Origin of the sequence: Psychrobacter pasteurii, from assembly GCF_900162815.1 — a bacterium.
Lineage (GTDB): Bacteria > Pseudomonadota > Gammaproteobacteria > Pseudomonadales > Moraxellaceae > Psychrobacter > Psychrobacter pasteurii.
In genome coordinates, this window is sequence record NZ_FUGD01000037.1 from 1 (window position 1) to 40,791 (window position 40,791).

The 40,791-nt window shown below is 43.1% G+C and carries 33 protein-coding genes and 1 tRNA gene; 11 read left to right on the forward strand and 23 right to left on the reverse strand.

The genetic code is table 11. From position 1 onward, the window contains the following. Positions 1–123 precede the first annotated feature (123 nt). The 3 genes from A1232T_RS01105 to mnmG all read right to left on the reverse strand — a co-directional run bounded on the left by A1232T_RS01105 (position 124) and on the right by mnmG (position 3,527). Complete coding sequence (locus A1232T_RS01105) at positions 124–471, reverse strand: hypothetical protein (RefSeq protein WP_077447641.1); 348 nt, start codon at positions 469–471, stop codon at positions 124–126. 83 nt (positions 472–554) lie between these two features. Continuing rightward, positions 555–1,544, reverse strand: coding sequence for an AEC family transporter (locus tag A1232T_RS01110; RefSeq protein ID WP_077447642.1), 990 nt, complete (start codon positions 1,542–1,544; stop codon positions 555–557). Positions 1,545–1,631: 87 nt separating this feature from the next. Further along, entirely contained in the window at positions 1,632–3,527 is a 1,896-nt protein-coding gene (gene mnmG, locus A1232T_RS01115) for a tRNA uridine-5-carboxymethylaminomethyl(34) synthesis enzyme MnmG (RefSeq protein WP_077447671.1), read from the reverse strand. Between the two features lie 504 nt (positions 3,528–4,031). Here mnmG and A1232T_RS01120 point away from each other — a divergent pair. After that, complete coding sequence (locus tag A1232T_RS01120) at positions 4,032–5,537, forward strand: M16 family metallopeptidase (protein WP_077447643.1); 1,506 nt, start codon at positions 4,032–4,034, stop codon at positions 5,535–5,537. Between the two features lie 123 nt (positions 5,538–5,660). Continuing rightward, entirely contained in the window at positions 5,661–7,175 is a 1,515-nt protein-coding gene (locus tag A1232T_RS01125) for a M16 family metallopeptidase (RefSeq protein ID WP_077447644.1), read from the forward strand. A 126-nt stretch (positions 7,176–7,301) separates the two neighbouring features. Here A1232T_RS01125 and A1232T_RS01130 read toward each other — a convergent pair whose 3' ends face one another. Further along, entirely contained in the window at positions 7,302–7,898 is a 597-nt protein-coding gene (locus tag A1232T_RS01130; RefSeq protein WP_143513928.1) for a hypothetical protein, read from the reverse strand. Between the two features lie 233 nt (positions 7,899–8,131). Further along, positions 8,132–8,980 carry a D-Ala-D-Ala carboxypeptidase family metallohydrolase gene (locus A1232T_RS01135; protein ID WP_244152328.1) on the reverse strand — a complete coding sequence of 283 codons (849 nt, stop codon included), beginning with the start codon at positions 8,978–8,980 and terminating at the stop codon, positions 8,132–8,134. 304 nt (positions 8,981–9,284) lie between these two features. On the opposite strand from A1232T_RS01135, the gene rodA reads away from it, so the two are divergent. The 4 genes from rodA to A1232T_RS01155 all read left to right on the forward strand — a co-directional run bounded on the left by rodA (position 9,285) and on the right by A1232T_RS01155 (position 14,164). Next, positions 9,285–10,427: a rod shape-determining protein RodA gene (gene rodA / locus A1232T_RS01140; protein WP_077447647.1), complete on the forward strand. Its 1,143-nt coding sequence runs from the start codon at positions 9,285–9,287 to the stop codon at positions 10,425–10,427. Between the two features lie 249 nt (positions 10,428–10,676). After that, positions 10,677–11,945, forward strand: a complete 1,269-nt coding sequence (locus A1232T_RS01145) for a putative DNA modification/repair radical SAM protein (RefSeq protein WP_077447648.1) — start codon at positions 10,677–10,679, stop codon at positions 11,943–11,945. A gap of 55 nt (positions 11,946–12,000) precedes the next feature. Then, complete coding sequence (locus tag A1232T_RS01150) at positions 12,001–12,858, forward strand: TIGR03915 family putative DNA repair protein (protein WP_077447649.1); 858 nt, start codon at positions 12,001–12,003, stop codon at positions 12,856–12,858. A 112-nt stretch (positions 12,859–12,970) separates the two neighbouring features. Further along, entirely contained in the window at positions 12,971–14,164 is a 1,194-nt protein-coding gene (locus A1232T_RS01155; RefSeq protein ID WP_077447650.1) for a glycosyltransferase family 4 protein, read from the forward strand. 326 nt (positions 14,165–14,490) lie between these two features. Here the strand turns inward: A1232T_RS01155 and A1232T_RS01160 are convergent, their stop codons facing one another. Further along, the gene (locus A1232T_RS01160) at positions 14,491–15,660 is read right to left on the reverse strand and encodes an endonuclease/exonuclease/phosphatase family protein (protein ID WP_077447651.1); all 1,170 of its coding nucleotides are present in this window, start codon (positions 15,658–15,660) and stop codon (positions 14,491–14,493) included. Positions 15,661–16,080: 420 nt separating this feature from the next. Between A1232T_RS01160 and asd the strand changes: the two genes are divergently transcribed. Further along, a complete protein-coding gene (gene asd, locus A1232T_RS01165; protein ID WP_077447652.1) occupies positions 16,081–17,226 on the forward strand; it encodes an aspartate-semialdehyde dehydrogenase in 1,146 nt (381 codons plus the stop codon). A gap of 125 nt (positions 17,227–17,351) precedes the next feature. On the opposite strand, the gene A1232T_RS01170 is transcribed toward asd, so the two are convergent. From A1232T_RS01170 to rimO, 12 genes are all read right to left on the reverse strand, one after another. Beyond that, positions 17,352–18,713: a sodium-dependent transporter gene (locus tag A1232T_RS01170; RefSeq protein WP_077447653.1), complete on the reverse strand. Its 1,362-nt coding sequence runs from the start codon at positions 18,711–18,713 to the stop codon at positions 17,352–17,354. Between the two features lie 241 nt (positions 18,714–18,954). Further along, complete coding sequence (gene lpxA / locus A1232T_RS01175; RefSeq protein WP_077447654.1) at positions 18,955–19,734, reverse strand: acyl-ACP--UDP-N-acetylglucosamine O-acyltransferase; 780 nt, start codon at positions 19,732–19,734, stop codon at positions 18,955–18,957. 55 nt (positions 19,735–19,789) lie between these two features. Next, positions 19,790–20,287 carry a 3-hydroxyacyl-ACP dehydratase FabZ gene (fabZ, locus tag A1232T_RS01180; protein WP_244152331.1) on the reverse strand — a complete coding sequence of 166 codons (498 nt, stop codon included), beginning with the start codon at positions 20,285–20,287 and terminating at the stop codon, positions 19,790–19,792. Between the two features lie 221 nt (positions 20,288–20,508). Next, positions 20,509–21,567: a UDP-3-O-(3-hydroxymyristoyl)glucosamine N-acyltransferase gene (gene lpxD, locus A1232T_RS01185; RefSeq protein ID WP_077447656.1), complete on the reverse strand. Its 1,059-nt coding sequence runs from the start codon at positions 21,565–21,567 to the stop codon at positions 20,509–20,511. A 175-nt stretch (positions 21,568–21,742) separates the two neighbouring features. Then, complete coding sequence (gene bamA / locus A1232T_RS01190) at positions 21,743–24,166, reverse strand: outer membrane protein assembly factor BamA (protein WP_077447657.1); 2,424 nt, start codon at positions 24,164–24,166, stop codon at positions 21,743–21,745. A 287-nt stretch (positions 24,167–24,453) separates the two neighbouring features. Further along, the gene (gene rseP / locus A1232T_RS01195; protein ID WP_077447672.1) at positions 24,454–25,902 is read right to left on the reverse strand and encodes an RIP metalloprotease RseP; all 1,449 of its coding nucleotides are present in this window, start codon (positions 25,900–25,902) and stop codon (positions 24,454–24,456) included. Further along, positions 25,902–27,146: a 1-deoxy-D-xylulose-5-phosphate reductoisomerase gene (gene ispC, locus A1232T_RS01200; RefSeq protein WP_077447658.1), complete on the reverse strand. Its 1,245-nt coding sequence runs from the start codon at positions 27,144–27,146 to the stop codon at positions 25,902–25,904. Before ispC ends, rseP begins: the two co-directional genes overlap by 1 nt. A 138-nt stretch (positions 27,147–27,284) precedes the next feature. Then, positions 27,285–28,091 (reverse strand): phosphatidate cytidylyltransferase, encoded by an 807-nt coding sequence (locus A1232T_RS01205; protein WP_077447659.1) that lies wholly within the window; start codon positions 28,089–28,091, stop codon positions 27,285–27,287. A gap of 63 nt (positions 28,092–28,154) precedes the next feature. Continuing rightward, positions 28,155–28,925, reverse strand: coding sequence for a polyprenyl diphosphate synthase (gene uppS / locus A1232T_RS01210; RefSeq protein WP_077447660.1), 771 nt, complete (start codon positions 28,923–28,925; stop codon positions 28,155–28,157). A 221-nt stretch (positions 28,926–29,146) separates the two neighbouring features. After that, entirely contained in the window at positions 29,147–29,701 is a 555-nt protein-coding gene (gene frr, locus A1232T_RS01215) for a ribosome recycling factor (RefSeq protein ID WP_077447661.1), read from the reverse strand. Between the two features lie 75 nt (positions 29,702–29,776). Beyond that, entirely contained in the window at positions 29,777–30,502 is a 726-nt protein-coding gene (gene pyrH, locus A1232T_RS01220) for a UMP kinase (protein ID WP_077447662.1), read from the reverse strand. Between the two features lie 296 nt (positions 30,503–30,798). Next, positions 30,799–32,331, reverse strand: a complete 1,533-nt coding sequence (gene rimO, locus A1232T_RS01225; RefSeq protein WP_077447663.1) for a 30S ribosomal protein S12 methylthiotransferase RimO — start codon at positions 32,329–32,331, stop codon at positions 30,799–30,801. 498 nt (positions 32,332–32,829) lie between these two features. Here rimO and A1232T_RS01230 point away from each other — a divergent pair, with 498 nt between their 5' ends. The 3 genes from A1232T_RS01230 (at position 32,830) to A1232T_RS01240 (ending at position 36,245) form a co-directional block, all read left to right on the forward strand. Next, the gene (locus A1232T_RS01230; protein ID WP_077447664.1) at positions 32,830–34,080 is read left to right on the forward strand and encodes a two-component system sensor histidine kinase NtrB; all 1,251 of its coding nucleotides are present in this window, start codon (positions 32,830–32,832) and stop codon (positions 34,078–34,080) included. Positions 34,081–34,158: 78 nt separating this feature from the next. After that, on the forward strand, positions 34,159–35,937 hold the full coding sequence (locus A1232T_RS01235) for a sigma 54-interacting transcriptional regulator (RefSeq protein ID WP_077447665.1): 1,779 nt from the start codon (positions 34,159–34,161) through the stop codon (positions 35,935–35,937). Between the two features lie 223 nt (positions 35,938–36,160). Next, positions 36,161–36,245 (forward strand) — tRNA-Leu (locus A1232T_RS01240). A 167-nt stretch (positions 36,246–36,412) separates the two neighbouring features. Here the strand turns inward: A1232T_RS01240 and A1232T_RS01245 are convergent. Together A1232T_RS01245 and A1232T_RS01250 are read right to left on the reverse strand one after the other, a co-directional pair. After that, positions 36,413–36,607, reverse strand: a complete 195-nt coding sequence (locus A1232T_RS01245; protein WP_077447666.1) for a hypothetical protein — start codon at positions 36,605–36,607, stop codon at positions 36,413–36,415. Positions 36,608–36,676: 69 nt separating this feature from the next. Then, a complete protein-coding gene (locus A1232T_RS01250) occupies positions 36,677–37,741 on the reverse strand; it encodes a serine/threonine protein kinase (protein ID WP_167367017.1) in 1,065 nt (354 codons plus the stop codon). A gap of 98 nt (positions 37,742–37,839) precedes the next feature. Between A1232T_RS01250 and A1232T_RS01255 the strand changes: the two genes are divergently transcribed. After that, positions 37,840–38,721, forward strand: coding sequence for an ATP-binding protein (locus A1232T_RS01255; RefSeq protein WP_077447668.1), 882 nt, complete (start codon positions 37,840–37,842; stop codon positions 38,719–38,721). Positions 38,722–38,725: 4 nt separating this feature from the next. Here A1232T_RS01255 and A1232T_RS01260 read toward each other — a convergent pair whose 3' ends face one another. The 3 genes from A1232T_RS01260 to A1232T_RS01270 all read right to left on the reverse strand — a co-directional run. Beyond that, entirely contained in the window at positions 38,726–39,823 is a 1,098-nt protein-coding gene (locus A1232T_RS01260; RefSeq protein ID WP_077447669.1) for a ribonuclease Z, read from the reverse strand. Between the two features lie 2 nt (positions 39,824–39,825). Continuing rightward, positions 39,826–40,362 (reverse strand): MaoC family dehydratase, encoded by a 537-nt coding sequence (locus A1232T_RS01265; protein WP_244152330.1) that lies wholly within the window; start codon positions 40,360–40,362, stop codon positions 39,826–39,828. A 28-nt stretch (positions 40,363–40,390) separates the two neighbouring features. Further along, a partial coding sequence (locus A1232T_RS01270) for an RNA-guided endonuclease InsQ/TnpB family protein (protein WP_143513929.1) occupies positions 40,391–40,791 on the reverse strand: 401 nt, incomplete at its 5' end.

The window sequence follows — 40,791 nt, forward strand, 5'->3', positions numbered from 1 at the left end:
CTAAACTGTCAGTGAAACGACGCCGTATTAGGGCTTCTCAAAATCTTGATTATCGTGAGCAGGTTCTATTCGGGAGAGTTTTATAGTGCGATTGCCCTGCAATTGCTGAGTTATTGCTTGCGATTACGAGACACAAAAATCAGCCGTGCTTTCGGCGCGACCCACCATCTTAATGCTATGCGTGCCTGGATACTCAGATAGGTAACGATAATTAGCGCCGCCCTTATCTTCTAACACTTGCCCCTTACTGTCAGTAACCGTTTGCACATGACCGTCTGTGCTAATTACCAATTGCTGCGCTGCCGCCATCTCTACTAAAAACAATTCACCTGAGGTTAAGTCGCCCTGATAATGACCACAGTTACTGCCCTTTTCAAATATTACCTCACTGGTTGGCATCGCCTGAGCTGTTAAGCACACTAATGAGGCAACACTGGCCCAACACAGCTGAGTGCTGCTTTTTTTCATCATAATTTAGATATCACCATTTTAGATTTTAAGAGTGCGTCATTTTGCCCTAAACGCACGTTTTGAATTAAGCTTTTTGATTGAGTCTACATCCAGCCTAGCGCTCTTAGAGCCGCTGCCCCTATCGCCATACCAAATAAAGACACCACCGTTGTAAATGCTAAGATATTGGCCGCTAAAACTTCATTACCACCCATTGCCTTGGCCATAACATAACTGGCTGCAGCTGTCGGCGATGCCACCATTAAAAACAGCACGCCCATATGCACTCCAGTTAAGCCAAAAGCCAGTCCAACTACCACGGCAACGATAGGGGCAATCACAATACGCCCCACACTGGCCTGCATGGATAAGCCTGATAACGTCAGCATAGAACGGACATCGATTGTGGCACCCGCACAAATTAACGCCAAGGGTAGAGACAGCGCAGACAATAAAGCCCCAGTTTGGGTAATGACGTTGGGCAGCGCTGGCAAGTCCAACGTTGAAGACAGTAGTTTAAAGCCAAATGCTGCAATTAAGGAGAGGATCAAAGGGTTGGTAAATAACTTCTTAGTTAACATCATAGCGTAACTTTCACGCCGTGCAATCTGTTTTTCATCCGCTTCTGGATTTATGGCAGTACGACTTAACGTAATCACCGCTAAAATGTTAAATACCAAAGTAATCACGCCCATATAGACCGCGCCGATACTTAGCCCCTCTGGCCCATAAGCATTGGCAACAGTCGCTAGGCCAATAATAGCCATGTTACTGCGAAATACGCCTTGTACAAACACCCCTTTATCTTCAGGCCTTGTAATAAAAAACTTGGCGTAGAGCTCGGCCCCAAAGTAAAGCAGCATAGTCACTGCAAATCCAGCGCCTAGCAGGTTCAACTGCTCACTAAAGTTGACCTGACTTTCAATGACACTAAAAAACAGCAAACAGGGCAAAGCATAGTTAAATACAAGCTTAGAAGCTTGGTCAATAAATGCCTTACTAATCTGTCCTTTTTTGCGCATAAAAAAACCCAACCCCATGAGTACGAGGTTGGGCAGTACAATATTTAGAGCAAAAAGAATGGCATCAAGCATTGCTATCTCATCTGGATTTGGGGCGGTGCTATCGCCTTATGCTGTCAGGTTAGCAATCATTACTAAATCAGCTCAGTTTAGAGCGATTTAGCTGTCTAAAGTTGCCTTCGCTTTTTTCTGTTTTTTTAAGGTCATACCAAGAAGCTGGATGGCTGCTGGCGTGACACCACTGATGCGACTGGCCTGAGCTAAAGTTGCTGGGCGAATCTCTTGCAGCTTTTGTACAATTTCATTAGATAAACCTGAAACCACACTATAGTCAAAGTCCATTGGCAGCTGCGTATTTTCTAAACGCTTCATCTGATCAATGTCTTCTTGTTGACGACTGATATAGCCGGCATATTTCACTGAAATTTCGATTTGCTCGCCCACATCAGCTGCCACATCGGCTCCAGTTATCGCTGCAATGTCATCAAAGCCTACATTAGGGCGCTTTAATAAGTCATAAGCGGTAGACTCTTTTGATAAGTTTTCACCAGTGCGCTCAGAGAACTTCTTACCCAATTCATTATTTGGGGTTGCCCACAGCTCTTTTAGACGGCCGGATTCAGCAGCAACTGACTCCATTTTATTTTGATAAGCTTCCCAGCGAGTATCATCAACTAAGCCTAAAGTACGACCAATTTCAGTCAAACGCTGATCGGCATTATCTTCACGCAGCAATAAGCGGTATTCTGCACGGCTGGTGAACATACGGTACGGCTCTTTGGTGCCATGAGTAATTAAGTCATCAACCAATACGCCCAGATAAGCTTGGTCACGGCGCGGTGTCCAGCTGTCCATTACCGGATTATCTTGGGTAGATAAAGCGGCATTTACACCCGCTAGTAGCCCTTGCACCCCTGCTTCTTCATAACCTGTAGTACCATTAATTTGACCGGCAAAATACAGGCTATCAATAGACTTGGTTTCAAGCGTTGGCTTGAGGCTTTGTGGGTTAAAGTAATCATATTCAATGGCATAGCCTGGACGAGTAATATGTGCGTTCTCTAAGCCTGCCATAGTACGAATGAACTCTAGCTGCACATCAAATGGCAAACTGGTAGAGATACCATTAGGGTACAACTCATGGGTGGTTAGCCCTTCTGGCTCAATAAAAATCTGATGGCTGTCTTTATCGGCGAAGCGATGGATTTTATCCTCAATAGAAGGACAATAACGAGGACCCACCCCTTCAATATCACCTGAGAATAAAGGTGAGCGGTCTAAATGTCTGCGGATAATGTCGTGAGTTTTCTCATTGGTATAGGTAATGAAGCAATTGACCTGCTCTGGGTGCATGGTCACATCACCCATAAAGCTCATTACTGGCAGTGGCGTATCGCCTGGCTGCTCTTTCATTACACTAAAATCTACCGTTCTGGCATCAATACGAGCCGGCGTGCCTGTTTTTAGACGACCCACAGGTAGTTTTAATTCACGCAAACGCTCAGCCAGCTTAATAGAAGGCTGGTCACCGGCGCGGCCACCTTTTGAGTTATCCAAACCAATGTGAATCACACCCCCTAAGAAGGTGCCTGAGGTCAGTACCACAGTTTTGGTACGGAAGATAATTCCCGTCGAGGTAACTACCCCACAAGCTTTACCATTTTCGACCAAGATATCATCAGCGCCTTGTTGGAATAAATCCAAGTTGGGCTGATTTTCTAAGGTATGGCGAATGGCAGCTTTGTATAAGATACGGTCGGCCTGAGCACGAGTAGCACGTACTGCGGCCCCTTTACGACTGTTCAACACGCGAAATTGAATGCCTGCTTTATCGGTAGCCAAGGCCATAGCGCCGCCTAAAGCATCAATCTCACGCACCAAATGTGACTTACCAATTCCCCCAATAGCAGGGTTACAGCTCATCTGGCCTAAGGTTTCAATACTGTGTGTCAACAATAACGTCTGAGCGCCCATACGCGCTGCTGCTAGTGCTGCTTCGGTACCGGCATGCCCGCCACCGATGACGACAACATCATACGATTTAGGATAAGTAATACCAGAGGTATTTGATGGAGTAGTTGATGACATAAAGACGCCTCGCCTGCTGTTTTCAGCAATTACTGAATGGGAAGTTCACTCAAAAATAGAGTAACAGATAATTATAACAAAATTAGGCCATCATCTGTAGACAAAATTCGACCAACAAACCCATAAATTTATTAAGGTTATCAGCGGTTATTTATTAGTAATTGGTTAGTAGCTGATTAATAACTGGTCAGTAAAATCACGCACTCTTAAGCGGCTAAGGTTATCTATTTGTAGTTTAAATGGGTGTGGGTTGTACAACTTAGCTAGACCTTGAAATAATGGGTAATAAAATTTCACATTCTGGGTCTACAACCTAGCGTGTAATAGCGGTACGCTTAGCGCCTTATCCGTATTGTTATCTGCAACTTACTGCTATTTAACTATTTGATTATTAGCCATAAATTACTATCTGCTCTGTAATATATTATTTTTTATTCTTATTACTTTTGTCATTAACACCTTGAGGACTGCATGAAAACCCTTATAAAAACAAACTCTAACCTCCCCTCTGGCACCGCAATTAAGACCTTATTGGTCGCTAGTATTACAGCAACGGCCTTAACGGCTTGCAACAGCTTACCTCATGCTTCTGACGCATCCTCAACTCAATCTTCTGTGAGTAAGACAACTTCGAAAAACGCTTCTAAAGATAAAGAGACGCAATTTCCGGCCGATGCCAGTCGTCACCAATACCAATTAGATAATGGCTTAAAAGTTATTATTAAAGAGGACCATAGAGCTCCTGTGGCAATGACTCAGCTTTGGTATGGCGTAGGTTCTACTGATGAACCAGAAGACAAAGGGGGTATTTCCCATTTGTTAGAACACATGATGTTCAAGGGCACAGAAAAAGTTTCTGGCGCTGACTTTGATAGATTGATAGCCAAGTTTGGTGGCGATCACAATGCCTTTACCAGCTACGACTACACTGGGTATTACGAAATGTTCCCAGTCAACCGTCTAGAATTGGCTTTGGAGCTAGAGGCCGATCGTATGACCAACTTACGCTTTGATAGTGATGAATTCGTACAAGAGTTTGAACAAGAGCGCAACGTGGTTATGGAAGAGCGTCGCCAACGTACTGACGACAATCCGCTGGCTAGAGCCTTTGAAAAATTCCGTAAACTGGCCCTGCCAAATAGCCCAAAGGGTGAATCTGTTATCGGGCCTATGCAGGAAATTGCCAATACCGATATCAAAGATTTAGAAAAATGGTACAAAACTTGGTATGCCCCAAACAACGCAACCTTAGTTATCGTTGGTGATGTTGATCCTCAGCAAACCTTAAAAAAGGTTGAGAAGTACTTTGGCGCTTTACCTAGTAAGCAAATCCCTGAGCGTCCTTCGGTACTACAAAAAGGCTGGCGTGGTTACCAACAACAAACCCTGCAAGAAACTGTCAATGTGCCTACGTTAATCATGGCGTTTAATGTGCCGACTTTGCACAGCGCCCTGACTACTGACCTGCCCGCTAAGGAAGTATACGACCTATTAATGATGCAATTTATCATGGACGGAGGCTATGCTGCTCGTCTAGAGAAGCATTTGATCCGCGAGCAGGGGTTATTGGCTTCCGTAGTTTCTTACTATGATTTGTATGAACGTGGCGATGGCTTATTCATGATTCAGGCCACACCACGCGAAGGAGTAACTTTGGCTCAGGCCCAGCAAGCCATTTTAGAGCAAGTAGATAGATTTAAAACGGAAGCTATTAGTGACAAAGAGTTAGAACGTGCACGTAACAATGCGGTTAAAGGCTTCGTCTTTGCACAAGACAGCATGGCCGGCCAAGCCTATATGATTGGTAACCTACAGTCTCGAGGCTTAGATGATCGCCTAATTCATACCTTGCCGAAGGAGTTGGCAGGTATCAGCAGTAAAGACATTAATGAGGCAGCCAATAAATACTTGGTAAAAGACAATCTAACTGTAATGCATATTGAACCAGTCACTGACCCAAGCACTGCCGATAAATAGTTTTTGCCAATAAATAAAGTGGCTACCTGCCCTGTATTTATACAGAATCTTTATTTATACAGAACATATTCCTGAAAACTAATATAAAAATTGAAAGCTATAACACCCAAACACGGATTTGATATGAAATCATACTTACGCCCTTCTTATTGTTTTAAGCCAATTATCGTGGCCAGCTCACTAATAATTTCAGCTGGACTGCCTTCATTTAGTGCCAATGCTGCACCAGAGTTACCCAGTGGCGAACATGCTAAAAGCGATGTTGATATCACCCAGCCCATCAAAGCACTGGATAATCTATCTAGCTTAAAAAATGAGAAGAAATTAGACTTCTCTATTCCTAAATTTCAGCATTTCACTACAAACAACGGGGTGCCCGTTATTTTCTTTCAGACCAATCAATTGCCTATTGTCGATGTCGATCTAAGGTTTAACGCGGGTAGTGCTCGCGATGAAAGTATCCGTAAAGATAGCTTTGGCCTTGCCAGCATGGTGGCAGACTTACTCACCAAAGGTACCAAGAATTTGGATGAAACTCAGTTTGCTGAAGCCACAGAGCAATTAGGTATTGAGCTTGGTAGTGCGGCTTATAAAGACCAGTTTGTGATTAATCTACGTAGTTTATCTGAGAGCGATAAATTAGACCCCGCTTTAAAGCTATTAAGCGAAGTGCTAAGTGAGCCGAGATTTGATGCCAAGGTTTTAGAGCGTAGTAAAGCTCAGCAAGTCTTGGGGCTAAGGCAGATGATGCAAAACCCTTCTTATCTGGCCAGTCTTACCTTTAATAAAACGCTGTATGGCCCTCACCCCTATGCCCACCCTTCTTATGGCACCATAGACAGCATTCCTAGCATTGAGACAAAGGACCTACAACGCTTCCATGACACTTATTTAGTGGCTCAAAATGCCAGTTTAAGTATCACTGGGGACTTAAGCTTACAGCAAGCCAAGCAAGCCGCTGAGACCATTACTAAGCAATTGGCTCAGGGTAAACCAGCGCCAAAGCTGCCCAACCCTACCCCTATCAAAAGTAGTAAATGGGTGCATGTAGATTATGACAGCGACCAAACTTCAGTAATTATCGGTCAGCAAGGTTATAACGTCAGCAAAGACCCGACGCAGCTGCAGCGCAGTACTGACTTTAGTATTGGTAATGAAATTCTAGCCGGTAGCGGATTTAACTCACGCCTAATGGGTAAGATACGTAAAGAGCTGGGTTATACCTACGGCATTTATGGCAATATGACCGCCATGCAAGCTCCTGGTCCTTACGCCATCAAGTTCTCTACCCGTAACGAAAAAGCAGATGAGGCCATCAAGGCCACACTGCAGACGGTAAAAGACACCTTGAAGCAAGGGGTTACTGACGAAGAGTTCAAACTAACTCAAGAAAGCCTCATCAATAGATATCCTATGGGCTTCTCAAGCAATGCTGGTATCAATGGCATGCTAGGTGTACTTAACTTCCACAAGCTACCCGATACCTACATCACCAACTATATCGATCGTGTAGAGAGCAGTAATGTAAATCAGGCGAACAAAGCGCTTCAAGAGACGTTAACGCCAGACAAATTCATTATTGTTACCGTTGGCAAGCCTGATATTGCTAAGAATTCTGAACTAAACAAGCTTAAATAATACGTCTAAATCGTAGGCTTAAAGGTCAGTGAGTATAGTTAATATCTCATAATTTCAAACCATAAAAAAAGACACCTTTAAAGGTGTCTTTTTTTGTCAATCAGTAGACAACGAATCAATGACGGCTTACTGCACGTTTATGGTCACATCATAATCTATCGGGCTACTCATATACTCAACCCCCTCATAGCTTAGGCGTATTACATATTTGTCTGCCTGATTGACCAAGTAACTGCCATTGGCAAAATCATAATAAACCGGACTAATCAAATTAGCCGCAATCTGCCTTGGATGGCTTTCTATAGATATTCTCTGCCCTTTTTTTGGGTAAATATAGTAGTCACAATAGGTGTCTCGCATCACCTCATTTTTACGAACTATTTGTGTCGAATCTATTGGAGAATTAACCAGCTTCGGGCACTTATCTTGCTTAGCTGCAGCCAACTTAGCTTTATCAATCGCAACAGAGCCACTAATGCTTTTCATAGTGAACTCACTATCAGTCTCTTCCGCGGCTTCCACAGGACCCAATCGCCCTGCTTGACTTAAGGAAGACAGATTGGCTGCCTCAATTCTTGGTAATCCTGAATCTGTTATATCTCGCCACTCTTCGTTGGCCTGGTTTTTATGGAGTAAAGTATCAGCGGGTTTACAGGCCATGACGGTAGTAACTGCAATAAAACAACTAAGTACGGCCAGATACGATGATGATCTTATATTCAAATCTTATGCCTCAAATAATATATGCCTTCTTACGTCTTACAATGACTTAAAAACGAATGATTTTACATAAGGAGTTTTAAGGTAATGAATTAAAGACAATTTACGGAAGGGAGTGTTAAGCCAAAAGTAACAACACTTCAGCTTAATGAAGCTGATATACATAAAATGGCTTAACACACATTATACACGATTTTTACATAAGTATTAAGAATATTATCACAACACAGGTTGACTTAATTTAAATAGCGACAATAAGAGCCAGCGTCAGAGTTGGTAGCGCCCCAATAACGATAACCTTGGGTGTCTAAATGAATCGCTCCCGTGGCATATAGCCCCAAACCAAAGTTATATTTTTCACCTTGGCTTGACCAAAACTGACACAGTCTTTCTTGCATGGCACTTTTATACCAAGGCTGTCCTTCATACTCAGGCACCCAAATATCGATAGCACCATTACTCATATGTTTACTGGCTGCAGCTCCTCCTGCACAAGCGTTCAAAGACGGAGAGCGATAGGTTGATCTAATCTCAGCTGTCGGCGGCAGGACGCCCTGCTTTTTTAGATCATCATATAATCTTAAAGTCGCAATCATATTTGACCACAACTCATAAGGCGGTAATTGATACTGCTCATAGCCACAACGCTCCCAACTACGGGCTGTGGTTAACAGCTGATCAAAAGGAGGAACGGCCTGCTCACCCAGATAATTTGCCAAATAGCGTTTGTATTGCTCAACCTCATTGGCTCGATAAGAGCTGATATTTAACCACTGCACATAGTTGTAGTTGGTTTCGCCAAAAGAATGTGACTGCCCATAAGTTGAAGAAGAGCCGCCAAAGGGTCTAATTCTGGTGTTTTGCTCAATGGTTAATCTATCAGACTCTCGAATTAAGTTACCCAAGCTATCGGTTTTAGCAGCTTGGTGGTTGCCCCCTTTAGGGGTGCGATTATTGACGTTATTATTACTAACCACCCTTATCTTTCTTTGCTCGTTGACATTCGCTCCTGACGTATCTGAGGTCGTAGTACAGCTGGTGCTTAACAGAGCAAGTGATGCAATGATGCCTAAAGAGTATTTCATCGTGCTTTTCATAGCTTCGTAGTTTCCAGTCATATTATTATTGTCAAAGGGGTCAACAGGCAATCGTGAGGGTTAGCCAGTAGTTTGAAAATGTGGGATAAAGATAGAACATTGATACTATCAAATTTGCTACAGTCACGCTAAACTATAGCGTCTCACTTCTTACCAAACTATTGCTGTTATTTAGATAATTTGCTATCTAGATGTCTACAACAATACTGCCCTTAGTAAAATGAGTAAATCTGGTAATGATATCCCGTGATTAGAACCCCTTCCCTTTGCTAACTCAATAATAAACTGCCTTATGTCAAAGCAACAACAGTATCGATTTTCTCGACAAACCCATCATTTTGGCCGAGACGATAGCATTAGTATCTGGGAACGCATTCACATTGACCCCTGGCTAATGCTACTTCTGCTCACCTTGAGTTTTATTGGTCTGGCTATTTTATACAGTGCCTCAACTCAAGATGTGTCCATGGTTATTCGCCAGTCTGTCAGCTACTTGCTAGGCTTCACCATCATGATTGGCATGGCTCAGATTCCCCCTGGTGTCTATCGAAACTTCACCCCGTTTTTTTATATTATCGGTCTATTTTCATTGGTATTGGTAGAGCTGATTGGTGAAGTGCGTATGGGGGCACAGCGTTGGATTGATATTCCAGGATTTGGTAGTGTTCAGCCCTCTGAATTCTTAAAGCTTGGGCTGCCCATGATGTGTGCTTGGTATCTGTCTAGACGAGACTTGCCGCCCAACCTTATCACGGTAATCTCAACTCTGGCCATCATTATTTTGCCGGTATTACTCATTGCCAAACAGCCTGACTTGGGCACCTCGCTATTGGTGGCTGCCAGCGGAATATTCGTGTTGTTTTTGGCAGGATTGCCTTGGTGGATGATTGGCTCAGCTGTGGCTATGATGATTCCCACAGTATGGGTTGGCTGGACCTTTTTGATGCGTGACTATCAAAAACAGCGGGTATTAACCTTATTTAATCCAGAAGCTGACTTGTTAGGTGCCGGCTGGAACATCACTCAGTCAAAGACAGCCATTGGCTCTGGTGGACTCACTGGTAAAGGCTACTTAGAAGGCACACAGTCACACCTACACTTCCTTCCTGAAGGCCATACCGACTTTATTATCGCGGCTTTCTCTGAAGAGTTTGGCTTATTAGGCGTGAGCGTCCTGATGTTTATTTACTCTTGTATTTTGATACGCTGCTTATATATCGCAGCCATTCACGTTGACACCTTTGGTAGATTATTGGCCGGTGCTATTGCCATGTCTTTCTTTGTCTACATCTTTGTCAATATTGGTATGGTAGGCGGTATTCTACCTGTGGTTGGGGTTCCGCTACCTCTGGTGAGCTATGGGGGAACGGCAATTATCACTTTAATGGCAGGCTTCGGGCTACTTATGTCTATATACACTCATAACACTCGATAAGTCATTAAGATTCAGTAACTTAACCTCCAATCATTCAGCCACTCAGTCACACTGACAGTCCCCATAACTTTGTCTATTCAACTCCTATCCCAAATCTTTTGGATAGGAGTTTTTTTATATAGTCTTTGTAAGTTTTACATCCATTATTAGCGACACTCTTTGTCGTATAGAATCTGACTGACCCCTTAATCCATAGGTCTGACCCTTATATTTGTTATCATAACTTTCTATAGTTAATAGGATAAAAATATGGGTTCAATTAATTATGAAAGGTTACAAGGCAAATTAAATATTTTGGCAGATGCTGCTAAATATGATGTGTCTTGCTCCTCTTCTGGCAGTACTCGAAAGAACCAAGGAGGCAGTCTAGGCGATGCTTCTAAATCAGGGATTTGTCACAGCTACACCGAAGATGGTCGCTGTGTCAGCTTACTGAAAATACTTCTAACCAATCACTGCATCTACGACTGTGCCTACTGCACCTCAAGACGCAGTAATGATACGCCTCGAGCTGCCTTTAGTGTCGAAGAGGTGGTTGAATTAACCATGCAATTTTATCGCCGCAACTATATTGAAGGGCTGTTTTTAAGCTCAGGTATTTTTAAAGATGGTGACCATACCATGGAGCGTCTGGTCGAAGTGGCTAAGCTGCTGCGTACTCGAGAAGGCTTTAATGGTTACATTCATCTAAAGACCATTCCAGGGGCAAGCAAAGAGCTGCTGCATCAAGCCGGCTTATACGCAGACCGTCTAAGCGCCAATATCGAGATACCCACTAAGTCTGGGCTTGCCTTATTGGCCCCAGAAAAAAGCCATGAACAGCTCCAAGCTCCGCTGCAAACCGTAAAAGAAGAAATCATTACTATCAAAGACAGCCGTAAGAAGCACAAGTCAGCACCAAAATTCACCCCTGCGGGTCAGACCAGTCAAATGATTGTTGGTGCCAGTAACGAAACTGACTTGCAGGTAATACAGCTTTCTAATCACTTTTACAAAAAATACGATCTTAAACGTGTCTATTATTCTGGCTATGTCCCCATGTTAGAGGACAGCCGCTTGCCAGCTATTGGTACGCCTGTGCCTATGGTTCGTGAAAATCGTCTGTATCAGGCTGACTGGTTAATGCGCTTTTATGGCTTTGGGGCTCATGAAATCTTAGATCCAGACGATCCCTTCTTAGATTTGGAGTGTGACCCTAAGCTGGCTTGGGCGATTCGGCATCGTGAGCATTTCCCCGTTAATATTCAAACCGCGCCGTACGAAGTTATTGTCCGAGTTCCCGGTATTGGCGTCAAAACCGCTAAAAAGATTGTCAAAGCCAGACGCTTTAATCAAATAACTCTTGAGCATCTAAAAAAGATGGGCGCAGCAGGCAATCGTGCTAAGTACTTTATTGCTACCACTGGCAAAAACGAACACCTAGCTCATTTAACTCGAGACAACTTTAGGCAGTATGTCTTAGCCCAAACTCAAACCAAGTTCAAAGACCAACGCAGTGGTCAGCTTGCTCTGTTTTAACGGCAATTCCTATTAAACGAGCAGCCAAACTTGAATGATAAAGTTGAACAAACCAATGTCACAATCCAGCGCGCCCGCAGTAACTCCACCGACCCTCATTGTCTATGAATCTAGCTTTGAGGGTTGGCTGAGTGCTGTATTTTACGTTTACGAGCAGAAGCTGCAAAATCAGCCGTACTTAAAGCTGGTAGACAGTAGTGATTATCAGCCCTCTTTGATTGATACCGCTACTTATGTCGCTACCGATGATGATAAAGCTCAAAGAGTGCTCACCAAATTAAATACTTTATTGGGCCGGTCAGGGATGCGACAACTACTTTGGGGCTTTTTGTCTGAAAAGCCTGAAATTGGGAGCACCTTATTTCAGGTCGTCAAATACGCCCTAGACTACCCCAATCGCCAGGTGTTACAAGATTTAGGTAACCTAGCGGTTCTAGAATTGGCACAAACCGTTAAGTCCGTAGGGCGCGAAAAGCATCGCATGGAAGCTTTTGTACGTTTTGAGCATACTACCGAAGACATTTATTTTGCCCGAGTAGAGCCTGACTTTAATGTCTTGCCCTTAATTGGCGAGCATTTTCGCCAACGTTATCAGGATCAGCAATGGGCTATCTATGATATCAAGCGTGGCTATGGTATTTTTTATGATCAATCCAAAGCAATAAATAACAAGCCAGCAGAACTACAAACCATAGTCGATGTGGCAGATGAAGTGTTATTAAATCCCAGTAGCTTACATAGCGAGCGGGAAAAACAATATCAAAAGTTCTGGCAAGGCTATTTTGCCAATGTTAATATCAAAGAGCGTAAGAACCCTCGCTTACACAGACAGTATCTGCCCCAGCGTTATTGGAAATACTTAACTGAAAAACAAGTCCTGCCCAATGCTGAGCATCTTAATCAATCACGCTAATTGTAAAGCCTACGTAAATTTAACAGGCACCTTGTTTTTTAGTTCATTTTCACTGACAATGTGCTCAATTCATTGATTGCCTTGTCACCCATTAATCTGCCCAGTTGCTATTATGAAAGTCATGCGCCTGCTCTCCTCTTTAAAGCACGACGAATCCGAGCGCGGAATTTTTCATCTTGGGCGGGCTTTGGTCAAACGTGGTCACACCTCAATTATTGTCTCATCAGCCGACACCGATCATGAGCTGGTCAAACGTCTGGAGCGGGATGGCAATATCTATCATCAGTTATCTCTTGAGAAGAAATCTTGGCTGTCTCTACGCCAGATTTGGCCATTACGCCACCTTATCGAAAAGCATCAGCCAGATATTATTCATATCCACTCTCGTACGCCTGCTTGGATTCTGCACTGGGCACTTAGACGTGCCAAAGTAGCCCGCAAACCCAAACTGGTTGCTACCATGTATGGCTTTTATCCTCTAAACAGTTATGCGCGAGCCCTACTTAACGTCGACTGTCTGATTACCGTCTCTGATAGCGTGAGTGATTATTTATCAAAAGGCTTAAAGGAAGTTAAAAATCCGCCTCGCTCCATCATTCGTATTTATCGCGGCGTAGATACCCGTAACTTTCCTTATCGCTATAATCCTTCCGTATATTGGATTCATAGAACTTTTGCTGAATACCCGGAGCTTGAGCACAAAAAATGGTTGCTGTTCCCCACAGTAATAGGTCAAGAGTATGGGCAAGAGTGGCTAATCGACATCTTGGGCAACTTAAGTGAAGACTTCCCTAACTTACATATCATTATTATGGATGATGACTCACGCCGCGATGTGGTGCATGAAGAATTCATGCAACGAATCAATGCCTTAGAGTTAAGAGATAAGTTTACTTTTATTGGTACCAAGCACAATGATATGCGTGAATGGTTGGCGGCTTCAAACTTGGTACTAGGCTTAGCCAATCAGCCTGAATCTATTGGTATTAATGTCCTCCAGGCCATTCATTTGGGTACGCCTGTGGTAGGCTGGAATAAAGCAGCTTTTAATGAGATTTTAAAACCGCTTTATCCGCAAGGTTTGGTAAAAGAAGATACCGCCTACGCTTTATGCAAAATTATCCGTATTCAATTAGAAAACGCCATGCGCCCCCAAATTACTGATAAATTCACCATGCAGCAAATGATTGATGAGACCTTAGAGGTTTATAAATCTTTATCTGAAAGTGACGCATCAAAGCCTTTAGAGCCTGCTGTAAAAAGCAGGTCGACGCAAAAAGAAGAGTCTTTGAAAATCAAAAGGTGAAAAACAAAAAAGAAAAAACCCAAGTCTAGGGCAGAGACTTGGGTTTTGGGGCGCTATTTAACTCTTATTATTATTATTTTCCTTCCGGCTAATCCTTAGCCAAACTTCTACGTAAACTTGATACGATTTAATCTACAGGGCAATAGATCAACTCATCTCTGCTGCAAATCCTAACAGCTCGTCTACGTAAATCAACCAACACCGCTATCCATGCCATCCTTGTGTTGATGAGCCCATTGTATGCTGTTGTCGGGGTGCTGCCTAGCAGGCAAAAGCCCATTTTCACGTAAGCAAATGCTTACATCGATAAAAGGGCTGATGGCCCCTTATCTGACAACTGTGTGTTTGCCACCAGCTACTTCGTTCAGCTCCTCTTGTTGCTGTTCAGCGGCAGCTTCGGCATGCTCTTGAGACAAGCGCTCGCCTTCTTCTTTACCCTCTTCTATTTTGGCTTCCGTGTCTATTTTATCCTTCACGCTGGCTTCAGTGGCGTTCTCTTCTTGTTCTGCAGTAGCACAGGCCTCATATTGCAAAGTCGTCATAACTGGGAAGTGGTCTGAGCCTATAGAAGGTAAGCGCTCAATATTTACTAAAGTAAAACAAGGGCTATGGAAGATATGATCTAACGCCCAGCGTAAAAAAGGAAAGTTAACATGGAAGGTGTTGATAAAAAACCGGCCAATGCGGGGGTCTAATAATCCTGAAATCCGCTGGAACATAAGCGTTGTTTTTGACCAAGCCACATCGTTTAAGTCACCGGCTAAAATAGCGGTTTGATTATTTTCATTAATATGTCTACCTACCATTAATAGCTCAGCATCACGGGTGGTCGATTTATCCGCCTCTGTTGGGCTTGGTGGCATAGGATGTAGGCAATAAAGCCAAATAACCTCATCGTTGGGCAGTCGTAGCTGAGTATGTATCGAGGGAATATCGTCAATCAATAAGTATTTGACCTCAGGATCAATCAGCTCAAGCTTCGAATATAGATGCATGCCGTATAAGTTATCTAAAGGCACTTTGACATTATAAGGATAGTCCGGCTCGATAACGCTTAGTGCATCTTGCCATTTTTGATCCGACTCTAGGGTGATTAGAATATCCGGATTTTTTTGCTGCACTAAATCTACTAAGGCCTGAGTATTGTCATTGGGCGTCAATACGTTCGATACCATTAATTTTATCTGCACCGCATCAGGTATCGGTAAAGCTTGGCGCACCTCTTTTTTCCACAGTCGGGTATAAGGCAAGACCATACGTAATTGCAGCCCTACCGCCCCTATCAAGGCAAGCAGCAGTACCACATCCCAACTTTCCCACTGTGGCGCCAATACCAATAAGCCGACAAGACTGACCAATCCAATGACTAAGATTTGTATCCTTGGAAAGTCAACACCCCTTATCCACCAATGATCTAAAGGCAATAACCCCCATACACTGACGAAGACCACCAAGCCTGCCAGTATTTGGAAGATAAAATAGAGTGTATCGAACATAAACCACCAATTTTAAAAAATAAATTTTTAGTAAAAAAGAAGAATCCCTTATAAGGAGAATTAAACTGATATAGTCACAAAGTACAGCCACAAAGCGATAAAAATAATTATCGCTTTAAGTCAGCACAATAATACAGAAATTCTAACCAATATATAAACAAATTGGTAAATATAGTTCTATCATATAATTTATAACAAAAAAATTGTTAAAAATTAAAGGCCAACTCTTGCAATTTAACTCATATCAAGGCAATGTAAACGGTTGCGTATTAGAAGTTTGTTGCCCCCAATAAGCAGCAAAGGATAAAAATACGGCAAATTCAGATACAGCGTCGGTTGTTTATTTAGGGCTAGGCTTATCTGGGCTTAACGTTATTAATCTAACAAATAATTTTAGCTAGATACACAAAGGATATATTCATGAGTCAATTAAAAGTGGGTCTTGTTGGATGGCGTGGCATGGTAGGTTCTGTGCTAATGCAGCGTATGGTAGAAGAGAATGATTTCGCTAATATCACACCTATTTTCTTTTCAACCAGTAATGCTGGTGGCGATGCCCCTACCTTTGAGGGCATTAAACACACTGAAGCCAGTGCCAAGTTAAAAGATGCTCATGATATTGAAGCACTAAGCAACTGTGATGTGATTATCACCTGTCAAGGCGGCGACTATACCACAGCCGTCCATGGCCCATTACGTGACTCTGGATGGACAGGGTATTGGGTAGATGCAGCCAGTAGCTTACGCATGGAAGACAATAGTGTCATCGTTTTAGACCCAGTAAACCGCTCCGTTATCGACAGTGCTCTACAAAACGGCACCAAAGACTTTATCGGTGGCAACTGTACCGTCTCGTTAATGCTTATGGCCATCGGTGAGCTATTTAACCGCGGCTGGGTTGAGTGGGTATCGGCCATGACTTATCAGGCGGCCAGTGGCTCAGGTGCCAACAATATGCGTGAATTAATCAGCGGCATGGGCATGTTACGTGATGCGGTAGCTGATGAATTAGCTGACCCAGCGAGTGCTATTTTGGCCATCGATAAAAAAATTGCTGAAACTCAGCGCAGTGGCGATTTCCCAACCCAATACTTCGGTGTGCCTTTAGCAGGAAGCTTAATTCCTTATATCGATAGCCAGCTTGAAAACAAACAATCTCGTGAAGAGTGGAAAGGCGGCGTTGAAACCAACAAAATCTTGAACAATGAGGGCGATAGCATCATTCCTATTGATGGCTTATGCGTACGCGTGGGCTCTATGCGCTGTCATGCTCAAGGCTTAACCATTAAGCTTAAAAAAGACATTCCTTTAGAGGAAATCGAAGCGGCCCTAAAAAATAGCGGAAATCAGTGGTTAGATCTAGTAGAAGACGATAAAGAAGCCACCATGCAGCGTCTAACTCCTGTGGCAGTAACAGGAACGCTAACTGTTGCCCTAGGACGCTTACGTAAGCTAAATATGGGCCCTGAGTACCTAGGTGCCTTTACTGTTGGTGACCAGCTATTATGGGGCGCAGCAGAGCCATTACGCCGCATGCTAAACATCATCCAGCAGTCTAATGCGTAATTGTCTGTCCTAGTCAGTCTATCCGTTAATATCTAACTTGTTAATTAATTGATTGATAGATAGATAAAAAAACCCCCAACTAATAAGTTGGGGGTTTTTATTTTAGCTTAAGATTGGTTTACAGCTTAACCTAGAAGAGTGGTAATAAAGACGATAACTACGCCGATAGGTGCCACAAACTTAGCAATTAACTGCCACAGTGACCAACCGCCACCTGACAAGCCAAGCTCTTGACGCACGCTTTCTTGATTCATTACCCAGCCTGCAAACACAATGGCTGCTAAACCTGCGATAGGCAACATGAACTTACTGGTTAACTTATCTAAGAAATCAAAGATATTGTTACCGAAAATCATAACCTCTGACCACATATTGAATGACAATAGCGCCGCCACACCCAATAACCAAATAGCAATACTGGCCACCACAACGGCAGTCGTACGGCTCATTGACGTACGCTCTTCTAAGAACTCAATAGAAGGCTCAATTAATGAGATTGATGAGGTTAAGGCAGCAAAGGTGATTAATAAGAAGAACAAAGCTCCTAATATCGCACCTGCCGTCATACTACCAAAAGCAATCGGTAAGCTGACAAAGATTAGGCCAGGTCCCGCAGCAGGGTCCATACCATGACTAAAGATAATTGGGAAAATAGCCAAACCAGCAGCAAGAGCAATGACGGTATCAAGAATAACCACAGTACGTGCCATGCTTAATAGACTGATGTCCTTACCTAAGTAGGAACCATAAGTTACCATGATGCCCATACCCAATGATAAGGTAAAGAAGGCGTGTCCTAGTGCAGACAGATAAATATCTGAAGCGCCTTCACCAAATAGCTTGGTCACATCTGGGGCGAATAAGTAACTCAATGCTTCACCAAAGCCACCGTTGAATAAGTTATAACCAACGATTACTAATAAAATAATGGCCAATAATGGGATCATTACTTTAGCGGCTCTTTCAATACCCCCAGTTACCCCAAGGGCCACAATGCCCGCTGTGATAATCATGAATAATGTGTGCCAAATGGTTAACGTAGTTGGAGAAGCCAACATGGTGTTGAACACCCCTTCTACCGCTGCCCCATCTAAACCATTAAACTGACCAGAAGCCAGCTTGGTCATATAATTTAAAGCCCAGCCCCCAATAACACTATAGAAAGATAGAATTAGGAATGCGCCTAAAATTCCGACCACACCCACAATCGCCCAATTGCGACTCTTTCCCTCTGAAGCAGCTACAGTAGCATATGAGTCCATCGGGTTACGTTGACCACGACGACCAATCATCCACTCTGCTATCAAGATTGGGAAGCCAATTAAAGCAATACACACCAGATAGGCCAGTACGAAAGCGGATCCTCCACTTTCACCAACCATATATGGGAACTTCCAAATATTACCTAAACCCACAGCAGAACCAACGGCGGCCATAATAAAGCCGACACGAGATCCCCATTGAGCGTGATGCTGTTTGTTTGACATTTTAATCCTCCAGCCATCCAAGGCTTACACTTTATCTGTCTTATTTCCTTTTTAGACAGTAATTGAAGTCACTGACTACAGCCAATTACTTGGCTTTATAGCAATATGTATTTACATCCTTTTACAAAGTTAGTCTGTTTCATAAGCGATTAAATGTCAAGCGACTAAAAACTAAAAAAGCCATAACTAAAAGTTATGGCTTTGGTTTAACTTAACTAATAATAGTTTTCAATTAACTAAATTATCGAGTAATACCTCGGTTACTTTTAACTAAAGAATCTATTAACAATTGAACTTTTGGTTCCTGTGGTAAGTAGTCCACATTCAATTCTTGAATCACCTGCTCTGTGGTTTTACCAGATTTAAAAATCAGTTTATAAGCAGCTCTTAGGGTATTAATCGTCTCTTTTGACCACTGTTTGCGGCGCATACCCTCAATATTGAGGCCATGTGCTGCCGCTGGATTACCAGAAACAAGAGTCATTGCCGCCACATCTTTGAGAATAACACTGCCACCGCCGACAAGACTGTAGTCCCCTATCTGACAAAATTGATGTACCCCAGCATTACCACCAACAATAACATTATTACCAACATGCACGTGACCGGCAATGCCAACGTTGTTGGCCAACACATTACCATCACCGATAACACAGTCATGGGCTATATGGGTATTCACCATAAATAGGTTGTTGCTGCCAATTTTGGTCAGACTATTGTCCTGAATCGTTCCTCTATGGAAGCTACAAGCCTCTCGAATGGAGTTATTATCACCAATCTCAAGCCAAGTCTCCTCCCCAGCATACTTCAAGTCCTGACAGTCTTCACCGATACTCGCAAACTGGAAAATTTCATTATTTTTCCCAATACGCGTATTTTTGGTAACCACCACATGGCGTAGCAGCTTAGTTCCTGCATCGATAGTGACATTGTCGCCAACAATACAATAAGGCCCAATCACGACGCTGTCATGAATTTCAGCCTTGCTGGAGACGATAGCAGTGTGGTGTATCTGTGTCATTAAAAACAACCTGTTATTTTGCGAAAATTTAAAATTATATTATTGTATGAGGCGGCTAAGCCTTACCGGTTCTATCTTGGCGCATAATCATTAATTGGGCACTGGCCGCTAATTTATCGTCTACGTAGGCTTTACAATCAAACTTGTAAAGCTCTCGCTTTTGCAGTAAAAGTTTAGACTTTAGTACCAGCTGATCGCCAGGAACCACAGGGGCTCTAAACCTAGCTTTATCCACACCTGCGAATAAAAATAGATAACCCTCTTCGGCGGTAACCCCTTCATTAATAAAGGCCAGTATACCTGATAACTGAGCCATAGCTTCAACAATCAACACGCCAGGCATAATAGGCTCTTGCGGGAAGTGACCTTGAAAAAAGGGCTCATTGATAGTGACATTTTTATAGCCCGTAATCCAAGAGTTTGAGCCACAGGCCGTCACTCGGTCCACAAGCATAAAAGGATAACGGTGGGGCAAATAGCGTTTTAGCTGCTCATAACCCATGGGCAAGCTGACGGACTTATCTAACAATAGCTGTTCGTCTTCAGCGGTCATTTGCCATTCTTGTTGTTCAGCAGCTGTGTTAGCTACTGCATCTAAACCCTTGCTCTGCTGTGTCATGAGCTGTCCTTATCAAAAAATTAAGCACACAAATCATAGTGTGGTTCTGTCACTTTAATTTAATCTACTAAAGCTAAGCTTAGCAAACAATTTACTAAGCTATTTACCAAGCTATGATTCTATATAAAAAACTTCTGTCCGTCAGATAAAGCCTATTACTTCTTACCCAATGCTCTAATTTTGACCATAGCTCGGCGCCAATCCATTGCCGGCATTGAGGTAACCCCGGATGAATAAACGCCTGGCTTTTTGATGGATTTACTAACTAGGGTCATCCCTGTTAGTACCACCCCATCTGTAATTTCTAAGTGGCCGGCGATGCCTACACCGCCGCCAATCATGCAATGCTTACCTATGACTGCACTACCAGCGATACCCACCTTTCCAGCAATGGCGGTACCTGCCCCAATTTTTACGTTATGGCCTATCTGAACTAAGTTATCAATGATGACGTTATCTTCAATAATAGTATCGTCAACGGCCCCTCTATCAATGCAAGTCTGGCTACCAATACGAACATTATTGCCAATAACCACACCCCCTAGCTGTACGATGCGCTCCCAGCCTTCAATGCTGGTATTGGCCGTAGGAGCAAAGCCAAAGCCTTCAGAACCAATGCTAGCACCAGCATGAATCCTAACCTTATCTCCTAAATGGCAACTATGGCCAATGTAGCTGTTCGGATATAAGGTGCAGCCCTTACCGATTATAGAGTAAGGGTCGATATGAACGTGTGATTGTAATCGACTGCCTGAGCCAATTTTTACCTGTTCACCAACCACACAAAAAGGCCCCACATAGACCTGCTCACCCAGCTCTGCAGAGTCAGCGACTTGGGCTGTGTGATGGATAAAGGTCTGTTGCGGCTTAGTCAAAAAGCTCTGCGAACGATCAAACAGATGGGTTGCACTGGCATAGGCAACGTAAGGGGAAGACACTATCACTGCAATAGCGCTATCAGGCACTTGATCTGCATGATCTGCAGATACCAAGACCACTGCCGCTTTAGTTTCTGATAGCACTGAAGCGTACGCTTTGTCTGCCAAGAAACTCAGTTGACTCTCACTGGCCTGATCTAAACTGCCAATACCGGTCAACTGGGTCTGTAACTGAGCATTCGTCAACGATTGCTGATTTAAGATAGGCTGACGAGCCACGATGGCGGATATCACATCAGCAAGGCTTACGCTTAAAGTAGGAGCAGAAAGAGTCATAAAGAGGCCAAGTTTCCTTAAATCCAAAGCACAGTATAAAAGTGGATATTGGTAAAAAGTTACCCGCTAAATACTTTAAGATTTTAATTAAACGAAAGCTCAAAGTTACTAACTTTGAGCCTGTATAAAAGTGTCCCAATAAAGAATATCAAAACCTATATCAGCGTTTGATAACCTAGAAAGTACTACCAATCTGGAATTGTACTTCTTCAGTCTTATCACCCTCTTTATCACCAAATGGCTTAGCGTAACTTAAAGAGATAGGACCAATTGGGGTAAACCAAGTAACCCCAGCACCAGCACTGTATCTGAAGTCATTATCTTGGGTCAATAATGGTGTACTACCTTCGATAAACTTGCCCGTATCTTTGTCAAAGTCAACTTTCTTATCTTCTTTATCCGTCGTATCAAATACTTGACCGCCCTCTACGAACAACACCGGACGTACTTGATCTGCCCAATCGCCTTTAAATGGCATAGGTAGGATCAGCTCAGCACCAACGGTAGCTAAAGCATTACCGCCTACTTCTTCATAGTATTGATACTGGCTTTCGTTATCTGGGTCTATATTTGAGAATGACGGAGAGATAGGACCTAAACTAGAAGATTCATAGCCTCGAACAGAACCATAACCCCCAGCATAGAAGTTTTCATAGAAAGGCAAGTCATTACCATAGCCAAGCTTAGCATAACCACGGGCAACGAAATCTTTCGCTAAAGGATAATAATAGTTACCTCTATAGATTAGCTTTTGGTACGTTTGATCACCAAAACCTAAAGTCGCATTCACTGTATGGCTCATACCTTTCGTCGGGAATACAGGACGATCTAACGTACTATAATCCCAACCTAGCTCAAGGTTATAAGTATTGTAGTCATTTTGGAACTGATAAGAACTGTTGTCTTTATCGTACTTACCATCTTCTTTTAACACATCATAAGCGTTAGAAAGACCTAGGTAACGACCGCCTTTTACTTCTGTATTATCGTAGTTAAAGCCAGCACTAATACGTTTGGTTTCATCAATCGGATAGCTGTAAGTTAAGTTAGCCCCATAAGAGTCTAAAACGTACTCACTAACGTTACGATCATCAAGTTTGGTCTTTCTATAATATCCACTGACACCTTGTGATACCCCATTTTCGGTAAAGTACGGGTCGGTGAAGCCTAAGCTGTACGAGTCACGAGTCTGAGAACGAGCTAAAGCAGCATTGACTCGGTTACCAGTACCCATGAAGTTTCTTTGGCTGAAGTCTAACTGGAAGGTTACCCCGCCGCTTTGCGAGTAACCCGCAGCGATGGTCGAGCTTCCTGAAGGCTGCTCTTCAACACTGAAGTTGACATCCACTTGGTCTGGCGCATTCGGCACAGGCTTAACATCGACGTTAACCGCTTTAAAGAAACCTGTACGCATTAGACGCACACGTGAACTTTGAATTTTCTCACTAGAAGCCAATGCCCCTTCTAGCTGACGCATTTCACGACGCAGTACTTCATCTTCGGTCTTAGTGTTACCGTTAAAGTTAATACGGCGCACATAAACAGGACGGGCAGGATCGATGAAATAATCAATATCTACGGTCTTAGTCTCATCATTGATGCGAGGCACCGGACGAACTTGGGCAAAATAGTAGCCATCATCGCCATATTGGTTCTTTAAGGCACTGGTAGAAGCCTCTAGTTTGGCTTGAGAGAATTGCTCACCTGGCTGAAAAGAGATGCTTTTTGCTAATTCTTGTTTGTCGTAAGTGGGGTTGCCTAAGAAATTGGCTTCACCAAACTTATACTGCTCCCCTTCCGTCATACTCACTTCGATAAAGACTTTGTCTTTTGAGTCATTGATATTCAAAATGGCATTATCAACACTAAAGTTAACAAAGCCTTCGTTCATATACATTGACTTTAAGTTCTCTAAGCTGGCCGCTAGCTTTTCTTTAGCATAGCGATCTGACTTAGAAAGCAGACGAGTCCAAGAAGTTTCTTTTACCGCAAATACATCTTTAATGTCTTCATCACTAAAGTGCTTGTTACCAATAACGTTAATATCGACCACTTTAGCTGCTTTACCTTCGATGAAACGTACAGTTAGCTTCACGCGGTTACCATCTAACAGCTCTTGATCCACTTCGATGTCACTGTTGTAGTAGCCTTGACCGATATACTGTTGTTGCAGCTCATTGGCCACGTTCTGAACTGTGGACTGCTTCAAGACGCTGCCCACAGAGATACCTGCATATTTCAGACCTTCTTCTAAGCCATCTTTTGGAATAAGTTTGTTGCCCTCAAAGTTAACTTCAGCAACGATAGGACGCTCAACCACATAATAAGTCACACGTCCGTTTTCATTCTTGGCCTGAATGTTGGCAAAATCACCAGTGGCATATAAAGCTTGGATGCTGTTAGCTAACTCTTGATCGGTAACCGTCTCGCCCACATTGGTAGTCAATAGAGGATATAAACTTTCAGGAGTTAAACGTTGCAGACCTACAAACTGGACGTCGGTTAATACAGCATCCGCTGCTTGTGCCGATACGGCCATAATCGCTGCGAATGCAGGTACTGCTATTAGTTGTGACATTTTAAATAAAGACGTTTGCATACATACAATCCGTGATTCAAAGAACGTGCTAAAAGTAAGGGGTTTTAAAAATTTGTCTTCCACTATACTTCATAGTGAATTATTGAGCTTATGTATATTTTACAAAAGTAAAAGGCAGAGCTTGGTCTTATACATACCTCGAGCATTGACTCGAAGTACCGCCTTACTTTGCATTAAACTTATTAGGTTTTTGCAAAACAATCGTAATCTTGGGGGAAGATACGCCCCATATTTATTTATAAGCAACTATTTAAAGCTATTAAATTAATAAAATCCAGTATTTTTGTTTAAAAATAACGACTAAAGTCATTGGTTATGGCCAAAATCATAAAGCCAAGAAGAAATAAGAAGCCCAAGTTAAAGCCAATAATCTGCATCCTTTCAGAGACAGGTCGACCTCGTATAAGCTCGATCAAATAATATAATAAATGACCCCCATCTAAAACTGGGATGGGCAATAAGTTCAATACCGCAAGACTTAGGCTGATGATGCCGGCGTTGGCCAATACTTGCTCCCAGCTAATCTCAAAGCTTTGCTTACTGATAACCGCAATAGTAATAGGGCCCGATAGGTTATCTAATCCCACTTTACCGGTGATCATTTTACCCATCGAATTTAAGGTCATGGTTGCCAATTGACCGGTTTTTGCAAAAGCTTTACCGATAGCTGTTATAGGGTCGTAGGATACCATCGTTTTATAGTCATCTGGTACTACAATCTCGATAGGCGCAATACCCGCCCCAATCTGGCCATACTGTTGACCCGCTGAGCCTTTTTTGCCTTGTGGCATGATCTGCAATTGAACTTCACGACTTTCGCCTTGCTCATTTTCTCTAAGCACTGTGAAGTTAAGCAGGGTCTCAGGGTTGTCGCGGATAATACGAGTGACCACCAACCAGTCTTCTACTGGCTCATTATTGATGGCGACAATTTTATCACCGACTTTCATCCCTTGACGTATGGCAGCCCCATCTTCTGATAACTGCCCTATTACCGGCTCAATCTGCGGCTGCCAAGGCAGAACACCCAAGCTGGTTAACGTATCTTTGCCAGACTGCGTGCCCTGCATGAAGTTATCAATAGGCACTTCAACCTCATTGGCCTGAGCATAGACTGATGAGGATTTTTCAGAGGTCGAGTCATTGGCCGAGCCTTCCAAGCCTTCTGGGCTTGCTGCTACTTTTTGTAGCGCCAGAGAGACCGTACCCGTCTCTCCCATACGATCGGCTAAGCGATAGTTAATCTCTTCCCAAGTCTGTACGTTATGACCATCAACCGCAACGATTTTATCGCCTTTGGGTAGATTAACAGTGGCCGCTGGAGTCTGGGGTAAAACTGACCCAATACGGGTATTTAACTGCTCACTGGGCACTAAAAACAGGACCCAAAATAAGGCAATCGCAATGATGAAATTCATCAAGGGACCAGCGGCAACAATGGCTATCTTCTTTAAAGGGTGCTGATTATTAAAAGCCAAATGCTTCTCTTCTTCAGCCACTTCCCCTTCTCGCTCATCGAGCATCTTCACATAACCGCCAAGCGGTAAGGCAGAAATTCGATAATCAGTACCGGTTTTTTTGCTGGTCCAACTGGCAAGCTTAGGGCCAAAACCAATCGAGTAGGTTAAAACCTTGACTCCACACAAGCGAGCCACAATGTAGTGTCCCCACTCATGCAGCGCCACTAAAGGGCCTAAAATAGCCGCAAAAGCAAGGAGAAATAGAGCCAATGTCATTAACTGCGACATTTTTCTACCTCTTGTTGAGCTTGGATTCGAGCTAACTTATCTATGGCTAAAATATCCTCTAAGGTTTTTATATGACCGCTAAAGCTGTCTGCATTAACCTTTTTATCAGATGTAACAGAATCTTGCTGATGCATAGTGTCCAATACTCGACCATTAATCAAGGCAATATCGGTTAAAGAAACTTGCTCTTTTATGAACGCCTCTACTGCAACCTCATTGGCAGCGTTTAAAGCAATGGTCGCTGCCTGCCCAGACTGCATGGCTTCTCTGGCTAATTTTAGACAAGCAAATTTATGTAAATCTGGCTTGATAAATTCTAGTGCCGATAATTCATATAAGTCTAAAGATTTAACCCCTGCATTAATGCGATTTGGATAGGCCAAAGCATGGGCAATTGGGGTACGCATATCAGGACTGCCCATTTGTGCAAGGAAGCTACCGTCACAGTATTCAACCATAGAGTGGATGATACTTTGAGGATGAATAACCACATTAATTTGCGACTCGTCTAAATCAAATAAATGACAGGCTTCAATAAGCTCCAGCCCTTTATTCATCATTGTTGCCGAGTCTACTGATATCTTTTGGCCCATAGACCAATTGGGATGTTTAACAGCTTCACTTACGCTAGCTGCTTGCATCTGCTCCCAGCTTTTGTGTAAAAAAGGTCCGCCAGAAGCTGTCAGCCACAACTTACTGATGCCATGACAAATATTGTGAATTTGGGTGTTTTTTTGCTGAACTTCAGCAGGTAAACATTGGAAAATAGCATTGTGCTCAGAGTCTAACGGCAATAAAGTGGCCCCATTATCTCGAACAGCCTGCATCATCAGACTGCCCGCCATAACCAAAGCTTCTTTATTGGCCAATAACACTCGTTTACCAGCCTTAGCTGCGGTTAAGGTAGAAGCTAATCCTGCCGCACCAACAATAGCCGCTACCACAGTGTCAACCTCGGTATCTGCTGCGATATCATCTAGGCCAGCTTGCCCTCCCACCACATCACAGTGGAGATTGGCTTGCTGTAAACGTGCGGCGAATTCATCAACTTTATCTTCAGGAACAGCCACTCGGCTAGGCTTGAACTGCTGGCATAACTGAAACAACTTATCCAATCGCCCATGACCTGATAGCGCATAAACTTGATAGTGCTCTGGGTGATCAGCCAATATCGACAGGGTACTGTCACCAATAGATCCTGTGGCGCCGAGGACAGCGATGCGTTGGGTCATAACTTACCTTTTAAACCATTGCTAGTTTTAATATAAAAATTAATGAAGAGGGGCGACTGTTTTTTAAGTCGCTCATGCTCAAGTCTATGTGCTTAGTCTGTGTCGCTTAGTCTGAGCTATTTAGGCTTCTAGGGTGAATTAAATAGCCATGCCAAAGTACTGCATGGCCCAAAAGCCTAAAGCAAAAATTGGCGTAGCGGATAATAAAGAGTCAATGCGATCTAAGACACCTCCATGTCCTGGCAAAATAGTACCCGAGTCTTTAACCCCCGCACGACGCTTCAGCATGGACTCAAATAAATCACCCAATACTGACGCTAAGATAGTCACTAAAGACAGCAGAACAAATAAAACCAGCTCCATACCAGTCAGTTGTAGCTTAAATAAGCTGATGCCTATGACCACGACCAGTCCTGTGGCCAGTCCTCCCATAAGTCCTTCCACACTCTTATTTGGTGAGACATTAGGCGACATTTTTCGTTTACCAAATTTACGGCCAACGAAGTATGCCCCACTATCCGCACACCATACCAATGAGAAGACGTACAGAAGCCACCAGGGCGACAGTTGCCATAAATAAAACATGGCACTAATAGCAGCCGTTAAGATAACGAGGCCCATCACAGACAGTCGCTGACCATACCAGTTGGTAGTAGCAGGAAACTTAGTCACCCAAGACAGGGCCATCACCCAAATAACAAGGGCAGCAGCCCACCAAGCAGGCCAAGAGGCAGGGAGCAATAAGGTAATCATAGTAATGGCAAACGCCAATACCACGAATAAGGAAGGGGTGCGCCATTTTGGCATTAATTTGGTCCACTCATGGGAAGCTATAATTATCCCAGCGGCCAATAAAGGAACGAACAGATAAGGCGTATCACTAGCAAATAGTGCGACTCCCACAATCAAGACCAAAATTAAAGCCGTCTTAATGCGTATCCACATACTAGGCACCCTCTTTTATTTTTATTCATGTAAGTAAAGAAACGTGCTTATTAAACCTAAGCTCTACATTTCTGATTCAATTTGTTCACTGGTTTTACCAAAGCGGCGCTGACGACGTGAGAATTCAAACATCATCTCATTTAGCTCTTTGGCAGCGAAGTCTGGCCATAAAGTAGGGGTGAAAAATAGCTCAGCATAGGCGGATTGCCATAATAAGAAGTTTGAAATTCTGTATTCACCGCCGGTACGGATAAGCATATCCACATCCGCAACATCTGCCAGCTGCACTTGGCCGCCTAAAGCATCAACCGTTAACTGCTCGGCAGTCATTTCACCTTGTTCAATTTTTTTAGCCAATTGTTGTGCGGCATTGGCAATATCCCACTGGCCGCCATAGCTGATAGCAATAACCAAAGTCATTGCCTTATGATCTGCTGTTTCTGCTTCAGCATCGGCCATCTGCTGCTGCAGCTCCGAGCTTAACTGGCTTCTATCCCCAATAAATCTTAAGCGAATATTGTATTTTTTCATACGCGGTAACTGCTCACTGATGGTAGCAGAAAGCAGGCGCATTAGTAGGGCCACTTCATCAGCTGGACGTTGCCAGTTTTCACTTGAGAAAGCAAAGACCGTTAAAACTTCAATACCTACGGCTACACAATACTCTACTAAAGGGTCTAAAGACTCTTTGCCTGCAACATGACCCTGACCTTTGGCCATACCATGCGCTTTAGCATAGCGGTTATTCCCATCCATAATAATGGCAATATGCTTTGGTAATACAGGAGGAACGGGCAAGGAATCGTAAGCGTTTGAGGTTTGTGGCTCAGTCATAATAGTCTTTATCTAATCTTTTGGGTAGGTTTTGGTTTTATTAGTCTGTATTTATCGCGGCTTTTAAGCCTCATTTGAACACAGACTCAATAAAACCTTATGAGTCAAACCTAGCCTGCCACCCCTTACTAACAAAAAGTTAGGAACAGCAGACTAGGCTTGGTTTTTAGCTTACTGGCTTATCATTTATTTGGCTTATTAAGGTAAGCCTATAAAAAGCCTTAAACTTCCATTAGCTCTTTTTCTTTAGCTTCAAGCTTGCTATCGATAGAGGCAATGTACTTATCCGTTAGTTTTTGGATATCATCACCAGCACGACGCTCTTCGTCTTCACTGATTTCTTTTTCTTTGGCTAAATCTTTAATGTCATTTAGCATATCACGGCGGATATTACGTACTGAAACGCGGCTGTTTTCAGCTTCACCGCGGGCTAGCTTTTGCATATCACGGCGAGTTTCTTCAGTTAACGCTGGCATAGGCACACGGATCACGTCAGCAGTCATTGGGTTTAAGCCCAAGTCAGCTTCACGAATGGCTTTGTCCACAGCTTGAACCATTGAACGCTCAAATGGCTGAACCAATAACGTACGAGAGTCTTCAACGTTAACGCTAGCTACTTGGTTTAACGGAGTATCTGCGCCATAGTAGTTTACCATCACGCCAGATAGCATGCCTGGGTGGGCACGGCCAGTACGTACTTTACTAAAAGCATTTTCCAATGCTTCTAGAGATTTTTTCATGCGTTCTTCGCCGTCTTTTTTAATGTCATTAATCATAACTTTTTCCTTACTGTGTAATCGGTTAACAATAGAATTAAATAAATGTCGAGCTAGCCTTAAGGGTAAATCAAATTAATGAAACACTCGTGTGCCTTCATTTTCACCCATAATCACATTCAATAACGAATTTGGCTTGTTCATATCAAATACTTGCAAGGGGACATTGTGCTCACGGCATAATGCAATGGCAGTTAAGTCCATAACCCCTAATTTTTGCTCTAAAACTTCATCAAAAGTTAAAGCATCATATTTTTTGGCATCATCATGCATGCTTGGGTCTTTGTCGTAAACGCCATCTACTTTGGTGGCTTTTAGAATAACGCCCGCTTCAATTTCAATACCGCGTAGACAAGCTGCCGTATCAGTAGTGAAAAATGGGTTACCTGTTCCCGCAACAAAGATACACACATCGCCATTTTTTAGGTAACGAATGGCGTTTCTGCTACTGTAACTTTCAGTCACTTCACCGATAGGCAAAGCTGACATCAGGCGGGTATTGATATTGCGGCGCTCTAGAGCATCACGCATGGCTAAGCCGTTCATAACAGTGGCCAGCATACCCATTTGATCGCCAGTAACTCGGCCTACTAGCCCTTCTTTTTGTAGCTGGCTACCGCGATACAAGTTACCACCGCCAACAACGATACCTACTTGCACTCCCAAACCACATAAATGAGCGATGGCTAGGCTCATCTTATCCAGTACAGAAGTATCAATCCCCATACCTTGGCCGCCAGCTAAGGCTTCTCCGGATAGCTTAAGTAAAATACGTGAGTACTGCGGGTTTTTATCAGACATAAGGCACCTTGCTATATTGTTTGCACTAATTTATTTTCTCTTATGCGGTTTACCTGTCAATCAGTTGGGGCATAAACTATGATCTACTGATTAGGCACAACTAAGATTAAATAAATAGCTAAATAAAAAACTAAGAAAAAATTAAGCTAAATTCGGTAAAGTTTACCAAAAAACGCTATCTGCTTATAGTTCTATTTTGATACTAAGGCCGTCCTTTGCCATCAAAACCATGATTTTATAAAAGTTTCATAGGAAGCTTCATAAGAAGTTCCGTAAGAAACTGCATAATAAATATTCTAGCCGGCATAAGAGGCAAATAAGTCGTACTCACTGGCTTCATCTATGGTGACCGTCAGCATATCTCCAACTTTCAGCGCTACCTGACCGTTTTTAACGATATCATCAACATAGACATGACCATCAATCTCTGGCGCATCGGCATAACTGCGACAAATAGCGATAAAGTCTTCGTTATCAATCTCATCGACCAATACTGTCATGGTCTTGCCAACTTTATCTTGTAGCTTCTGCTCAGAAATCTGCTGCTGCACAGCCATAAATCTCTCATAGCGCTCTTGTTTTACTTCTTCAGGCACTGGGTTTGGCAGGTCATTGGCCACCGCCCCTTCAATCTCTGAATAAGTAAAGCAGCCCACACGGTCAAGCTTGGCTTGTTTTAACCAGTCTAGTAGATACTCAAAATCTTCTTCTGTTTCGCCTGGGAAGCCAACTACGAAAGTTGAGCGAATCACGATATCTGGATTAATCTCACGCCATTTTTGGATACGTGCCAGCGTATTTTCGCTGTGTGCAGGGCGCTTCATGGCTTTTAAAACACTTGGGCTGGCATGTTGTAGTGGAATGTCTAAGTACGGCAGCAATCCCCCACGATCACCTGGCTTGGCCATTAACTCGACCACTTTATCCACGTGTGGATAAGGATACACATAATGCAGACGCACCCAGATACCAACTTTGGCTAAGGCTTCACATAAATCAAAAAACTTAGATCTTAGAGGCATGCCATTCCAGAAGGTGGTCTTATACTTTAAGTCCAGACCATAAGCTGAGGTGTCTTGAGAGATAATTAACAGCTCTTTAACCCCTGCTTTTTTTAAGGCCACAGCTTCATTCATCACCTCATCAATCGGACGAGAGACTAAGTCCCCACGCAGGCTTGGAATGATGCAGAAGGTACAACGGTGGTTACAGCCCTCTGAGATTTTTAGATAAGCATAATGGCTTGGGGTCAGCTTCACACCTGCCAAATCAATAAGATCAATCTTAGGGTCATAAGACTTCTTATCTTGTATCGCTTGTGGCATTGGCGCATGTTTTGATACTGCGGTAATTACCTCATCATAAGCATGAGCGCCAGTCACTGATAAAACTGCAGGGTGCATATCACGAATCTTTTCAGCATCTTTACCCAAGCAGCCAGTAACGATAACTTTACCGTTCTTATTTAAAGCTTCACCAATAGCATCTAGTGACTCTTGAACCGCTGATTCAATGAAGCCACAAGTATTTACTACCACCAAATCTGCACCCTCATAATCTGAGGCTACGCGATAACCATCTCGAGTCAGTTCAGTAATAATACGCTCACTGTCTACCAAGGCTTTAGGGCACCCTAGCGATACAAAGCCCACTTTTGGGGCCACTGTAGAAGAAGTGGTTGCCTGTTGTTGACTGGCTTGCAGGCCACTTTGCTCGACACTGCGGTTTTGATTGTGATTGGCCTTGTGATGATAGGCACCGGTAGGGTTGGCTGCTGGCGCGCCTGGCACATAAATAGAAACGGAGTCCGCGGATTGTTTGCTTGGCATAGACAAATACTTTTAAGAGTAGTGAATTGAAAGAGGATAGATTGAATCAATCGAGAGGCAGTGTGTAAACACTAAAATTTGATGTGCATTGTACGAATTTTAACAACGCTATACTAGCACCAAAGCGTTATTCATATGTTTTCATGTCAATATTAAGCGTAATAAAGCCCAAATACTTCCTTATTCTGACTAAACTAGAGGGTTTTATACCTGTTTTCTCATTTTTTATAGTATTACTCATAGCCTTAATAGTCTTATCTAAAACCAATAAATCGCAAAAAAAGTACATTTCTTGCAATTTTATGCACTAAAATATATCAAATGCCTTAATTTTTGCACTTATTTAGGTCATCTTATCTAACCGGTATGGTTTGCAGCTTTATGAATCAGAAAGTTTGTCCTAAGTATAAATTTGCACACCCTATTTAAACACGCCTTTAGCTTGGTACTATTCTTGCAGCGTTATACTTGCCACCTTAACTCTGGAAAATACCTTATATGAAGCCGTTACAAGCCTCCTCCTTATTACAAAACTTATATACCGGAGTCATCTGGGTGGCTGATGATTTAAGCATTCAGTGGGTAAATAGCCAAACTGAGCAGCTGCTTTCTGTAAGTAAAACCCGTTTGGTAGGTCTGAGCATATTAGATTTATTGATGCCGACCATGATTGAAACCAAAGCCGCCTACCCTGACACCCCTGCTGCTCAGAACTCCAAACCTGTAGATTCTCAGGCACAGTTTACAGAGAGCAAGGCGGGCTTAGAGGCAGCAAGAGAGAAGCTAAAAACTCAGTTTTATAATGCCAAAGAATATTTGCAGCCTTTTATCGAGTACAGTCGCTATATTAGAGGTATTACCCAGCCTCTATATGTGCATTACAGTGTGACGCCGATGAATCAGGGTGCAAAGTTCTACTATTTGATTGAGATATGGCAAGGAGACCGCCAAAGCCGATTGGATAAAGAGCAGCGCTTGCAAGAGCAACATGATGTCTCAAGAGAGATGCTACGTTCAGTGGCTCATGAGGTCAAAAACCCTTTGGCGGGTATCCGAGGAGCAGCGCAGCTATTAATTAAGCAAACCCAGCACTCCCCTGAACTAAGTAACCGTCATGAAAACACAGTGCTCGTGGATGCTAAAAAGCTGACCACCTATGCCAGTATCGTCATTAGTGAAACGGACCGCCTAACCAAACTTATCGAGCAGCTGCTCGGCTCAAACCAACTACCAGAGTGGCAGTCAGTAAACATACATGAGCCGTTGGAACATATTTTGCTGCTGATCCAAACTCAGTATCCCCAAGTGACTATAAAGCGAGATTATGACCTCTCCTTACCTGAAGTCACTGCTGATAAAAACCAGCTGATTCAAGTATTTTTAAACTTGGTAAATAATGCTTGTGAAGCATTATTAGAGCAAGACACAGCCTTACTGGCTGAAGATTATAAGCCCGAACTTACTCTCATTACCCGGATTGAACATCAATATACCATTGGCGCCCAGCATCATCGCCAAGTGATTCGAGTGGGAGTCCAAGACAATGGGAGGGGTATTGATGAGGACTTGATTGAACGTATTTTTTTCCCATTAGTAACTGGCAGGGCTAATGGTACTGGATTGGGACTGGCATTAGTGCAAGAAATCATACACCGCCATGAAGGGGCAATTGAAGTCAGCTCACAGCCTGGCAATACTCAATTTAATATCTATTTACCTTTACAGATAAGCCATAACCATGGCCCATAAGCTTTGGTGCTCCAGAACTTATATACCAAAAATGCCGTAGCTAACCGGACATCACTCATTAAAAATGGAACTCAGATAATGACAATTAAAAACAGCCTGTGGCTAATCGATGATGATCCTGCTTTAAGATTAATCTTAGAAGATACCTTTAATGATGCAGGTCTTGAGGTGCAAGCTTTTAGCAATGCCAAGGGAGCTTGGGCCAGACTTAATGAAATTTTAAATGGACACCAACCAAAGGAGACGCTTCCTGAGGTCATCTTGACCGATATCCGTATGCCGATGATGGACGGGCTGTCATTTAGCCAATGGATGCACAAAAACTTCCCAGAGTTACCTGTCATTATTATGACTGCCCACTCCGACTTAAAGTCAGCTGTAGACAGCTATGACACGGGAGCATTCGAATATTTACCAAAGCCATTTGATTTAGATCACGCAGTGGCCGTGGTCAAAAAAGCCATTGGCAGCAATCCCGCTGCAAAAAATGACGCTTTAGCATCTGCAATAAATACGCCTGTTTTGCCCTCTAATAGCGATAGTGCTTCCTCAAAGAAAGTTAAATCAAAAGCCCAGTCAGAAACAACCTTAAAACAACCTGAGACAGCGACTGAAGCTAAGGATAACGCGGTAGCAGATAGCCCCATTATCGGCCAGTCTCCAGCCATGCAAACCGTGTTTCGCGCCATAGGACGACTGGCCGCCTCCCCCATTACTGTACTAATCACTGGGGAATCAGGTACCGGCAAAGAGTTGGTAGCAGGTGCCTTACATCAAAACTCCCCGCGTCGAAAAAAGCCCTTTATTGCCTTAAACATGGCCGCCATTCCGCATGAGCTAATTGAATCTGAGCTCTTTGGTCATGAAAAAGGGGCTTTCACTGGGGCCACAACCCAGCGTCAAGGTCGCTTTGAACAGGCCAATGGAGGCACCTTATTTTTGGATGAAATTGGTGATATGCCTTTTAGCACTCAAACTCGTCTACTGCGAGTGCTGGCTAACGGAGAGTTTTTCCGGGTGGGTGGCCAAAAGCCGATTAAGGTTGATGTGCGTATCATTGCAGCTACCCACCAAAACCTTGAGCAACTGGTAAAAGAAGGCAAATTCCGCGAAGACTTATTTTATCGTCTGAATGTGATTCGCTTACCTTTACCGCCTTTGCGTGCTCGTCCCGATGACATTCCTGAGCTAATTGAGTTCTTTATGAGCAAAGCGGCAGTTGAGATGAACACCGATAAAAAGCAACTATCGCCCGAAGCTCTGCATATTATGCAAGCTTTTAGTTGGCCAGGTAATGTGCGTCAACTTGAGAACGCTTGTCGCTGGATTACCGTGATGGCCACTGGTGAAGTCTTGGGTATTGAAGATCTACCGCCTGATCTTACTGAGTTTGCGCAAAGCTATTTGGCTGCTCAGCAGATGAACTATCACCACACTGGCAACCCATCAGCACTCGACACCGCAGATATCACGGCGACGCAGGCTAATAAACTCACATTATCAACTTTAGATAATCCTACTTCCCTACCTAGATTTACTTCGAGTACCGAGGCGTATCTACATAGTCAGGGTCAAAACATCCCTCTAAATAACACTCAAAGCTCCCCTCAAGCTCATAATCAGCCTATTGATTGGCAAAGTCAGCTTCAAACTTGGGCTACGACTGCCTTAAACCAAGGTGAAACTGATATTTTACAACTGGCCACGCCTGAGTTTGAAAAGGTATTGATTACTGTCGCTTTAACGCATACCAATGGCCGAAAAGGAGAAGCTGCCGATTTGCTCGGTTGGGGGCGTAATACTTTGACGCGTAAAATAAAATTGTTAGGCATTACTGACAACAGTCGATCCTCTTAATATGGATTTATCTTACTAAAGTGCCTTTAGAGAACTAAAACCCACCTTGAATAACCGCGGATAAGGCCTGTTTTCACTCAAAACCACTGTAATTTGATAAATATTAAGAAAAAAAGTGAAAAAGTTTAAAAAAGGGCTTGCCAACTGATTTAAAATCTATATAATACCCAACCACTGAGAAGCACTAACCCAGTGAGCATCTAATTGATGTGAAAGTTAAAATGGGGCTGTGGCGGAATTGGTAGACGCACCAGATTTAGGTTCTGGCGCCGAGAGGTGTGAGAGTTCGAGTCTCTCCAGCCCCACCATTTTATCCGGTTAGTTACTTTTCAAACCAAATTCTATTCAATAAAAAACCCGCTTATAGCGGGTTTTTTATTATCTGTACAATCTGTTTGCTGACTCTTATTCACTATATAAAGCAGTATTCACCATATAAGACGGTTAACTGTCTAACGGCATCAGCTTTTATTAGTTAGACCACCAACTTCTTTTCTTCTAAGTTTTTGAATATCTTGTATTCAACCTCACTTGCATCACTTTCGGTATCATACTCATATACTGCAGCACTAGACTGACTGATAAAATAAACCTTAATCGTGGAGCCTTCTTTAGATATCCTACTGATATCATTTAGGTTTATCGTATCGTTTTGAATAACAAGAAACATAGTGTCATACCTTTATTTGTGCAGTGTGGGTGAGTTGATGAGATTGAAATAGGGTTATAACTCAACCCGTTAGTATATCTCATCTTCAGCGTTTTTATGAAACACTTGTATCAATTTAATGGCTTCTTCTATCGTTTTCAATCTATTTTCTGTTCGTTTTGCCAACAGCTTATCAATAAGAGGTTGTAATCGCTGCCACTGCTTAGGCAACAAAGGTATCGGCTGCTGACAGTGCAGTCTCGCCCACTGCGAAGAAAGTCTTTGCTTTTGTGCTTCAGGCTGCTGCACTTGATAGGGCCTATTTGCCGCAAAAAGCTCAAACAAGGTTACCCCAAAAGCATATAAATCACTTTGCACCGTTATCGGTTGTCCCTGCCAGCACTCTGGTGCTAAATAAGCTGGCGTACCCTTAACTTTCTGATTGATCTCATTTACAAAAATTTCATTAAGTTCAGAGCCTGCACTCTGTGGCTGTGCACAAGACCAATCATTCAAATATACCTTTAGGCCAGTATTGTTAGATAAGCTACTCTTACTCTCTTGAGATGTGCTCAAAAGGAAATTACTGGGCTTAATATCCCCATGAATCCAGCCTAGCTGGTGTGCCTGTTGTACACATTCAGCCAATTTAAGCGCTAAATGCAGCTTGTCGTGATCGGCTAATTGATACCCTTGTAAATAGTGCTTGAGACTGCCTAGATTAAAATAAGGCATGACCAGACCACTTAGCTGCCAAAGCTCGCCCTGTATATCAACGGTGCTAGTTTTTATAAACTGATACTCAATCAAAGTTTGATATGATTTCTGATTCTGACACTGCTGCTGAAGCTGTTTTATATTAGCCATCTCGATATCTAAACTTGAGGGGCAGCTTGCACCTTTGAGCTTTAACTGCCACTTAATGAGCCTGGCAACCTTGCCAGTCCCTGCCTTAGTAATACCTTGATAACTTACCTGATTTAACTTATTTGTCTCATAACTCAAACGCACTGCTTTAAGCGAGGCATAACCTTGCCGGCTAAGCTGAGAGTTAACCTGCTGCATTATCATTTGTCGCTTAGCATCTTGGGTAATAGACATGGTTTTAGCACTCAAGCTAGAAGAGTTAAAGATAGCTGATGAGTCCTGGCTCATAAAACAGGCTGTGACTTGCATTCACTGGGCTTTACTGGCACTATTTTTGACTCAACTTTTTCTAATTGATAATCATAACCTGATAGGGCTGAGTCAACATGGCAAATTCTATAAACACGCTTACCTTAGATGACAATTTAGCTCACTTATTGGCTGAGTTCCTAAAACAAAACATCACCCCTCCCCTTGAAATCGACCCCAACCAACTGGCTTATCGCTGGGTAGGTGGTGTCAAAGGCAGGCTTGAGCCTATCAATGTCAGCTCTGCTTTGTCTCTAGAGGACTTGATTGGTATTGATACTCAAAAACAAAAAATAGTACAAAACACCAAGCAGTTTTTGGCCGGATACCCTGCCAACCACGTGTTAATGACAGGCTCCCGAGGGGCAGGTAAATCTTCAATTATTCGTGCGCTATTAAATGAGTTTAAAGATCAAGGCCTACGCATGATTGAAGTGTCACGAGATGACTTACAAGTCTTAGATAAAATTCGTCAGGCCATTAATGAGCTGCCCGAGGGAACGCAATGCCGTTATATCGTCTATTGTGATGACTTAGCCTTTAATGGGCAAGATGAAAACTACCGTACTCTAAAAAGTGTGCTTGATGGGGCGCTAGATTCGGAGCAAGACAAACTATTGGTTTATGCCACCAGTAACCGCCGCCATCTACTGCCTCAGCTGATGAAAGACAACGTCAATATCTATGACGGCCAGACCGATGAGGTTAACCCTTACGAGACCATTGACGAAACCGTCTCTTTATCAGATCGCTTTGGGCTTTGGTTGTCATTCTACCCCATGAACCAAGAAACCTACTTAAACATTGTCGCCCATTATCTACAAGCTGAAGGTATTGAGTGGTCAGATAAGATACGTCATGAGGCTCTGCTTTGGTCTTCAAGCCGTGGCGGTCGCTCAGGACGTGTGGCTTATCAGTTTGCTAGACATTGGGTAGGCAGTAGTTTACTAGCGAAATAAAGCCCTAACTGGGCAGCTGCCGTACCCCTTTATCGCTTATCTCAAAGCGCATAAAGTCTCGAGCTAACCACAACTTGCCTTGATAGTAGCGCTCCACTTCTAAGCGGATATCCGCCATATTTGGAGTTTTAGATTCAGGGTCATCATAAGGCTGATAACGGGCACTAAAGTGAGTCAGTATCAAGTTACTTAAATTCACTGACTGGGCAAAGTTTGCAATACGCTGCACTGGAGTATGCATAGGGTCAAAGGCATCGGGTCGCGCCATTATTTTATCCAGTACCGCTTGAGTGTAAGTGGCTTCATGGACCAACACGCTAGCACCCTGCACCGCTTCAGAGAGCAGCTGTGGGGTATCGTTATCGCCAGCCACGACAACACTCAGCTTCTGTACTTGTCTATGGGTATAATCAAGCGATTTAAGCTGACGACCGTCCTCTAGGGTCACATCCTGCCCAGCTTGCAACTTGCCCCAAGTCTCAGTTGGCTCAACACCCTGCTCTTTGAGCTTATCGATATCTAACTTGATGGTTTGCAGGGTTTGAGTCAATCTAAACCCATACGAGTCTACCCGATGCGATAGCTTGATCACCTCAATATTCAGCTGATGGGTGGCGCTTAAATCTAATGATACCGTTGCTGATACCTGTTCAGTCTCTAAGCTGCTATTTGCATCTGAATTCGGCTTTGATACTAATAGCTCTTCAATGGCCACAAAGTTAATCTCAAACGGTAAATAAAGCTGTGTGGTTTGTTTTAGCACTTTTAAAAAGGACTCAATGGCTTGAGGGGCAATCAGTGTTAATGGCTGTTTACGTCCAGACATGGCCATACTTGCGAGCATACCTGGTAGGCCATAGCAATGATCGCCATGTACATGGGTGATACAAATAACCGCAAGCTGATGACTACTGATATTGGTCTTTAATAACTGATGCTGCGTGGCTTCCCCGCAATCAACCAATATCCAAGGTTTATTTTTTCGACTTGGCTGATGACCCGCGCTACCAAAGGGATTAAGACACTCAATGGCTAACCCCGTCACATTACGAGATTTGGTTGGTACCCCCGCAGAGGTTCCTAAAAACGTCAGATGTAGCATAGCTAACCTTGTGAGCCTAATAGGCGCTCATTATTTAGAGGCGGAATACCAGACGCGCGTTTAAAGGCCAACATGGTGCAAGTAAAGCGCTGTACTATTTGCTGGTCTTGATTAAAGGTATCAATTTGTACTATTACCATGCCGCGATCAGGCTTAGATTTTGATTCTTTAATCTCGATAACCTCGGCTTCAACATGTAAAGTATCACCAGGATAAGTAGGTGCCGGCCAGCTAATCTGCGCCCCTGCTCCGATAAGACCGGTAGCAATAGGAATGGTTTCTACCATCAAACGCATGGTTACCCCGGCAGTCTGCCAACCACTGGCCACTAAGGTGCCAAAGAAGGTGTCTTTAGCTCGCTCATTGTCCAAATGATACGGCTGAGGATCATAATCCTTAGCAAAGTCTTTAATCTCAGCCTCGCTAATAGATTCTGTACGACTGACCCATTTATCCCCTACTTTTACATCTTCTAGATAAAGCTGCTGCACCATCACCTTTTTCCTTAAAAACTTATCTTTAATTGGATTATAAAACACGAATTAGGCCCTTGACTTCCTCCCCTCGCTAAACCGAGGGGATTCCTACAGCTAGACGGTCAAGCCCGACCGCAAGGATGTTCTTAGCCGCATTGATATCTCTATCATGCCATGTGCCACACTCAGCACAAGTCCATCCTCTTATTCGCAAACCTGCTCTACCTTTTGGACTACTGTCACTTATTTTGTGGCAGCACGAGCAGGCCTGGGTAGTGTATTTCTCATTTACGATCTCAAACTGACAACCTGCATTCTTGCATTTATATTCCAGTTGTCGTTTAAGTTCAAACCATCCGGCATCGTATGTCGATTTAGCGAGCTTGGTTTTTTTAGTTGTAAATGAGCGTGATTTAACATCACCAACTACAATTAAGCTGTTATCTTTAACAAGCTTGGTGGTGAATTTATGAATTAAGTCTAATCTTGTAT

Bases quoted from the DNA above. Each gene is read 5' to 3' on its own strand.
- A1232T_RS01255 (WP_077447668.1), top strand. From the start codon at position 37,840: ATGGCAAATTCTATAAACACGCTTACCTTAGATGACAATTTAGCTCAC.
- A1232T_RS01205 (WP_077447659.1), bottom strand. From the start codon at position 28,091: ATGTGGATACGCATTAAGACGGCTTTAATTTTGGTCTTGATTGTGGGA.
- rodA (WP_077447647.1), top strand. From the start codon at position 9,285: ATGTCAAAGCAACAACAGTATCGATTTTCTCGACAAACCCATCATTTT.
- A1232T_RS01230 (WP_077447664.1), top strand. From the start codon at position 32,830: ATGAAGCCGTTACAAGCCTCCTCCTTATTACAAAACTTATATACCGGA.
- A1232T_RS01120 (WP_077447643.1), top strand. From the start codon at position 4,032: ATGAAAACCCTTATAAAAACAAACTCTAACCTCCCCTCTGGCACCGCA.
- uppS (WP_077447660.1), bottom strand. From the start codon at position 28,925: ATGACTGAGCCACAAACCTCAAACGCTTACGATTCCTTGCCCGTTCCT.
- A1232T_RS01160 (WP_077447651.1), bottom strand. From the start codon at position 15,660: ATGTTCGATACACTCTATTTTATCTTCCAAATACTGGCAGGCTTGGTG.
- fabZ (WP_244152331.1), bottom strand. From the start codon at position 20,287: ATGACCGCTGAAGACGAACAGCTATTGTTAGATAAGTCCGTCAGCTTG.
- A1232T_RS01250 (WP_167367017.1), bottom strand. From the start codon at position 37,741: ATGAGCCAGGACTCATCAGCTATCTTTAACTCTTCTAGCTTGAGTGCT.
- A1232T_RS01105 (WP_077447641.1), bottom strand. From the start codon at position 471: ATGATGAAAAAAAGCAGCACTCAGCTGTGTTGGGCCAGTGTTGCCTCA.
- A1232T_RS01110 (WP_077447642.1), bottom strand. From the start codon at position 1,544: ATGCTTGATGCCATTCTTTTTGCTCTAAATATTGTACTGCCCAACCTC.
- A1232T_RS01125 (WP_077447644.1), top strand. From the start codon at position 5,661: ATGAAATCATACTTACGCCCTTCTTATTGTTTTAAGCCAATTATCGTG.
- rseP (WP_077447672.1), bottom strand. From the start codon at position 25,902: ATGACATTGGCTCTATTTCTCCTTGCTTTTGCGGCTATTTTAGGCCCT.
- frr (WP_077447661.1), bottom strand. From the start codon at position 29,701: ATGATTAATGACATTAAAAAAGACGGCGAAGAACGCATGAAAAAATCT.
- lpxA (WP_077447654.1), bottom strand. From the start codon at position 19,734: ATGACACAGATACACCACACTGCTATCGTCTCCAGCAAGGCTGAAATT.
- A1232T_RS01150 (WP_077447649.1), top strand. From the start codon at position 12,001: ATGTCACAATCCAGCGCGCCCGCAGTAACTCCACCGACCCTCATTGTC.
- A1232T_RS01155 (WP_077447650.1), top strand. From the start codon at position 12,971: ATGAAAGTCATGCGCCTGCTCTCCTCTTTAAAGCACGACGAATCCGAG.
- rimO (WP_077447663.1), bottom strand. From the start codon at position 32,331: ATGCCAAGCAAACAATCCGCGGACTCCGTTTCTATTTATGTGCCAGGC.
- A1232T_RS01135 (WP_244152328.1), bottom strand. From the start codon at position 8,980: ATGAAATACTCTTTAGGCATCATTGCATCACTTGCTCTGTTAAGCACC.
- A1232T_RS01245 (WP_077447666.1), bottom strand. From the start codon at position 36,607: ATGTTTCTTGTTATTCAAAACGATACGATAAACCTAAATGATATCAGT.
- A1232T_RS01260 (WP_077447669.1), bottom strand. From the start codon at position 39,823: ATGCTACATCTGACGTTTTTAGGAACCTCTGCGGGGGTACCAACCAAA.
- lpxD (WP_077447656.1), bottom strand. From the start codon at position 21,567: ATGACTCTTTCTGCTCCTACTTTAAGCGTAAGCCTTGCTGATGTGATA.
- bamA (WP_077447657.1), bottom strand. From the start codon at position 24,166: ATGCAAACGTCTTTATTTAAAATGTCACAACTAATAGCAGTACCTGCA.
- A1232T_RS01170 (WP_077447653.1), bottom strand. From the start codon at position 18,713: ATGTCAAACAAACAGCATCACGCTCAATGGGGATCTCGTGTCGGCTTT.
- ispC (WP_077447658.1), bottom strand. From the start codon at position 27,146: ATGACCCAACGCATCGCTGTCCTCGGCGCCACAGGATCTATTGGTGAC.
- pyrH (WP_077447662.1), bottom strand. From the start codon at position 30,502: ATGTCTGATAAAAACCCGCAGTACTCACGTATTTTACTTAAGCTATCC.
- asd (WP_077447652.1), top strand. From the start codon at position 16,081: ATGAGTCAATTAAAAGTGGGTCTTGTTGGATGGCGTGGCATGGTAGGT.
- A1232T_RS01145 (WP_077447648.1), top strand. From the start codon at position 10,677: ATGGGTTCAATTAATTATGAAAGGTTACAAGGCAAATTAAATATTTTG.
- A1232T_RS01235 (WP_077447665.1), top strand. From the start codon at position 34,159: ATGACAATTAAAAACAGCCTGTGGCTAATCGATGATGATCCTGCTTTA.